This window comes from Sphaerisporangium sp. NPDC049002 (assembly GCF_040649355.1).
Classification (GTDB): Bacteria; Actinomycetota; Actinomycetes; order Streptosporangiales; family Streptosporangiaceae; genus Sphaerisporangium.
In genome coordinates this window covers 1-47,773 of sequence record NZ_JBEZFH010000029.1, presented here as the reverse complement: position 1 = coordinate 47,773, position 47,773 = coordinate 1, and the positions used below count along the sequence as shown (strand labels likewise).

General features: G+C 70.9%; 43 protein-coding genes, 1 tRNA gene and 1 pseudogene. 8 read left to right on the top strand and 37 right to left on the bottom strand.

Annotated features, from left to right (window positions below; genetic code table 11):
* The 12 genes and pseudogenes from AB0B89_RS09335 to AB0B89_RS09280 all read right to left on the bottom strand — a co-directional run.
* Window positions 1-844: pseudogene (locus AB0B89_RS09335) on the bottom strand (hypothetical protein); the annotation flags it as partial.
* Window positions 841-2,076, bottom strand: a complete 1,236-nt coding sequence (cobA, locus tag AB0B89_RS09330) for a uroporphyrinogen-III C-methyltransferase (RefSeq protein WP_358550334.1) — start codon at window positions 2,074-2,076, stop codon at window positions 841-843. The pseudogene AB0B89_RS09335 and the gene cobA, both read right to left, overlap by 4 nt.
* 55 nt (window positions 2,077-2,131) lie before the next feature.
* The gene (gene speB, locus AB0B89_RS09325) at window positions 2,132-3,172 is read right to left on the bottom strand and encodes an agmatinase (protein WP_358550331.1); all 1,041 of its coding nucleotides are present in this window, start codon (window positions 3,170-3,172) and stop codon (window positions 2,132-2,134) included.
* A 126-nt stretch (window positions 3,173-3,298) separates the two neighbouring features.
* Window positions 3,299-4,555, bottom strand: a complete 1,257-nt coding sequence (locus tag AB0B89_RS09320; RefSeq protein WP_358550340.1) for a nicotinate-nucleotide--dimethylbenzimidazole phosphoribosyltransferase — start codon at window positions 4,553-4,555, stop codon at window positions 3,299-3,301.
* A gap of 9 nt (window positions 4,556-4,564) precedes the next feature.
* On the bottom strand, window positions 4,565-5,755 hold the full coding sequence (locus tag AB0B89_RS09315) for a sirohydrochlorin chelatase (protein WP_358550329.1): 1,191 nt from the start codon (window positions 5,753-5,755) through the stop codon (window positions 4,565-4,567).
* Window positions 5,756-5,928: 173 nt separating this feature from the next.
* Window positions 5,929-7,017 (bottom strand): GNAT family N-acetyltransferase, encoded by a 1,089-nt coding sequence (locus tag AB0B89_RS09310; RefSeq protein ID WP_358550327.1) that lies wholly within the window; start codon window positions 7,015-7,017, stop codon window positions 5,929-5,931.
* 194 nt (window positions 7,018-7,211) lie between these two features.
* Window positions 7,212-8,384: an ABC transporter permease gene (locus AB0B89_RS09305; protein ID WP_358550325.1), complete on the bottom strand. Its 1,173-nt coding sequence runs from the start codon at window positions 8,382-8,384 to the stop codon at window positions 7,212-7,214.
* Window positions 8,381-9,304, bottom strand: coding sequence for an ATP-binding cassette domain-containing protein (locus tag AB0B89_RS09300; RefSeq protein WP_358550323.1), 924 nt, complete (start codon window positions 9,302-9,304; stop codon window positions 8,381-8,383). The genes AB0B89_RS09305 and AB0B89_RS09300 overlap by 4 nt, the downstream gene beginning before the upstream one ends.
* Window positions 9,297-9,470, bottom strand: a complete 174-nt coding sequence (locus tag AB0B89_RS09295; RefSeq protein ID WP_358550338.1) for a transcriptional regulator — start codon at window positions 9,468-9,470, stop codon at window positions 9,297-9,299. The genes AB0B89_RS09300 and AB0B89_RS09295 overlap by 8 nt, the downstream gene beginning before the upstream one ends.
* Window positions 9,471-9,485: 15 nt before the next feature.
* On the bottom strand, window positions 9,486-10,151 hold the full coding sequence (locus AB0B89_RS09290) for a lactate utilization protein C (RefSeq protein WP_358550321.1): 666 nt from the start codon (window positions 10,149-10,151) through the stop codon (window positions 9,486-9,488).
* Complete coding sequence (locus AB0B89_RS09285; RefSeq protein WP_358550319.1) at window positions 10,148-11,563, bottom strand: lactate utilization protein B; 1,416 nt, start codon at window positions 11,561-11,563, stop codon at window positions 10,148-10,150. The genes AB0B89_RS09290 and AB0B89_RS09285 overlap by 4 nt, the downstream gene beginning before the upstream one ends.
* A gap of 19 nt (window positions 11,564-11,582) precedes the next feature.
* Entirely contained in the window at window positions 11,583-12,359 is a 777-nt protein-coding gene (locus AB0B89_RS09280; RefSeq protein WP_358550317.1) for a (Fe-S)-binding protein, read from the bottom strand.
* Between the two features lie 88 nt (window positions 12,360-12,447).
* Here AB0B89_RS09280 and AB0B89_RS09275 point away from each other — a divergent pair, with 88 nt between their 5' ends.
* The 4 genes from AB0B89_RS09275 to AB0B89_RS09260 all read left to right on the top strand — a co-directional run bounded on the left by AB0B89_RS09275 (window position 12,448) and on the right by AB0B89_RS09260 (window position 15,235).
* Window positions 12,448-13,212 carry an FCD domain-containing protein gene (locus tag AB0B89_RS09275; protein WP_358550315.1) on the top strand — a complete coding sequence of 255 codons (765 nt, stop codon included), beginning with the start codon at window positions 12,448-12,450 and terminating at the stop codon, window positions 13,210-13,212.
* Window positions 13,213-13,283: 71 nt separating this feature from the next.
* On the top strand, window positions 13,284-14,303 hold the full coding sequence (locus tag AB0B89_RS09270; protein ID WP_358550313.1) for an LLM class F420-dependent oxidoreductase: 1,020 nt from the start codon (window positions 13,284-13,286) through the stop codon (window positions 14,301-14,303).
* Between the two features lie 181 nt (window positions 14,304-14,484).
* Complete coding sequence (locus tag AB0B89_RS09265; RefSeq protein WP_358550312.1) at window positions 14,485-14,721, top strand: hypothetical protein; 237 nt, start codon at window positions 14,485-14,487, stop codon at window positions 14,719-14,721.
* Between the two features lie 109 nt (window positions 14,722-14,830).
* Window positions 14,831-15,235, top strand: a complete 405-nt coding sequence (locus AB0B89_RS09260; protein ID WP_358550311.1) for a YchJ family metal-binding protein — start codon at window positions 14,831-14,833, stop codon at window positions 15,233-15,235.
* A 41-nt stretch (window positions 15,236-15,276) separates the two neighbouring features.
* On the opposite strand, the gene AB0B89_RS09255 is transcribed toward AB0B89_RS09260, so the two are convergent.
* The 6 genes from AB0B89_RS09255 to AB0B89_RS09230 form a co-directional block, all read right to left on the bottom strand.
* Entirely contained in the window at window positions 15,277-16,266 is a 990-nt protein-coding gene (locus tag AB0B89_RS09255) for an ABC transporter substrate-binding protein (RefSeq protein WP_358550310.1), read from the bottom strand.
* Window positions 16,267-16,492: 226 nt separating this feature from the next.
* Entirely contained in the window at window positions 16,493-17,881 is a 1,389-nt protein-coding gene (locus AB0B89_RS09250; protein ID WP_358550309.1) for an ATP-binding cassette domain-containing protein, read from the bottom strand.
* A complete protein-coding gene (locus AB0B89_RS09245; protein WP_358550308.1) occupies window positions 17,878-19,026 on the bottom strand; it encodes a branched-chain amino acid ABC transporter permease in 1,149 nt (382 codons plus the stop codon). The genes AB0B89_RS09250 and AB0B89_RS09245 overlap by 4 nt, the downstream gene beginning before the upstream one ends.
* Window positions 19,023-19,991, bottom strand: coding sequence for a branched-chain amino acid ABC transporter permease (locus tag AB0B89_RS09240; RefSeq protein ID WP_358550306.1), 969 nt, complete (start codon window positions 19,989-19,991; stop codon window positions 19,023-19,025). The genes AB0B89_RS09245 and AB0B89_RS09240 overlap by 4 nt, the downstream gene beginning before the upstream one ends.
* 107 nt (window positions 19,992-20,098) lie before the next feature.
* The gene (locus tag AB0B89_RS09235; RefSeq protein ID WP_358550304.1) at window positions 20,099-21,289 is read right to left on the bottom strand and encodes a branched-chain amino acid ABC transporter substrate-binding protein; all 1,191 of its coding nucleotides are present in this window, start codon (window positions 21,287-21,289) and stop codon (window positions 20,099-20,101) included.
* 297 nt (window positions 21,290-21,586) lie between these two features.
* The gene (locus tag AB0B89_RS09230; RefSeq protein ID WP_358550302.1) at window positions 21,587-22,177 is read right to left on the bottom strand and encodes a response regulator; all 591 of its coding nucleotides are present in this window, start codon (window positions 22,175-22,177) and stop codon (window positions 21,587-21,589) included.
* Window positions 22,178-22,227: 50 nt separating this feature from the next.
* Between AB0B89_RS09230 and AB0B89_RS09225 the strand changes: the two genes are divergently transcribed.
* Together AB0B89_RS09225 and AB0B89_RS09220 are read left to right on the top strand one after the other, a co-directional pair.
* Window positions 22,228-22,300: transfer RNA gene (locus tag AB0B89_RS09225), tRNA-Leu, on the top strand.
* A 98-nt stretch (window positions 22,301-22,398) separates the two neighbouring features.
* Complete coding sequence (locus tag AB0B89_RS09220; RefSeq protein WP_358550300.1) at window positions 22,399-22,530, top strand: hypothetical protein; 132 nt, start codon at window positions 22,399-22,401, stop codon at window positions 22,528-22,530.
* 1,527 nt (window positions 22,531-24,057) lie between these two features.
* Here the strand turns inward: AB0B89_RS09220 and pyk are convergent.
* The 19 genes from pyk to AB0B89_RS09125 form a co-directional block, all read right to left on the bottom strand.
* The gene (gene pyk, locus AB0B89_RS09215; protein ID WP_358550298.1) at window positions 24,058-25,485 is read right to left on the bottom strand and encodes a pyruvate kinase; all 1,428 of its coding nucleotides are present in this window, start codon (window positions 25,483-25,485) and stop codon (window positions 24,058-24,060) included.
* 371 nt (window positions 25,486-25,856) lie between these two features.
* Complete coding sequence (locus tag AB0B89_RS09210) at window positions 25,857-27,578, bottom strand: S8 family serine peptidase (RefSeq protein ID WP_358550296.1); 1,722 nt, start codon at window positions 27,576-27,578, stop codon at window positions 25,857-25,859.
* Between the two features lie 239 nt (window positions 27,579-27,817).
* Window positions 27,818-29,302, bottom strand: coding sequence for a glutamate synthase subunit beta (locus AB0B89_RS09205; RefSeq protein WP_358550294.1), 1,485 nt, complete (start codon window positions 29,300-29,302; stop codon window positions 27,818-27,820).
* Between the two features lie 13 nt (window positions 29,303-29,315).
* Window positions 29,316-33,830 (bottom strand): glutamate synthase large subunit, encoded by a 4,515-nt coding sequence (gltB, locus tag AB0B89_RS09200; RefSeq protein WP_358550292.1) that lies wholly within the window; start codon window positions 33,828-33,830, stop codon window positions 29,316-29,318.
* 287 nt (window positions 33,831-34,117) lie between these two features.
* Window positions 34,118-34,768: a hypothetical protein gene (locus AB0B89_RS09195; RefSeq protein WP_358550290.1), complete on the bottom strand. Its 651-nt coding sequence runs from the start codon at window positions 34,766-34,768 to the stop codon at window positions 34,118-34,120.
* An 11-nt stretch (window positions 34,769-34,779) separates the two neighbouring features.
* Window positions 34,780-35,589: a hypothetical protein gene (locus AB0B89_RS09190; RefSeq protein ID WP_358550288.1), complete on the bottom strand. Its 810-nt coding sequence runs from the start codon at window positions 35,587-35,589 to the stop codon at window positions 34,780-34,782.
* A complete protein-coding gene (locus AB0B89_RS09185; protein ID WP_358550286.1) occupies window positions 35,586-35,840 on the bottom strand; it encodes a hypothetical protein in 255 nt (84 codons plus the stop codon). The genes AB0B89_RS09190 and AB0B89_RS09185 overlap by 4 nt, the downstream gene beginning before the upstream one ends.
* Window positions 35,837-36,979, bottom strand: coding sequence for a prolipoprotein diacylglyceryl transferase (gene lgt, locus AB0B89_RS09180; protein ID WP_358550284.1), 1,143 nt, complete (start codon window positions 36,977-36,979; stop codon window positions 35,837-35,839). Before lgt ends, AB0B89_RS09185 begins: the two co-directional genes overlap by 4 nt.
* 26 nt (window positions 36,980-37,005) lie before the next feature.
* Window positions 37,006-37,758: a thioredoxin domain-containing protein gene (locus tag AB0B89_RS09175; RefSeq protein WP_358550282.1), complete on the bottom strand. Its 753-nt coding sequence runs from the start codon at window positions 37,756-37,758 to the stop codon at window positions 37,006-37,008.
* Window positions 37,758-38,336, bottom strand: a complete 579-nt coding sequence (locus tag AB0B89_RS09170) for a MauE/DoxX family redox-associated membrane protein (RefSeq protein WP_358550280.1) — start codon at window positions 38,334-38,336, stop codon at window positions 37,758-37,760. Before AB0B89_RS09170 ends, AB0B89_RS09175 begins: the two co-directional genes overlap by 1 nt.
* A 346-nt stretch (window positions 38,337-38,682) precedes the next feature.
* Window positions 38,683-39,477, bottom strand: coding sequence for a tryptophan synthase subunit alpha (gene trpA, locus AB0B89_RS09165; protein ID WP_358550277.1), 795 nt, complete (start codon window positions 39,475-39,477; stop codon window positions 38,683-38,685).
* A gap of 31 nt (window positions 39,478-39,508) precedes the next feature.
* Window positions 39,509-40,708: a tryptophan synthase subunit beta gene (gene trpB, locus AB0B89_RS09160; protein WP_358550336.1), complete on the bottom strand. Its 1,200-nt coding sequence runs from the start codon at window positions 40,706-40,708 to the stop codon at window positions 39,509-39,511.
* Window positions 40,709-40,746: 38 nt separating this feature from the next.
* The gene (gene trpC, locus AB0B89_RS09155; protein ID WP_358550275.1) at window positions 40,747-41,571 is read right to left on the bottom strand and encodes an indole-3-glycerol phosphate synthase TrpC; all 825 of its coding nucleotides are present in this window, start codon (window positions 41,569-41,571) and stop codon (window positions 40,747-40,749) included.
* A gap of 190 nt (window positions 41,572-41,761) precedes the next feature.
* Entirely contained in the window at window positions 41,762-42,199 is a 438-nt protein-coding gene (locus AB0B89_RS09150) for a DUF2752 domain-containing protein (RefSeq protein WP_358550273.1), read from the bottom strand.
* Window positions 42,199-42,618, bottom strand: a complete 420-nt coding sequence (locus tag AB0B89_RS09145; RefSeq protein ID WP_358550271.1) for a CD225/dispanin family protein — start codon at window positions 42,616-42,618, stop codon at window positions 42,199-42,201. Before AB0B89_RS09145 ends, AB0B89_RS09150 begins: the two co-directional genes overlap by 1 nt.
* A 125-nt stretch (window positions 42,619-42,743) precedes the next feature.
* The gene (locus AB0B89_RS09140; RefSeq protein WP_358550269.1) at window positions 42,744-43,448 is read right to left on the bottom strand and encodes a TIGR02234 family membrane protein; all 705 of its coding nucleotides are present in this window, start codon (window positions 43,446-43,448) and stop codon (window positions 42,744-42,746) included.
* 55 nt (window positions 43,449-43,503) lie between these two features.
* Window positions 43,504-43,848 (bottom strand): phosphoribosyl-AMP cyclohydrolase, encoded by a 345-nt coding sequence (hisI, locus tag AB0B89_RS09135; protein WP_358550267.1) that lies wholly within the window; start codon window positions 43,846-43,848, stop codon window positions 43,504-43,506.
* Window positions 43,838-44,563 (bottom strand): cache domain-containing protein, encoded by a 726-nt coding sequence (locus tag AB0B89_RS09130; protein WP_358550265.1) that lies wholly within the window; start codon window positions 44,561-44,563, stop codon window positions 43,838-43,840. Before AB0B89_RS09130 ends, hisI begins: the two co-directional genes overlap by 11 nt.
* Before the next feature lie 7 nt (window positions 44,564-44,570).
* Window positions 44,571-45,293 (bottom strand): FCD domain-containing protein, encoded by a 723-nt coding sequence (locus tag AB0B89_RS09125; protein WP_358550263.1) that lies wholly within the window; start codon window positions 45,291-45,293, stop codon window positions 44,571-44,573.
* An 87-nt stretch (window positions 45,294-45,380) separates the two neighbouring features.
* On the opposite strand from AB0B89_RS09125, the gene AB0B89_RS09120 reads away from it, so the two are divergent.
* The gene (locus AB0B89_RS09120; protein ID WP_358550261.1) at window positions 45,381-46,418 is read left to right on the top strand and encodes an ABC transporter ATP-binding protein; all 1,038 of its coding nucleotides are present in this window, start codon (window positions 45,381-45,383) and stop codon (window positions 46,416-46,418) included.
* Window positions 46,419-46,476: 58 nt separating this feature from the next.
* A complete protein-coding gene (locus tag AB0B89_RS09115) occupies window positions 46,477-47,691 on the top strand; it encodes an ABC transporter substrate-binding protein (protein WP_358550259.1) in 1,215 nt (404 codons plus the stop codon).
* Window positions 47,692-47,773 lie beyond the last annotated feature (82 nt).

The window sequence follows — 47,773 nt, the reverse complement described above, 5'->3', positions numbered from 1 at the left end:
CGGCGCCGGCGGAGACGTCCCCCGGCGCGGGTGGGACGTCCTCCGGCGCGGGTGGGACGTCCTCCGGCGCGGGTGGGATGTCCTGCTGTACGGCCCAGATGTCGGACTTCGCGGCGGAAGCATCTTCCGTCTTGCGTGAGATGTCCTCACTGTCGGAGAAGTCCTTCTGCGCGGGTAAGAGGTCAAGCGGGTCGGCGGAAACGGTCCCCGGAGTGGAGGAAAGGTCCCGCGCCTCGGCGGTGACGGCCTCCGGCACCGCCTTCACCGGGGCGAAAGCGTCGAACGCGGGCCAACCGGGGGCGGCCTCACCCGTGCCGCCGTCCCCGGTCGTCACCTGAGCGGCCTGTGCCTTGACCGGGGCGAACACATCGAACGCGGCCGGACCGGGCCCGGCGTCGTTCACAAGCCCGCCACCCGATCGCTCGTCATCGAGTCGCGCGTCGCCGGACCGCGCGTCGCGCTCGTCGGACGAACGAGCGCCGACATGCCCTTCAATGATCGCGCCGTCGCCAGCCGTCGCGGCGTTGTCCTCGGTCGCGGCCCCGTCACCGGTCGCGGCGTTGTCCTCGTTTGTGCCCTGGTCATCCTTAACAGCGTCGGTTGTGCCCCGGTCACCCGTAACCGCGTCGTCGGTGGAGGCGGGCTTGTGGCCGGAGGCGGCCGGGGCGCGCTTCGCGGGGATTCCGGCGTGACGGGGGTCGTCGTCGCCGGCACTGATCGCCTGGAACGTTATCGTCTGCTCCTCCGGGGTCTCGGGGACGCTGTCCCTCCCCTCGATCACCGCGTCACCTGACTGCTCGGTGTGCTCATCGGCGCACTCCGTCTTCTTCGCAGTCGATTTCACGGAACCCGCTCCGCTCGAACCATCTCGATCTCCTGGCCGACCCTGACGACGTCACCGACGACCACGATCGCCGGCGGCCGCGTCCCAGCGGCGATCACGCGCTCCGCCACCGTGGAGAGGCTGGCATACAGAGCTCGCTGGGTCGGAAGAGTACCGTCCTGTACCACCATCACGGGGGTTTCCGGCGAACGTCCGTCTCGCATGAGTGTGTCAGCGATCATGGCTATTCGTTCAACAGCCATCAGAAGTACCAGGGTTCCCGGTGATCTCGCCAGTCCCGCCCAGTCAACAGTTGATTTCGGATCGTCCGGCGCCACGTGAACGGAGATGACGTGGAACTCCTGGCTGACTCCCCGGTGGGTCACCGGCACCCCGGCCGCGGCGGGCACGGCCACCGCGCTCGTGACCCCGGGCACGACCACGACGGGGATGCCGGCGCGAGCGCACGCGAGCGCCTCTTCGCCGCCCCTGCCGAAGACGAAGGGGTCGCCCCCCTTCAGCCGCACGACGAACCTGCCCTGCCGCGCGTGCTCGATCAGCAGCTCGTTGATCTTCTCCTGGGCGAGGTAGCGGCCGTATGGGATCTTGGCGGCGTCGATCAGCTCGACGTCGGGCGCGAGCTCGTCCAGCAGCGCCCGGGGCGCGAGGCGGTCGGCCACGACCACGTCGGCCTGGGCCAGCAGCTGCCGCCCTCGTACGGTGATCAGGCCGGGGTCGCCGGGGCCGCCGCCGACCAGCGCGACGCCGACCGGCTTGGAGCGGTTGCGGCGGGCGTCGACCGTGCCGTCGCGCAGGGCGCTCACTACGGCGTCGCGGATGCCGGCCGCGCGGCGCGGGTCGCCTCCGGCGGTCACGGCCACGCTGATCTCGTCGACCCGTCCGCTGGCGGGCGTCCAGGCGGCGGAGGCGTCGCGGTCGTCGGCGCGTACGCACCAGATGCGCTTGGCCTCGGCCTCGGCGGCGATGGCCGCGTTGACGGACCGGCTGTCGGTGCACGCCTGGACCAGCCATGAGCCGTCGCAGTCACCGACCTGGTAGCGCCGGCGCTCCCACGTGATCAGGCCGTCGGCGATGAGGTCGTCGAGGGCCGGGGTCACGCTCGGGGACACGAGGGTGACCGACGCACCCGCGTCGAGCAGGGTTGGCACCCTGCGCTGGGCCACGCGCCCGCCGCCGACGACGAGCACGCGCCTGCCGTTGAGCCGAAGTCCGAGCAGGTAGGGGGACGACATGGGACGGTGTTCCCTTTCCCGGGAAGAGGCAAAACCCGTTGTCCGTGAAGTAAACCTACAGGCCCTCCGCCGTGGGAGGCGCAGCCAGCCTTCCTTCCAGAAGGGGCTTGCGCGGATCCCACGGCTCGCCCCCCGCCTCCACCTCGCGCTTGCGCGCGATCGCCGACAGGGCCTCAAGGATCACACGGTTCCCGAGGTAGGCGGTGATCTCCGCATGGTCGTACGGCGGGGCGACCTCGACCACTTCCAGACCGACCACCGGCAGCTCGTAACAGATGCGCCGTACCGAGTCGAGAAGCTGCCGCGCGGACAGGCCGCCGGGCTCTGGGGTGCCCGTGCCCGGGGCGTGAGCGGGGTCGCACACGTCGATGTCGACGGAGAGGTACACGCCGTCGCACTCGTCGGTGGCGATGGCGAATGCCTCGGTCAGGCATTCGGTGAGGCCGCGCTCGACGATCTCGGTCATCTCGTACGAGCGCATCTCCTGCTGGGCCATCCAGCCGAGGGTCTTCGGACCCGGCCAGTAGCCACGCAGGCCGATCTGCAGGAACCTGTCCCCGCGGATCGCCTCGGACTCGATGAGCCGCCGCATCGGCTGGCCGTGCCCGTACAGGTGGCCGAACTCGATGTCGCCGGTGTCCGCGTGGGCGTCGAAGTGGATCATCGACACCCGTCCGAACCCGTGGTGACGGGCCACGCCGCGGGCGTCGGGCAGCGCGACGGTGTGGTCGCCCCCGAGGACGAGCGGGATCGCCCCGGAAGCGGAGATCGTGTAGACGGCCTCCTCGATGTTCCTGATCGAGCCTTCGATGTCGCCGGAGTAGCACTCGACGTCACCGGCGTCCAGGACCTTGAGATCCCGCAGGGCGTCCACGCGCAGGGCCATGCTCGGCCGGGAACCGTCGTGGGGCAGGTAGCAGGCCTGCCGCAGGGCCATCGGGCCGAACCGCGCGCCCGGCCTGTTGCTGGTGCCCCCGTCGAAGGGGGCTCCGACGATCACGACGTCCGCTCCCGCGAAGCTGGCCGGATCGCCCAGGTCGCAGCGCTCCACACCGAGGAAGGTGATGTCGGGACCGAACATGGGGCCGTAGCGCATCAGGATCCAATCATGCTCCGTAGCGGAATGTCACCATTTAACCCCATTTCATGAATGATGCACCGCACAAGTGATCGTCGACCCACATGCCCCGGAGAGACGCCCGGCACCCGGTTTCGGGAGGTGCTAGATGGCGTCGAGGGTGGTCTGGGCGTCCTTGTCGGTTACCCCTGCGGAGTCGAAGGTCGCCACGTCGTGCATGACACGTACGGCCGCGCTCACCAGCGGGTACGCGAGCAGGGCCCCCGTACCCTCGCCGAGCCGGAGCTCCAGGTCGACCAGGGGGCGGAGGCCGAGGTGGTCGAGGGCGATGGCGTGCCCTGGCTCGGCCGAGCGGTGCCCCGCCACGCAGTAGTCGACGGCGTCGGGTGCCAGCGCGGCGGCGACCAGCGCCGCCGACCCGGCGATGACCCCGTCGAGGATGACCGGCACGCCTGCCGCGGCGGCGCCGAGGACGAACCCGGCGATCGCGGCGTGCTCCAGCCCGCCCACCGCCGCCAGCCTGCGCAGCGCCTCGTCCACGGAACCGGACGGAGTGCCCCGCCCCCCGGAATCCACGACACCGGACGGAGCGTCCCGCTCGCCGGAAACCACGACACCGGACGGCGAACCCTGCCCAGCGGAGTCCACGGCCCCCGGCGGCGAGCCGAGCTCGGCGGGCGGGACGCCCTTGGCCGGCCGGGTCGGCGGGGTGGTGGGGATACCGTTGATCTCCAGGCCGCGGCGGACGATCTCGATCTTGCGGCTGAGGGTGGCGGCGTCGGCGCCGGTGCCCCTGCCGGTGGTCCCGGCCGCGTCGGCGCCCGTGAAGGCGCAGATGAGAGCGGCCGACGCGGTGGTGTTCGCGATGCCCATGTCACCGGTGATCAGGCAGGCCGCGCCGGCGCCGGTCAGGTCGCGGGCCACGGACACGCCCACCTCGATGGCCGCCACGGCCTGGTCGATGGTCATGGCCGGGCCGCGTGACAGGTCGGCCGTGCCGTACGCGACCTTGCGGGAGAGCAACCCGGGCGCCTCGGGAAGGTCGGAGGCGACGCCGACGTCGACCACGGTCACCGACGTGCCGACCTGCGCGGCGAAGGCGTTGGCCACGGCGCCGCCCGCGAGGAAGTTCGTCACCATCTGGGTGGTGACCTCCTGCGGCCAGGGGCTGACCCCCTGGGCGTGCACGCCGTGGTCGGCGGCGAAGATGGCCAGGGCGGCGGGCGTGGGAAGCGGCGGCGGGCAGGCGCCCGCGACGCCGGCGAGGCGGACCGCGACCTCCTCCAGCACGCCGAGCGCGCCACGCGGCTTGGTCAGGCGGTCCTGGTGTGCCCGCGCGTCGGCCATGGCCTGACGGCCGGCCGGCCGGATCGCCGCTAGGGTCTGCCGGAGGATCTCCATGCTCATCGGTCAGACCAGCCCGTCGACCATCGCGGCCTCGTCGAGGGGGAGCATTCGCACGGCGGGCCGGCCCACGCGGACGACATCCTGACCGCCTTCCTGCGGGGACCCGACGCGGACACCCTGAGCGCCCTCGCGGACGTCCTGCCCGCCCTCGTCAAGGGACCCGACGCGGACGTCCTGCCCGCTCCCGTCCAGGGACCCGATACCGTCCAGAGACAACTGCTCGCCCACCCTTTCGAGAAGTTCGTCCCCAGCCTGGCCGGAAACCAGTGGTTCCGCAATGCCCAGAACGCGCTCCTCGGCGTCCTCCAGCGGCCACAGGTCGGCGGCGCCGAGGATCTCGTCCTCGGAGTCCGCCACGTCGGGGCCGGGCCGGCGCAGGGAGGCGTCGGTCGCCTCCAGCACCTCTTCGTACCGCTCGATGATCAGGTCGGCGAGCCCCTCGCAGTCGCCGATCACCTCCGCGCAGCGCACGTCGAGGTCGATGTGCCCGGCGGCGTAGGCGAGGGCCTCGGCCCAGATGCGTTCGAGCACGCCCCCGGCGAACAGCAGGTAAGGGAGTACGACGACCCGCTTGGCGCCGAGGCGGCGGCAGCGCTCGATGCCCTGGGCGACGCTCGGCGGGGCGTCGGCGACGTAGGCGGTCTCGACGGTCAGCAGCTCGGGGGCATGCGTCTCCCAGAACAGCCGCGAGACCCGGTGCACCTCGGCGTTCGCCCCGGTGTCGGATGACCCGTGGCCGACCAGCACGACGGCGGTCTCGGCGGGCGTCACCGGCTCCCACGGCGCCTCGCCGTGCTCTTCGGTCATGGAGACCGACGCGAGGCGGGGCATCTCGGCGAGCGCGTCGGCGAGTCGCTCGGCCATCAGCGCGAGCACCTGGGGCGAGGCGCCGAGAGCCCGGCCCCGGTCGCAGGTGAGGATGGGATGGGCCACGCGCGCCCTCGCGATGGCGGCGGGGACGTCCTCGCTGTCGCCGAGCGTGAGGGGAATGGCCACCAGGCGATGGTGACCCCGGGCGACCAGGGAGGCGACGGAGTCGCTCAGTGACGGGCGTCCCTTGGCGACGAACCCACCTGACACATCCGCCACTAACTGGTCGAGTCGGCACCGCAGCCGGTGGACGAAACGGCCGAACTCTGCTGCACCGGTGTCATCGTGGGCGCCGTGCCCTATGAGAAGGAGCGGCGGCTTCATGTGGATCTCCGATACTTTGACCTGCGGATATGTTGGTCGGGCCGAGAGGATATCCGAATCTGTCAATCCATGGACATCGCTTTGCGGAGCATTTGGTCAAGACAAGACCGACCGTTCATCGTGATCTGGGTCGGCGGGCCGCCATGCGAGGGGGTGTGGCCTCCGGCCTTACCTCAGACCGTCTCGCCCTTGAGCAAACTGAACAGCACGGCGTCGGAGATCCCCCCGGACACGGGCAGTGCCCGCCGGAGCACTCCCTCCTCGACGAACCCGGCCTTGCGCGCGACGGCCTGGCTCGCGACGTTGCCGACGGCGGCGAGCAGGGTGACGCGGTGGAAGCCCCGCATCATGAGGAACGTGGTCACCGCACGCGTCGCCTCGGAGGCGAAGCCCTGGCGCCGTGCCCACGGCGAGATCCAGTAGCCGACCTCGACGTCCCCGCGCTCCCAGTCGGCCCGCTGCACGCCCGCCGACCCTGCGAGGCGACCTCCCGCCTTGGGCTCGATGGCGAACTGAAGGCCGTTCACGGAGTCGCTGTGAGCGAACCTGGTGCACCAGTCGTACGAGCGCTGGAGGTCGTACCCCTCGGCCCAGGGCATCCAGCGGTGGATCTCGGGGTCGCCGTCGACGGCGTCGAAGACGTCCCTGGCGTCGGTGCCGGTGAAGGGGCGCAGGATGAGGCGTTCGCTCTCAAGGCGGACGCCGGTGCCGAAGCCGCGGCCGTTCATGGTGGGCGGCCCCATGATGATGTCGCGGGAGAGCAGGCCGAAGACGACCAGGTCGTGCGGCCCGTCGTCCTCGAAGCCCGCGCCGCGCAGCACGCCTTCGCGGGTGAAGCCCGCTTTCTCGGCGACCCGGAGGGAGGCGGTGTTGTCGAGGTTGGCACGCAGCTCGACCCGTCGCAGGCCGCCCTTGGTGAGCATCCACTCGGTCAGCCCGCTCACGGCTTCTGGGGCGTAGCCCCGGCCCCGGTGCGCGGGGTGGACGCCGTACCCGATCTCGGCGGTGGCGGCGCCCCAGACGGTCTTGAACAGGCTGACGGCCCCGACGATCGCCCCCTCTGCGACCATCGCCAGGTGGATGCCCTGCCCGGATCGCCACAGCTCATGGACCCCGTACGACAGCCACTGGGCCACGCCGGAGACGTGGCCCGGCACGCCGGGCGGGAGGAACCGCGCCCCGGACTCGATGATCGCGCGGACCCGGTCGGCGTCGCGTGGGCCGAAGGGCCGTATGACCAGCCGCCTCGTCGTGATCGTCAAGTGCTGATCGAAACCCGTCAATTCCATCTCCCCTGTACGGACATATCAGCTCACCGCACATTGGGGGTTGCCCGCAACTTGAATAGCCCTTGGTGGAAGGACAAGCTCGGCCGACCCCCAAGGACCCGATTTTCTCACGTCACGGCCGCCCCGGGAGACGACTCACCGCCCAGCCGACCCTCCTCCCACGAGGGCTACGAGGCGGACCTCAGCGCCTCCCGCCACCGAACCCGCGCGCCCGTACGCAGCACCGCGCGCTGGTAGATCAGGCCGCCCGCGTACAGCGTGGCCGCCGCCGCGAGAACCATCAGGCCCATCGCCAGGCCCGTCTCCCAGAGCGGCACGTCGACGACGGCCGACCTCACCGGCATGACCATGGAGGAGAACGGCGGGACGATCGACAGCACGTGCGTCAGCGTCCCGTCCGGGGACCGGGCCCCGATGAAGCCGATCAGGTAGCTCGCCATCAACAGCATCGTGGCGGGCGTGAGGACCCCGCTGAGCTCCTCCTGCCGGGACACCAGCGAGGCGATCGCCGCGAACATCGCCGCGTAGAAGGCGTAGCCGAGCAGGAACCACACGATCGTGCTCGCCACCACGCCGTACGTGCCGTCGGGCAGGTCGGGCACCGCCCCGCTGATCTGGGCCGCCGCGAGGCCGACCACGGCGATCACCACGATCTGCGAGAGCCCGAGCACGCCGAGGCCGATGACCTTGCCGGCCAGGAGCTGCCAAGGCCGTACGGAGGTCAGGAGGATCTCCACGATCCTGCTGCCCTTCTCCTCCACCACGCCCATCGCCACCCAGGTGCAGATCTGGATCAGCAGCATGAACAGGATGACGACGATGACCATCGCGATCACGAGCCGGACCGTCGCGTCCTCGCCGCTGCCGTTGAGGGTCACCTCCTTCATCGGCCGCACCTGCTGCGCCTGCCCGACCTTGGCGGGGTCGAGTCCGGCGGCGGTGAGGTTCTCCTCGGTGGCCACCATGCGGTGGGCGGTGTCGAGGATCACCGAGAGGTCCTGGCCGACCACGGTCTTGGAGATCACCGTCTCGTTGCCCACGACCGCGGCCTCGACGTCGCCGGCCGCCACGGCCGCGCGCGCCGCCGTCTCGTCGGCGTAGCGGGTGACCTTGACGGTGAGGTCGCCCCCCGGCGGGGCCTGCGCGGTGAGCGCGGCCTGGAGCCGGTCGGCCTGCGTGCCCACCAGGCCCACGGTGTGGTCGGACCCCCCTCCGAGCAGCCTTGGAAGGGCGGCCAGCACGGCCACCAGCACCGCCGTGACCAGCAGGCCGTAGCGGTATCCCTTGGTGCGGCCCCGCACGCCGATCTCGCGGCGGGCGACCAGAGCTACGGCGTTCACGCGACCACCTCACGGAAGATCTCGGCGAGCGAGGGCTCCAGCCATCCGAAGTGCTGCACCCGGCCGGCGCTCGTGGCGACGCGCAGAGCCTCCTGGTCGTCGGCCGGCGTCAGGATCACCTCGTCGTAGCGCTCGGTCGCCCCCGACTGGGCGGGATCCCCGTGGGGCGGCCGGACGATCTTGGTGATGATCTCTCCGGGCAGCCGGTCGGCCCATCCGGACTCGGCGCCGGTCACGACGATGCGCAGGCGTTTGCGCGACTCCCGTGCGCGCAACTCCGCCACGGTGCCTCCGGCGACCATGCGGCCGCCCTTGATGATGCCGACCGAGTCGCACAACCGCTCGACCAGGTCGAGCTGGTGGCTGGAGAACACGACCGGGACCCCAGCGGCCGTACGCTCGGCCAGCACCCCGGCGAGGGCGTCGACCGCGATCGGGTCGAGACCGGAGAACGGCTCGTCGAGGACCAGCACCTCGGGCTCGTGGATGAGCGCCACGGCGAGCTGCACGCGCTGCTGGTTGCCCAGCGACAGGCTGTCGACGTCGTCGCCGCGCCGCTCGGTGAGCCCGAGCCGCTCGATCAGGGCGTCCGACGACCGCTTGGAGGCCCCCGCGTCCATGCCGCCGAGCCTGCCGAAGTACTCGATCTGCTCGGCGACGCGCATCTTGGCGTACAGCCCGCGCTCTTCGGGCATGTAGCCGAACCTGCGGCGGGTCTCGAAGCCGGCCCGCCTGCCCTTCCACCGGACCTCGCCGCCGTCGGCGCCGAGCACGCCCATGACGATGCGCATCGTCGTGGTCTTGCCTGCGCCGTTCGCGCCGACGAAGCCGAACATCTCGCCGGGGCCCACCGTGAGGCTCACGCCGTCGAGGGCGACCGTGTCGCCGTACCGTTTCTTGAGCCCGTCCACTTCAAGCATGGGGGGATCCCTTCATTGTCTTTTCGAGTACGGAGACGTACTCCTTGAAAGCCTCGCGGCCCTCGGGGGTGAGTGAGAACCAGGTGCCGGGTTTCTTGCTGACGAAGGCCTTCCGCACCTTGACGTAACCGGCCTCTTCGAGGGTAGGCATGTGCTTGGACGGCAGGGAGTCCTGGCGTGCCTACGGGAGGTGCGGGAGGTCCTCCGTGATGATCACTTCGAGCGTGCGGGGGCCGTGTACGCCCTCGACGCGGTTCAGCTCGATGTCACTGGTCGCCGAGGGGCCGCTGATCCAGGTCAGGGGCCGTACCGGGTCGAGACGGGCGACCGCCTCCGGCACGCCTGACACGACCTGGCCGGCCCTCACCACGCACAGGTGGTAGTCCGGCACGAGGGTGAGCGCCCTGCGTCCCTGGCCGGGGCCGGCGTCGAGCACGATCGTCCCGGTCTCGGCGACGCCCGCCGCGCAGCCGGTGATCACGCCGTTCGCCGCTTCGAGATCGGCGGCGCTCAGCGGTGGATCGTCCCGGAGCCGCTGAAGGCCGGGCGCGGCGGCCAGCCAGCCGTCCGGCAGTCCGTCCGGGACGACCACCCGCCGCGCGCCCCGGCTCGACAGCGCCAGGGCGAGGGTGGCGGCGACCTCGCTCTCGGGCACGACATGGACGATCGCCCGGTAATCGCGGACCCGCTCGGCGAACAGCTCGACGATCGGCTCCCGGGACCCGGACTCGTGGCCCGCCGCCCGGTACCGGCGGGGAACCTCGACCTCGGGGGCGCCCGCTACGGCCGCGCGGATCCGGGAGAGGATCAGGTCACGGGCGCCCTGTGTTCCAGGCGGACGGCTCATCGGTGGCCTCCCTCGGTGCGGTCCCACCAGTCACGGAACGACTCCGCGGGCACCGCCGGGACGTCCCTGGTGTCCGTCCACGCCGCACCGGGACCCGGCAGGCGCCTCTTCGGCACGAGCTTTCTGAACCGGCTCGCCAGGCGCTGGGCGCGCTCCAGCCGTACCGGCGAGTCGAGCACCCACCCCGCGGCCTTCAGCCCGAACCGCTCGGCCGGGCCGTGCGGCGCCTTGGCGCGCAGGTGGACCAGCACCTCGGGGATGTCGATCGCGACGGGGCACACGTCGTAGCACGCGCCGCACAGGCTGGAGGCGTACGGCAGCGAGGCGTCGAGCTCGGAGGCCATCCCGCGAAGCTGCGGGGTCAGGATGGCCCCGATCGGCCCGGGATAGACCGAGCCGTACGCGTGGCCCCCGGCGCGCTCGTACACGGGGCAGACGTTGAGGCAGGCGGAGCAGCGGATGCAGCGCAGCGCCTGGCGCCCGATCTCGTCGGCCAGCACCTTGGTGCGGCCGTTGTCGAGGAGCACGAGGTGGAACTCCTGGCCCTCGGTGGCGCCCGTCCACATGGAGGTGTACGGGTTCATCCGCTCGCCGGTGGAGCTCCTCGGCAGCAGTTGCAGGAACACCTCAAGGTCGCGCCAGGTGGGCAGGACCTTCTCGATGCCGACCACGCTGATCAGCGTCTCGGGAAGGGTCAGGCACATGCGGCCGTTGCCCTCGGACTCAAGGACCACCAGGGTGCCGGTCTCCGCGACCACGAAGTTGGCCCCGGAGACGCCGACCTTGGTGGAGAGGAACCGCTCGCGCAGGTGCAGGCGCGCGGCCTCGGCGAGCGCCCTCGGGTCGTCGCTCAAGCTCTCGGGGGCGGGACGGCCCCACTCGGCCATGTGCTCGCGGAAGATCTCGCGGATCTCCGAGCGGTTGCGGTGGATCGCCGGGACCAGGATGTGGGACGGCCAGTCGTCGCCGAGCTGCACGATCAGCTCGGCGAGGTCGGTCTCGTAGGCGGTGATCCCGGCTGTCGCCAGCGCCTCGTTGAGGCCGATCTCCTGGGTGGCCATCGACTTGACCTTGACCACCTCGGTCTGGCCCGTGGCCCTGACCAGTCCGGTCACGATCGCGTTGGCCTCGGCGGCGTCCGACGCCCAGTGGACGTGGCCGCCCGCCGCGGTGACCGTCTCCTCCACCTGGAGCAGGTAGTGGTCGAGGTTGCGCAGCGCCTCGTCCTTGATCGCCCTGCCCGCCGCGCGCAGCTCCCCCCAGTCGGGCAGCTCCCCGACCACTGACGCCCGTTTGGCGCGGATCGTGTGCGTCGCCTTGCGGAGGTTGAACCTGAGCTGGGAGTCCTGGAGGGCCTCCTCTGCGTTCTCCGGGAAGGAGGGCATGCCGAGGAAGGTGCCGGGGCCGGTCATCGTCCTTCTCCTTCGCGGGTCACTGCTCCGCCTCCGTGGTGGCGAGGATCTCGGCCAGGTGCATGACCCTCACGCCGGTGCGGAGACGGCTGAGCGTGCCGCCGATGTGCATCAGGCAGGAGTTGTCGGCGGCGCAGAGCACTTCGGCGCCAGTAGAGGTGATATTTCTGACTTTGTCAGCACACATGGCCGCCGAGACCGCCGCGTTCTTCACCGCGAAGGTGCCACCGAAGCCGCAGCACTCCTCCGCGCCGGGAAGGGGCGCGAGCTCCAGGCCTCGTACGCTCTGGAGCAGCCGGGTGGGCCGGTCGCCCACGCGCAGCCCGCGGAGCGAGTGACACGTTGGGTGATATGTCACCCGGTGTGGGAAATATGCGCCTACGTCGGTGACGCCGAGCACGTCCACGAGGAACTCCGACAGGTCGTACACGTTCGGGGTCACCTCGGCCACGGCCTCGGCGAACGGGGAGTGCCCGCCGTGGGCGCTCGCGAAGGCGCCCGCCCGCGTCGCCCCCATGCCCGCCGCCAGCTTCGGATACTGCTCGCGCACCATCGCGGCGCACGAGCCGGACGGGGCCACCACGGCGTCGTAACCGCGGAAGACCTCCAGGAAGTGCCGCGCCAGCCGCACCCCCTCGTCGCGGTATCCGGTGTTGACGTGCATCTGACCGCAACAGGTCTGGGCCGTGGGGAACTCCACCTCGCAGCCGAGGCGGCGCAGCAGCGTCACGACCGCCTTCCCCGTGCCCGGGAAGAGCGTGTCGTTGACACACGTGACGAACAGGGCGACCCGCATCGGACCCCTTCCTCGGGTGCATCGAGTCACTCCGGCCGGTGAAAGCCGAGTATGGTCAGACCATACTCCAGGGCCGAAGGAGGGTCACGTGGCGGGCAGGGCGCGGCGGACGCGCGCGTTTGAGGAGGTGCTCCTCCAGGTCGAGCGGCGGATCGCCGACGACGGGCTCAGGGTGGGAGACCGTCTCCCCGGCGAGCGGCAGCTCGCCGAGCAGCTCCAGGTGAGCCGGGCCTCGGTGCGGGAGGCGCTTCGCGTGCTCGAAACGCTGGGCGTGGTGTCGTCGCAGGCCGGGCGGGGTCCCGACGCGGGTGCGATCCTCACCTCCCGCCCCGACAGCGCGCTCACCGACCTGCTGCGCCTCAGCCTCGGCCTGTCAAGCCTGTCGCTGCGCGAGGTCATCGACACCCGCCTGATGATCGAACGCTGGTCCGCCGAGCACGCCGCACGCGGCGCGACCACACAGGCCCGGATTGACGCGATGGCGGCGGCTCGACCCGGCGCGACCACGGAGCTTCGACCTGACGCGGTGGCGGAGGCTCGACCCGGCGCGATGGCGGAGGCCATACGGGCCATGGAGGCGGCGGCGACCGCCGAGGAGTTCGTGGAACACGACATCGCCTTCCACGTGGCCATCGCCGAGGCCTCCGGCAACCGGCTCGTGGCGGCCGTGATGCGCGCCCTGCGCGACGCGATGCGCCGGTACGCCATCGAGGCCGTCGAGCGCCTCGGCGACACCGGCGTGCTGCGGGAGGACCACCGCCGGATCCACGACGCGATCACCTCGGGCGACGCGGCGGCCGCGATCGACGCCGTGACGGCGCACCTCGCCCACGCCTACCCCGAGCTCTTCTGACCCTCGACCAGCCCAGCTAGAACGTGTTCTAATTGCGGGGCGTCGTGCCGTACTCCCGCGGAGGTCTGGACATGAGCGGTGACCTGAAGCTCGGACTGAACGTCGGCTACTGGCAGCGGAACGCCGACGACGCCACCGAGGTGGTCCAGACGGCCGAGCGGCTCGGCTACGACTCGGTGTGGACGGCCGAGGCGTACGGGTCGGACGCCTTCACCCCTCTGGCGTGGTACGGCGCCAGGACCAGCAGGATCAAGCTGGGCACCAGCGTCGCGCAGATCTCGGCGCGCGCGCCCGTCACCACCGCGATGACCGCGATGACGCTCGACCACCTCACCGGCGGCCGGCTGCTGCTCGGCATCGGCGCGTCCGGGCCCCAGGTCGTGGAGGGCTGGTACGGCCGGCCGTTCCCCCGGCCGCTCGCCCGCACCCGCGAGTACGTCGACATCATGCGCAAGGTGTGGCGCAGGGAAGAACCGGTTACCAGCGACGGCCCGCACTACCCACTCCCGTACCCCGGCGGGGCCGAGCTCGGCAAGCCGCTCAAGCTGATCACCCATCCCCTGCGGCCGGAGATCCCGATCTATCTCGGCGCGGAGGGACCGAAGAACGTGGCGCTGGCCGCCGAGATCACCGACGGCTGGCTGCCGCTGTTCGTCTTCCCCGAGAAGATCGAGAGCATGTACGGCGGCGCGCTGGCGGGCGCGAGGCCCGGCTTCGACATCGCGGCGATGGTCCTGGTGACGATCACCGATGACGTCCAGGCCGCACTGAACGGCGTGAAGATGATGCTCACGCTGTACATCGGCGGCATGGGCGCCAAGAGCCGTAACTTCCACGCCGACATCGTCGGCCGCATGGGCTTCGCGGACGCGGCCCACAAGATCCAGGAGCTGTACCTCGCGGGCCGCAGGGACGAGGCCTTCGAGGCGATCCCGGACGAACTGGCGGACGGCATCTCCCTGGTGGGCCCGATCGGGCGGATCCGCGAGCGGCTCGAACTGTGGCGCGCCAGCCCGGTGACCAGCCTCCTCGTCATGGGCCCCCGCGACGAACCCAGCCTCCGCGCGATCCGCGACCTCGTCCTCGGCTGACCACCCCCGGCGTGCTGAACGTTTCAGACCCGTGGCCCCCTTCCGCGGGACCGCCCCAGGTCAGTGCCCTCGGGCACGGGGGGCGGCGGGCGTGGTCTGTCTCCTGGCGGGGCGGCGATGCGACGCTTCCTGGTGCTGCCCGGTCCGTAGCGGTTCCGGATGTCATCCCGCAGGAGGATTCATGCACAAGGTACGAACCCTGCTCCTCACGGTCGCCCTGGCCGGTGGCCTGGCGATTTCCCTGGGGGCCGCGCCGGCGCAGGCCGCCACCCTCCGGAACGTCTACTACGAAGCGTCCGACTGTTACCGATACGGCACCTACGGCGTCCAGAACGGTCTGTGGACCTCGTACACGTGCACCTACGTCAGCAACGGGTCCAGCACGTGGCCGTACGGCTTCTGGTTCCTCTACGCGTGACCTCTCCTCCCGCTGCCCGGCCGGAAGCTCCTTCGGGCGACCAGGGAACACCTCCTGGCCGGGCATCAGCACGACGGTCCGGGCCTGGGCCGGCGGCACAATGGTAGGCATGCCCCATCGCGAACCCGCCACCTGCCCCTGCGGCCTTCCCTCCTCTTACCAGGACTGCTGCGGCCGATTCCATCGTGGCGAGGCCACCGCGTCCACGGCGGAACAGCTCATGCGTTCCCGGTTCAGCGCGTTCGGCGTCGGGGACAAGGCGTACCTGCTGCGCACGTGGCATCCGTCCGACCGGCCGACCCGCGTCGGCTTCGAGAAGGGCCTGCGCTGGGTTCGCCTGGAGATCCTGGACTCCACCGGGGGCAGCCCCTTCCACACCGAAGGGACGGTCCGCTTCCGCGCCCACTACGTCGACCGCGGACGCCCGGGCCACATGGAGGAGAACAGCCACTTCACCCGACTCGACGGCCACTGGGTCTACACGGGTGCCACGGAGCCGCCGCGCTCGACGTGAGCGTTCGCCGGGCGTGGACGAGGCGCTTCGGGCGGGGGCCGTCAGACCGCTGCCCTGAGGTGTGGCCTGGCGGCCCCGAGCCTGTGGGGCTCGGGCCTGGTGGGTTCCTTCTTGCGCGGCTCGGGCGTCGTCAGGGCGGTGGAGACCACGGACTCCAGGTCGGGGGCGGCCGCGGCGGAGATGTCGATCGGGCGGCGGAGGAAGCCGGCCGCGTACAGGATGCCGGCGGCCTCCTGTTGCTCGGCGAGGAACTCCGCGCCCGCGGGCTCCAGCCGCCAGGGCAGGCGGGCGAGGGCGATCTCCCAGGCATCGACTGAGCCGCCGACCGCCTCCACCATGAGGTGGGCCGCCTCCCTCGGATTGGCCCTCGCCCAGTCGTCGGCCTGCTGGAGCGCCCTGACCAGGGCAGCGACCGCGTCCGGGCGGGTCTCGGCGAAGTCGCGCCGAGTGAAGAACACCGACCGGTTCGAGATCACCCCCGCCGTGCCCGCGAGGGTCACGGTCTTCCCGGATGCCTCCGCCTTCACCAGGTCGGCCCCCTGGGCGACCCATGCGGCGATCTCACCCGCGCGCAGCCACCGTACGGCCTCACGCCCGACCGCGCGGGGTTCGATGTCCTGGTACGAAAGGCCGGCCTCGGCGAGCAGCTTGGCCAGGAAGTGGGTCTGCCAGGAACCGACGCCGAAGGCGACGGGCCTGCCGGCGAGATCGGCGACCGACCGGATGGGAGCCGCACGAGGCGGCGCGCCTTCCGGGCCGGGCGCGGCGACCAGGAGCGCTCCGTGGCCGGGGCGGGGGGCGGAGGCGGCCGCGTAGACGACGGGGAGCCCGGCGGCCTGGGCGGCGAGGGGCGGGGTCGATCCGGTGCCGCCGAAGTCGATCGCGCCCTCGGCCAGCAGCTCGCCGGTCCGCGTGCCGTCCGCGTAGAAGTACAGCTCCAGGGGCTCTTCGAAGGTGTCGAGGACATGATCGAGGCGCGAGAGGAAGAACAGGGACGGATTGCCGTTGTGCACGCCTATTCGAATGGTCACAGGTGAACCCCCAAGTCTCGTATCAGGATGGACACCGGGAGGGAGGGCTGCCAACCCCTTAACGCCCTCCCTCTCCGGTGCCTCCGGATACGGCGGCCATCCTGTTGAGCGCGCCCCGCTCTTCGCCGTATCCCGCTCGTGATCCCCGGAAGGTTCCCGCGGCCTGTTCCCGGTACGTCCGCCGGTACGTCCGCACGGTGAGTTCCCGGTACGTCCGCCGACGCGTTCATGCGGTCTGTTCCTGGTAGGTCCGCCGGCGGGCGTGGGCGCTCGCGAGCGGGGTGTGGTCGGCCCAGGAGCCCACGTCCACGGCGGACTCAAGGAAGCCGTGCGTCCACAGGAAACGCTCCTGCTCGGCGAGCAGGCCGAGCCGCTCGGCGGACAGGTCGATCGTGAGGTCGGGCAGGTCGATCGTCAGGTCGGTCAAGCGGTGGGCGCCCGGCGGCCGGGCGGCGTCCCCGGACAGGGTCAGGGCCTGGTCGGGATAGGCGCTCGCCCACTCGGCGGCGTCCAGCAGGACCCGCAGGAACCGCGCGACGACGTCCGGACGTACATCCAGCAGCAACTGGTCGACGGTGATCGGCCTGACCGTGCCGTCGTTGATCCTCACCCGCTGGTCCGGATGGCCGTCGAGGTCGATCGCGACGTGCAGGCCGTACCGCGCGGCGGCCTCCACGGCCGTGGCGCCCTTGACGTACACGGCGTCGATGTCGCCCCTGGCGAGCGCTTCGAGCTCCGGCTCCCACTGCCGGGAGCCGGCCCCGGGAAGCCCGGCAGGGGTGGATGCCCGCCGCGGGCCGCCGAGCACGGCGGGGACGGAGGTCCGCCAGCCGGGGACGGGTGTGACCGGGACGTCGACCAGGTGGACGTCGTTGAGGGTGAGCCCGCCCGCCCAGAGGGCCCCCTGGAACCCCCGCAGGGCCGTCGCGCGGCGGACGTCGACCGGAACGCCCTTGCTCAGAGGCAGGCCGAGCCGTCGTCCCCGCAGGTCCTCCGGGTCCTGGATGGTCACGTACGGCCGCGTGATGACGGCCTGGCGTTCTTCGACCCAGGTCAGGCTGCCCGCCGCCGGCTCGTCCAGCAGGAGGAGCTTGGGCTTGGTCGCGAGCGCACGCGCGATCTCCAGCCGCCGCTGGTCGCCGTAGGGGAGGTTCTTGGCCGTCTCCTCGGCGCGGTGGCCGATGCCCACGAACTCAAGGAGCTCACGGGCCAGCGCCTTGCCGTCACGCTCCTCGTGGCGGTGCCACGGCAGGCCGAGCGCCGCGCTGAACATGCCCGCGCGGTGGTGGGCGTCGGCCCCCACCATGACGTTCTCCAGCGCCGACATGTTGTGGAACAGGCGGATGTTCTGGAACGTGCGGGCGACGCCCCGCTTGGTGACCTTGAACCGCTTCATGCCGTCGATGCGGTCGCCGTCGAACACCACCTGGCCCGACGTCGGGCGGTAGACGCCGGTGACGACGTTGAACACCGTCGTCTTGCCCGCGCCGTTCGGCCCGATGAGGGCGAAGATCTCGCCCTCGTTGATCGTCAGCTCGACCTCGCGCAGGGCGACGACGCCGCCGAACTGCATCTTGACCTTCTGCAGCTGCAGAAGCGGACGCGGATCGCTCATTTGGATGCTCCCTCGGCTGCGGGCTGGGACTCCGGACCCGGAACCTCGGCGCCCATGCTGCCCATGCCGCCTGTGCCCTCCGCCAGCTCCGCTTTTCGGCGGCGCGACGGCAGCAGGCCCTCGGGCCGGAAGATCATCAGGGCGACCAGCGCGGCGCCGAACACCATCGTGCGGTACTCCGACAGGCCGCGGAACCTCTCGGGCAGCCAGGCGACGAGGAACGCGCCCAGGATGACGCCCGGGATGTTGCCTGAACCGCCGAGCACGACCGCCGCGAGGATGGTGGCCGACAGCATGAACAGGAAGTCGTTGGGGTTGATCGAGATCGTCTTGCCGGCCCAGACGACTCCCATGGCCCCGCCGATCGAGGCGCCGATCGCGAAGGCCAGGAGCTTGAACTTGAAGGTCGGCACGCCCATGACCTCGGCGGCGTCCTCGTCCTCGCGGATGGCCGCCCACGCGCGGCCGACGCGGCTCTTCTCCCACCGCTTCACGAAGATGATGATCGCGGTGGCCACCACGACCAGCAGGTAGTAGTACGGTCTCGGATCGAGCACGCCGTAGTGGAAGATCTGCACCCCGAAGAGCTCGACGCCGTCGAAGCTCGGCGGGTGCGGGATGCCCGCGATGCCGCGGGGTCCGCCGATGGCGTCGGTGTTCTCGGCCGTCTGGCGGACGATCTCTCCGAAGCCGAGCGTGACGATCGCGAGGTAGTCACCGCGAAGGCGCAGCGTCGGCCCGCCGAGGACCACTCCCGACAGCGCCGACAGCAGGACGCCGACGACCAGGATCTCCCAGAAGTTCAGGCCGAGCTTGGTGCCGAGCAGCGCCATCGAGTAGCCGCCGATGGCGAAGAAGGCGACGTACCCGAGGTCGAGCAGACCGGCCTGGCCGACGACCACGTTGAGGCCGATCGCGAGGACCACGTACGTCCCGATGGGGAAGAACAGGACGCTGGCCCAGTCGCTGTAGGGCGACATGAAGTGGCCGAAGGACTCCGAGGGCAGCAGCAGCGCGATCACGAACAACGCGACGTAGACGATCCAGCGCTGCCAGACGGGGGCGCCCGCCCACCGGTCGCGGATGCCGTCGAGGAAGGCCGAGAAGGCGTTCCTGCGCTTGGTGGTCGTGGAGTTCGTGCTCATGCGCGTGCCTGCTGGAGTGATTCACCGAGGATGCCGGTGGGCCGGAACATCAGGACCAGGACGAGAACCGTGAACGCGATGACATCCTTCCATCCCGAGCCGAAGACGGCGGCACCGTAGTTCTCGATCAGACCGAGGAACAGGCCGCCGACCAGCGCTCCACGTAGGTTGCCGATGCCCCCGAGCACCGCGGCCGTGAAGGCCTTGATGCCGAGTAGGAAGCCGATGGAGAACTTCGTGACCTCGAACTGGAGCACGAACAGCGCGCCCGCGATGCCCGCCATGAGGCCACCGATGAGGAACGTCATCCGCACGATCTTGTCGATGTCCACGCCCATGAGGACCGCGGTCTCCGGGTCCTGCGAGGTCGCACGGATGCCTCGGCCGATCTTGGTGCGGTTCACCAGCAGGTCAAGCAGGACCATCATGCCGATGGCCGCCACGAAGATCAGGACCTGGTCGACGCGGACCTGCGCGCCGCCGACCGTGAAGAGCGTGTCCTTCTGCATGATGCGGGCCACACCCATCTGGTTGCGGCCCTGTTGCGGACGGTTGAAGACGTGAGGGATGATCACCAGGGCGAAAAGCTCCTGGAGGAAGAGCGACGCGCCGATGGCCGAGATGAGCGCGGCCAGGCGGGAGGCGCCGCGCTTGCGCAGCGGGCGGTAGGCGATACGTTCGAGCAGCATGGCCGAGCCCGCGGAGGCGAAGCCTCCGGCGAGCACCATCAGGAGCAGGCCGCCGACGAGGGCCAGCCCGGTCAGCGGCTGGGTGATGCCGAGGGTCATCACCACGAACGCCGACGCCATGGTGCCGATCATGAAGACTTCGGAGTGCGCGAAGTTGATGAGGCGCAACACGCCGTAGACCATCGTGTAGCCGAGGGCGACGAGGCCGTAGATCGCGCCCAGGATGAGGCCGTCGATCGTGTACGGCCAGAAAGATCCGATGAGGTTATCGAACACTGGATGGATTCGCTTTCAGGGAAGCCTGCAGGCGACAACGGGCAGACAACGGGCAGGGGCGGGACGCCGTGGCGTTCCCGCCCCCTCACTACTGTGACTACCGTCCGTCAGCCGAGCTTGGCCGTCGTCGTGTCGCCGAGCAGGCCGATCTGGCCATCCTTGACCTCGTACATGTAGATCGACTTCGCGGCGGGCTCACCGGTCGGGTCGAAACTGATGTGCTTGGTGATGCCGTCGAAGTCCGACTTGCCGACCGCCTCGTTGATCGCCTCGGCCGTCGTCGCACCGGTCGCGAGGGCCTTGGTGAAGGTGGTCATGGCGTCGTAGCCCTCGGTGGCGTAGATCAGCGGGTCGGCGCCGAACTTCGCCTTGTAGTCCGTGGCGAACTTCTTGACCTTCTCGTCGGTCTCGGCGGCGGTCGGGATGCGGCAGGGGCAGCCGATGAGCGCGCCCTCGGCCTGCGGAGCGCCGGCGCTCTCGATGATGCCCTTGTCCAGGGAGCCGTCGGCGGAGAAGAACTTGGCCGTGACGCCCTTGTCCCTGAGCTGCTTGAGCAGCTTGCCCGCGGCGGCGTAGTAACCGCCGAAGAACAGCGCGTCCGGCTTGGCCGAAGCGACCTTGTTCACCGTCGAGGAGTAGTCGGCGGCGTTCGGGTCGAGTGCGTCGTCGGTGACCGTGGCGCCCTTGGTCTTGAGCTGGCCCCGGACCGCGTCGCCAAGGCCCTTGCCGTACTCGGACTTGTCGTCGACGACGAAGACGTTCTTGGCCGCCGCGGCGCCCACGATGAAGTCGGCGATGGCCGGGCCCTGGACACCGTCGTTCGGGACGACGCGGTGCCAGTACTTCCAGCCGTTCTCGGCCAGGGCGACGGCGGTGGCCGAGGCGGAGATGCTGGGGATCTTCGCCTCTTCGAGCAGCGGGCCGACCTGCTTGGACTCGCCGGAGAAGGCGGGGCCGACCATGGCGACGACCTTGTCCGTCTTGATCGCCTGCTGCGCGAGGCTGACGGCCGTGGTCGGGTCCGCCTTGCTGTCGTACTTGACCATCTCAAGCTTGACCTTGGGATTGGTGGCGTTGTACTCGTCGACGGCAAGCTGGGCGCCGTTGCTCGGCGGGATGACGATGCCGGAGTTCTCACCCGACAGGTCACCCATGAAGCCGATCTTCAGCGTGGTCGGCGCGGCGTCGCCGCCGCCCTCCGACGACGACCCTGAGTCACTGCCACAAGCAGCGAGACCAACGGTAAGTGCCACACCGACGGCGAGCACGCCCCCGAGGCGAGCAATCTTGGGCCGCAAGGTTGCCTTCCTTTCACCTGATCCCGTGTCGGGATCGGGTCCACAGAACCTCCCTGGCGATCTGGCCAGGGTTCGTTGACGGCATTACACCCAGCTCAAGTCACAGGTCGGTACAGACTCAGAACACGTTACCGCTTCGTTATCACACCGGTCCTCTTCGGCGATCGGCCGGAAAAGTAAAGGTCACATCGACGGCGGAGCGTTTCGCGAGTCAACTCACGTGACCCCGGAGCCGACTCCATGGAGTAACATCCCGGCTCTGACGGAGAAGCGCGGCGGAGTCCCGGCAATCTCTTGTCATGACTCCTCGGGGCTCTGCGCCTCCTGCACGACGGCCTGGGCGACCTGGCGCATGCTCATGCGGCGGTCCATCGACGCCTTCTGGATCCAGCGGAACGCCTGGGGCTCGGTCCACCCGTGCTCGGCCATCAGCAGGCCCTTGGCCCGCTCGACGAGCTTGCGGGTCTCAAGGCGCTCGCCGAGGCTGGTGACCTCGCGCTCCAGGGCGGCGATCTCCTCGTGGCGGCTCACGGCCATCTCGATCGCCGGCACCAGGTCGGACTTGGTGAACGGCTTGACCAGGTAGGCCATGGCCCCCGCGTCCCTCGCCCGCTCCACGAGGTCGCGCTGGGAGAACGCGGTCAGGATCAGGCACGGCGCCACCCGCTCGGACACGATGCGCTCGGCGGCCGAGATGCCGTCGAGGATCGGCATCTTGACGTCGAGGATCACCAGATCGGGCCGCTGCTCCAAGGCGAGCTTGATCGCCGTCTCGCCGTCCCCGGCCTCGCCGACGACGGCGTAGCCCTCCTCTTCGAGCATCTCCTTAAGGTCGAGACGGATCAGTGCCTCGTCTTCCGCGATCACCACTCGCCGCTGCGTACTCACGACCAAGAGAGTACCGATGTCCGCTAGATTAGGGGCACGAGCACCTCGGCGCCCCGATAGACCAACGGCAGAGTCGATGGCCTCAAAATCCATACAGTGTGGGTTCGAATCCCACTCGGGGCACTGTTCCGGCGAAACCGCGTGGCTGAGGCCGCGCGGTTTTCGCGTCTGTGGCCTCCCGCAGGGCGGGCAGCCACAGGAACCACACGCGGCCGTCACCGGTGACCAGGCGCCGCGCGGCCCATCCCGCGACCCGCGGCTCGGGCACGTGGGTGAGGTACGCGGCCATCCGCCCGTCCGGCCAGGTCAGCGGCGTCCTGCGGAAGGCGCGCAGGGCGCATCCCGCCTCGTAGGCGATGGGCAGGGTGCTCCCCGGGCCGCCGACGACGCACGGGCCGCTCAGCCCCGCCTGCCTCAGCGCGTCGGCGACGGCCCGCTCCGCCGCCCTGTAGGCGTGCGAGCGCTCCACGCGCCGTCCGAGGACCACCTGCTGGGTGAGGAGCTGACCCGCCACCGCGACCAGGACGAGCACGGCGGGCACGCGCCCGCGGCGGGCGGCCCGCACCAGGAGCAGGGCCACCGGCAGGGCCAGCACCGCGTAGGCGGGCAACAGGAAGCGCGGCGCGCCGTACCCCACCAGGAACAGGTACTGCGCCGCCAGCCCGGCCCCGGCCGCGCAGGCCAGGCCGTACGGCCGCGCCACGCCGAGCCGGCGCGCCACCAGCAGGCCTCCCGCGACGGCGAAGGGCAGCGCGAGCCACCAGAGCGCCAGGTAGGGGTACCTCACCGGGATCGTGCACGGGCGGCACAGCAGCGGCCCGTTGAGCGCGGCGAACTCGTGGACGAAACCCCAGGTGGGCCTCAGTCGTCCCTGGATCCTGCTCGCCTCCTCGATTCGGTGCGCCAGCCCCCCGTACCGGATGAAGGCCTCGGCGACCCACGGCGCGAGCCCCAGCCCGAGTCCCCCGGCCAGGGCGAGGAGAACGGGTCCGCGCCGCCATTCCCGCACGGCGAGCCACGCGAGGGCCAGCGGGAGCGCGAGCCACACGGCGTCGCCGGGTCGCAGCGCCGCGACGGCGGCCAGGCTCAGCGCGAGCCCGGCCGACGGGTCGCGGGCCCACCGCCGGAGCCGGGCGGGGTCCCGCACGTGGTCCCCGGCGGCGTCCGGCACCGAGCTCCGGGCGTGGTCCCCCACGTTCCGGGGGGCCGGGACGCGGGCGGCGAGCAGGAAGAAGGCGACCGCCGCCACCGAGGCGTAGGCGACGTACAGGTTCGGCATGACGGCGCCGCCGTAGTACTGCGCGACCCACAGCCCGCCGAGCAGCAGCGCCGCCAGGGCCACCGTGGCCGAGCGGCCACGATGGGCGAGCACGCGCAGCCACGGCAGATACGCCACGAACAGTCCGCCGCAGGACAGCAGCGTCATCCAGACCCGTACGACCTGCGGCGAGTCCGACACGTACGCCGCGGGAGCGGCCAGCCACGTGATCCCCCGGGCGCGGGGGGCGGTGAAGAGGGCGTCCGGCAGGCGTGGGCTCACCTGGCTGAGATAGACCAGCTCGTCCCACCCCCAGCGCAGGGTGGGACCGACGAAGACGAGCTGCGCCAGCCCGTACAGCACGGCCACGAGCGCCAGCGGGAACGCGGGGTGGGTGACCCAGGGCGGAAGCGGGCGCGTCCTCGGGCCGCCGGCCACGGGCCGGCCGGTCGCATTCTCACGTTTCCCGGCCACCGTCATGGGGCCGATCAAACCCGGTGGCACTACCGGCGAACCGCCTCACATGCGGCTCTTGGTGATCTCCCGCCCGGACCTGTACCGAACGCGTGGGCGGCCGGCGCCGGAGAACCCGGCGGCGGCCGTCAGGGACGCGGAGGGAGGGTCAGCCGCCGGAGACCAGCGAGCCGATGGTGTGGACGCGCAGGGCGTTGGTGGAGCCGTGGTTGCCGGGAGGCGAGCCGGCCACGATGACGACCTTGTCGCCCTTCTCGTAGTGGCCGCCCGACAGCAGGGCGGACTCCACCTGGCGCACCATGTCGTCGGTGTGGTGAACGAACGGCACCTCGAAGGTCTCCACGCCCCAGGTGAGGGCCAGCTGGCCGCGCACCTCGGGGGCGGAGGTGAAGGCCAGCAGCGGGATCGGCGAGCGGTAACGGGCGAGCCGGCGGGCGGTCTCCCCCGACATCGTGAAGGCGCACAGGGCCTTGGCGCCGACGATCGCCCCGACCTCGGCCGCCGCACGCGCGATCGCGCCACCGGTGGTCTCGGGGAGCCGGTCGAAGGTGTGCGTCGACTGGAGCGCCTCCTCCTCGGCGGCGGAGGCGATGCGGGCCATGGTCGCGACCGACTCGATGGGGTAGCTGCCGACCGAGGTCTCGCCGGAGAGCATGACGGCGTCGGCGCCGTCCATCACGGCGTAGGCGACGTCGGAGACCTCGGCGCGGGTGGGCCGCTGGGCGCTCATCATCGAGTCGAGCATCTGGGTGGCCACGATGACCGGGTGGGCCTTCTCCCTGGCGAGGGCGATCGCGCGCCGCTGCACGATCGGCACCTGCTCCAGCGGGAGCTCCACGCCGAGGTCGCCTCGGGCGACCATGATGCCGTCGAAGGCGTCGACGATGGCTTCGAGGTGCTCCACGGCCTGCGGCTTCTCGATCTTGGCGAGGAGCGGGAGGTGGACGCCCTCCTCGTCCATGATGGCGCGGACGGTGAGGGCGTCGTCGGGGCTGCGCACGAAGGACAGGGCGATCATGTCGAAGCCCGTGCGGAGGGCCCAGCGCAGGTCCTCCTCGTCCTTCTCGGTGAGGGCGGGGGCCGAGACGGCGACGCCCGGCAGGTTGAGACCCTTGTTGTCGGAGATCATGCCGCCGACGACCACCTTGGTGACGACGCGGGGACCGTCGACCGCCGTGGCCTCCAGCACCAGGCGGCCGTCGTCGACGAGGATCGTGTCACCGGGGCGCACGTCGCCGGGCAGGCCCTCGTAGGTCGTGGAGACCAGGTCGCGGTCGCCGGGTACGTCCTCGGTGGTGATCGTGAAGACGTCGCCGAAGCCGAGGCGCACGGGCCCCTCGGCGAAACGGCCCACTCGGATCTTGGGTCCCTGCAGGTCGGCGAGGACGCCGACCGCCATGCCCAGCTCGGCCGCGGCCTCCCTCACCCGGCTGTGGATCTCCTTGTGGAGCTCGTGGCTCCCGTGGCTGAGGTTGAACCGCGCCACGTTCATACCGGCGGCGATCAGCTCACGCAGCCGCTCCGGAGAGGAGGTGGCGGGCCCCAGTGTGCAGACAATCTTCGCTCGACGACTCACAAGTCCTACCCTAATTGGTACAGACCACTTGATGATGACGAAGTTCACAGCGCCTGGAGAAATCCAGGTGACGTGAACCTGCCATCGGGCGACCCCGGGCACGTCGCCGCAGGTAGAACGATGCCTGAGACGCGAGCCACGACGAATGCGACCGGGCGCTCCAGGTCCGTATTCGTATGCGTGTGGCCTCCAGGATAGTTGTCGCCGGCCGGCCGGGCGGCCGCGTCGCCGAACCGGCCCTTGCCGTTAACCACGCGTTCGTCAAGGCGCGTTCGCCTGGCCGGCCGTGGGAGCGGAGAACGAGGCGTGAAAAAGAGTGAGCCCCCGAAGCCGGCATGACCTCGGGGGCTGGGAGCGGCGGCGGGCCGGGGTCAGCCCTTGGTGGTGGCGGCGCGGTAGGCGTCGACGAGGCCGTGGCCGTAGAAGCCGTTCTTCGACTTCGAACCGGAGCAGACGTGCGTCTCCTCGCTGACGGAGTAGGTGGTCGAGCCGGACGAGGGGCACTCGGTCGGGGTGGCCGTCGCGTACAGCAGCTCCTCGACCCGCGCGGGGCTGAGGGTGAGGCCGCCCTTGCCCGGCTTGCCGAAGCGGCTGATCAGGATGGCGGCGACGCCCGCGGCGTGCGGCGAGGCCATCGAGGTGCCAGAAAGGTACTGGTAGTACGCGCACTTGCCGCTATGGCATTCGCGGATCACCGAGGAGCTGGTGGGCTTGCCCGAGCCGTCGATCAGCTTCTGCTTGCGCAGCGCGCCGGTCGGAGCGGCGGCGAGGATCTCCCTGGCCGTCCCCTTCAGGGAGGTGCCGGCGTCCGCCGGGTCGCCGCCGGGGGCCGACAGGTCGGTCTCGATGCCGTAGTCGGAGTACCAGGCCTTCTTCTTGCTGGGCCCGACGGCGGAGACCGAGATGACGCCGCGCGACTCGGCGGGCACGTTCAGGCAGGAGTTGTCGATCGTCCGCTCACGCTCGGTGCCGGCCGGGTAGCCGGGGCTGCTCTTGTCGATCGTGGGGGCGCCGAGGTCGGTCGACTCGTTGCCGAGCGCGCTGATGAGCGTGACGCCGTGCTTGCGGGCGTAGTCGAGCGCACGCTGGACGCCGGTGATGATGCCCTGCTGCTGCAACTGCTCGGCGCGGGAGTCGGCCGGGTTGTGTGCGCAGTTGAAGGTCCACGGGTCGACGTAGAAGCTCATGTTGACCACGTCGATGCCCACGTCGCCCGCGTAGGTGAGGGCGTCGAGCACCGGCTTGAGGAAGAAGAAGCCCGAGTCGGCCCCGGCGCGGATGTTGACCAGCGACACGTCGGGCGCGACGCCCGCGACCCCGATGCCGTTGAGCGGCGAGCCGATCGTGCTGGCGACGTGCGTGCCGTGGCCGTCGTCGTCCACGTCGACCGGGTCCTTGCAGCCCTTGTACTCGCAGGGCCCGTCGAGCGTCTTGCCCCTTGCGTCCTTGGGGCGGTCGACCACGAAGTTGCGGCTGAGCGCACGGTTGAAGTTGGGGGCGATGTCGGGGTGCTTGCCGTCGACCCCGGTGTCGATGATGCCGACCAGCACCTTCTTGCTGCCGCGCTCTTTGGCGTACGAGCCGGTGGGCGTGGCGCCGATCATCTTCATGTCCCACTGGCGGCCGGACAGCGGATCGCCGTGCGGCGAGGCCGTGCCTGACGAGGCCCCCGCCGCCGACGCGCCGGATGTCCCCGATGTCCCGGCGGCGGGCGCGAGCGCCTGCGCGGACGAGGTCCAGGTGGCGGGCATGGAGGACTCCGCCACCGACATCGGGGCGGTGGGCACCGAGGCCCGGTCTCCGGAGCTAAGGGCGGTGGCCGCGCCGATCCTGCGGTTGCCGGTCACCCCGACCACGGACGTGCTGGCGCCGAGCCGCTCGGCGAAGCCCTTGGCGGGGCCCTGCGCGATGACGTACCCGAGCTTGGCGTCGACCGCCTCGACCGTGCCGCCGCCGGCCCTGATCGCGCCGAGCGCGCCGGCCTGCCTGCCCTGGGCGTAGAAGACGAGGTACTGGCCCGCCTCGGACGACGCGGGCGCGGCGACCGCGCCGGCACCCGTCACAAGAGAGCCCGCCGCCAGCGTTCCCGCCACCGCGACCGAAACGACAGCGCCTGTCAGGCGTCTGTACCCCCGCACCATTGACCCTCTCCTCATGCCTCTCACCGACGAGGCAGCATCTTTCAGGGGATCGAGGACCAAAGCAAGTTGTCGATGAAATCCCCGGCAATCGATCCGTAATATCCCTATATAGCGGAAAATGATGCCATAAATGGCCGAACCGCTATAAAAGAGACGGCGCCCCGAGGCGCGGGACGCCGTCCTGTGTCGCGTCAGACCAGCGGGCGCGCCGTCGGCGGGATCGCCACGGGCAGGGCCGTCTGGCCGGTCAGGAAGCGGTCGGCGGCCGCGGCGGCCGAGCGGCCCTCCGCGATCGCCCATACGATGAGCGACTGGCCGCGGCCCATGTCACCGGCCACGAACACCCCCTCCACACCCGACATATACGACTTGTCCCTCGCCACGTTGCCCCGGGCGTCGAAGAACGCGCCAGGGTCGTCGGCGAGAGCCGCGAGGTCGGTGAGCAGCGCGCCCTTCTCCGGGCCGAGGAAGCCCATCGCCAGCGTGACGAGCTGGGCCGGGATCTCCCGCTCGGTGCCGGGGATGGGCCGGAAGCCCGCCGCCGGCCCCTCCACGTCGACCAGGCGCAGAGCCTTCACCCGTCCCTGCTCGTCCGCGACGAACTCGGTCGTGGAGGCGGCGTAAACCCGGGCGCCGCCCCCGTCCTCCAGCTCCTCGTGGGCGCTCTCCATCTTGAACAGCATCGGGTACGTCGGCCACGGCTGGGAGTCCGGCCGCAGGCCCGGAGGCTTCGGCATGATCTCCAGCTGGGTGACCGACAGCGCGCCCTGGCGTACGGCCGTGCCGATGCAGTCGGCGCCGGTGTCACCGCCGCCGATCACCACGACGTGCTTGCCCTCGGCCGAGACCGGGGAGGCGGCGAGGTCGCCCTCCTGCACCTTGTTGGAGAGCGGGAGGTACTCCATGGCCTGGTAGATGCCCTTGTGCTCGCGGCCCGCCACAGGCAGGTCGCGCCACGCGGTGGCGCCTCCGGAGAGCACGATCGCGTCGAACTCCTCGCGGAGCCGCTCGACCGTGACGTCCACGCCGACGTTGACGCCGGTGCGGAACTCGGTGCCCTCCGCGCGCATCTGCGCGAGGCGCCGGTCGACGTGCCGCTTCTCCATCTTGAACTCGGGGATGCCGTACCGGAGCAGGCCGCCGACGCGGTCGGCCCGCTCGAACACCACCACGTCGTGCCCGGCGCGGGTGAGCTGCTGCGCGGCGGCGAGGCCCGCGGGGCCCGACCCGACGACGGCGACCCTCTTGCCCGTCCTGGTGGCCGGCGGCTGGGGGGTCACCCAGCCCTCGGCGAAGGCGCGGTCGATGATCTCCACCTCGACCCGCTTGATCGCCACGGGGTCGGCGTTGATGCCGAGCACGCACGCCGCCTCGCACGGAGCCGGGCACAGGCGGCCGGTGAACTCCGGGAAGTTGTTCGTCGCGTGCAGCCGCTCGGTCGCCTCGCGCCAGTCGTCCCGGTACACCAGGTCGTTCCACTCGGGGATGAGGTTCCCGAGCGGGCAGCCGTTGTGGCAGAACGGGATGCCGCAGTCCATGCAGCGCGCGGCCTGGTTGGTGAGCGCGGGCTTCGGGAAGTCCTCGTAGACTTCCCGCCAGTCGCGGATGCGGACGTCGACCGGGCGGCGCGCCGGCAGCTCACGGGCGTGTGTGAGGAAACCCTTGGGGTCGGCCATCGGTGAACCTCCCTTATCCGTGTACGGCGGCCATGACCGCCTCGTCGATGTCCCTGCCTTCGGCCCGCGCGGCCTCCGCCGCCTTGAGCACCCGCTTGTAGTCGATCGGCATGACCTTGCCGAAGCGGGTGAGCGTGCCGTCCCAGTCGTCCAGCAGCGTCTTGGCGACCGTGGAGCCGGTCTCGGCGAGATGGCGCTCGACGATGTCCCTGAGGAACTCCGAGTCCACCTCGGACAACTCCTCGACCTCGACCATCTCGCGGTTGACCCGTGCGGGGTTCAGGTCGAGCACGTAGGCGATGCCGCCCGACATGCCCGCCGCGAAGTTGCGTCCCGTCGGGCCGAGCACGACCGCCCTGCCGCCCGTCATGTACTCGCAGCCGTGGTCGCCCACGCCCTCGACGACGGCGGTGGCGCCGGAGTTGCGGACGCAGAACCGCTCGCCCACGACTCCCCGGATGAAAACCTCGCCGGAGGTCGCGCCGTACAGGCCGACGTTGCCGGCGATCACCTGGGTCTCCGCGCTGAACGGCGCGTCGGGGTGCGGCCGTACCGTGACCCGGCCTCCCGACAGCCCCTTGGCGAGGTAGTCGTTGGCGTCGCCGGTGAGCCGCAGGGTGACGCCGTTCGGCACGAACGCGCCGAAGGAGTTGCCCGCGGAGCCGGTGAAGCTCACGTCGATCGTGTTGTCCGGCAGGCCCTCACCGCCGTACCGCTTGGTCACCTGGTTGCCGAGCATGGTGCCGACCGTGCGGTTGACGTTGCGGATGGGCAGCTCAAGCGTCACCCGGTCGCCGTACTTCAGCGCGCCCTCGGCGAGCTGGATGAGGGTGTTGTCCAGTGCCCTGTCGAGGCCGTGGTCCTGGGCGACCGTGCGGTGCAGCGGCGTGCCCTCGGGCAGCGAGGGCACGTGCAGGATCGGGGACAGGTCGAGACCCGCCGCCTTCCAGTGGTCCTCGGCGGCCGTGGTGTCCAGGAACTCGGCGTGGCCGACGGCCTCCTCGATCGACCGGAACCCGAGCGCCGCGAGGTACTCGCGGACCTCCTCGGCGACGAACTCGAAGAAGTTGACCACGAACTCCGGCTTGCCGTTGAACCGCTTGCGGAGCTCGGGGTTCTGCGTCGCGACGCCGACGGGACAGGTGTCGAGGTGGCAGACGCGCATCATCACGCAGCCCGAGACCACCAGCGGCGCGGTCGCGAAGCCGAACTCCTCTGCGCCCAGCAGCGCCGCCACCACCACGTCGCGGCCGGTCTTGAGCTGGCCGTCCGCCTGCACGACGATGCGGTCGCGCAGCCCGTTGAGCAGGAGCGTCTGCTGGGTCTCGGCCAGACCGAGCTCCCACGGGGTGCCGGCGTGCTTGATCGAGGTCAGCGGCGAGGCCCCGGTGCCGCCGTCGTGGCCCGAGATGAGCACCACGTCGGCGTGCGCCTTGCTGACCCCGGCGGCCACGGTCCCGACGCCGACCTCCGCGACGAGCTTCACGTGGACGCGCGCCTCGGGGTTGGAGTTCTTCAGGTCGTGGATCAGCTGGGCCAGGTCCTCGATCGAGTAGATGTCGTGGTGCGGCGGCGGCGAGATGAGGCCGACGCCGGGAGTGGAGTGCCGGGTCTTGGCGATCCACGGGTACACCTTGTGGCCGGGCAGCTGGCCGCCCTCGCCGGGCTTGGCGCCCTGGGCCATCTTGATCTGCAGGTCGGCGGCGTTGACCAGGTACTCACTGGTCACGCCGAACCGGCCGGAGGCCACCTGCTTGATCGCGGAGCGGCGCACCGGGTCGTGCAGGCGCTCGGGGTCCTCGCCGCCCTCGCCGGTGTTGGACTTGGCGCCCAGCCGGTTCATGGCGATCGCGATGGTCTCGTGCGCCTCCTGCGAGATGGACCCGTAGGACATCGCTCCGGTGGAGAAGCGCTTCACGATGCTCTCGACCGGCTCGACCTCCTCGATCGGGACCGGCGGGCACACTCCGTCGCGCAGCCTGAACAGGCCGCGCAGCGTCATCAGCTTCTCCGCCTGCGAGTCGACCAGGCCGGTGTACTCCTTGAAGATCTCGTACCGGCGCGTGCGGGTGGCGTGCTGGAGCTTGAAGACCGTCTCGGGGTTGAACAGGTGCGGCTCGCCCTCGCGGCGCCACTGGTACTCGCCGCCGACCTCCAGCCTGCGGTGGGCGTTCTCGGCGCGCGGGTAGGCCCGCAGGTGCCGGAGCCCGGCCTCCTTGGCCAGCACGTCGAAGCCGACGCCGCCCAGCCGGGAGGTGGTGCCCGCGAAGCAGGCGTCGATGACGTCCTGGCCGAGGCCGAGCGCCTCGAAGATCTGCGCGCCGGTGTACGAGGCCACCGTGGACACGCCCATCTTGGACATGATCTTCAGGACGCCCTTGCCGTACGCCTTGATCAGGTTGCGTACGGCGGCACGCGGGTCGAGGGAAAGCGTCCCGGTCGCGATCAGGTCCTCGATGGTCTCGATCGCGAGGTAGGGGTTCACGGCGGAGGCGCCGTACCCGATCAGCAGCGCCATGTGGTGGCACTCGCGGGCCTCGCCGGTCTCGACCACGAGGCCGACGCGCGTGCGCGACCTCTCGTGGATCAGGTGGTGGTGCACCGCGCCGGTCAGCATCAGCGACGGGATCGGGGCCAGACGGCTGTCAGAGCCCCGGTCGGAGAGCACGATGATGCGGGCGCCGCCCGCGATCGCCCGCGACACCTCCCCGCAGATCTCCTCCAGGCGGTGCAGCAGGCCCTCGCCGCCGCCCGCGACCTCGAACAGGCCGGAGACGACGTGCGGCTGGAAGCCGGGCAGCGCGCCCTCGTCGTTGATGTGGATCATCTTGGCGAGCTCGTCGTTGTCGATCACCGGGTACGGCAGGACGAGCCTGCGGCAGGACGCCGGGTCCGGCGCGAGCAGGTTGCCTTCTGGGCCGATGGTCGTCTGCAGCGAGGTGACCAGCTCTTCGCGGATCGCGTCCAGCGGCGGGTTGGTGACCTGGGCGAACAGCTGGCTGAAGTAGTCGAACAGCAGCCGGGGCTTCTCGCTCAGCACGGCGACGGGCGAGTCGGTGCCCATAGAGCCGATCGGCTCGGCGCCCGCCCTGGCCATCGGGGCCAGGATGACGCGCAGCTCCTCCTCGGTGTAGCCGAAGGTCTGCTGGCGCTTCACCAGGGCCTCGCGGGTGACGATCGGGCGCTGCCGCTCGGGCAGCTCCTCGAAGCGCACGAGCCCGGCGTGCAGCCACTCCCCGTACGGGTGCGCGGCGGCCAGCTCGGCCTTGACCTCGTCGTCCTCGATGATCTTGCCGCGCTCGGTGTCGACGAGGAACATCTTGCCGGGCTGCAGGCGGCCCTTGCGGATGACCTTGGACGGCTCGATGTCCAGCACGCCGGCCTCGGACGCCAGGACGACCAGGCCGTCCTCGGTCACCCAGAAGCGGCCCGGGCGCAGGCCGTTGCGGTCGAGGACCGCGCCCACGAGCGTGCCGTCGCTGAAGGTGATCGACGCGGGCCCGTCCCAGGCCTCCATCGAGGTGGAGTGGTACTCGTAGAAGGCCCGCCGGGCGGGATCCATCTCGGTGTGGTTCTCCCACGCCTCGGGGATCATCATGAGCACGGCGTGCGGCAGGCTGCGGCCACCGAGGTGGAGGAGCTCCAGGCACTCGTCGAAGGACGCCGTGTCCGAGCCGTCCGGGTCGCAGATCGGGAACAGCCTCGCGAGGTCGCCGGGGATCAGGTCGGTCGCCAGCATCGCCTCGCGGGCCCGCATCCAGTTGCGGTTACCCTTGACGGTGTTGATCTCGCCGTTGTGGGCGACGTACCGGTACGGGTGCGCCAGCGGCCACGACGGGAAGGTGTTGGTGGAGAAGCGCGAGTGCACCAGCGCGATCGCGCTCGCGAACCTCTCGTCGGACAGGTCGGCGAAGAACGGCTCCAGCTGCGGGGTCGTCAGCATGCCCTTGTAGACGATCGTCCGCGAGGACAGCGACGGGAAGTAGACGTCCACCTCGTGCTCGGCCCGCTTGCGCAGGCAGAACGCCAGGCGGTCGAGCTCCAGCCCGGTCTCGCCGTTCGGCGAGGAGACGAAGAGCTGCACGAAGGCCGGCATCACGGCGCGGGCGCTCGGCCCGGCGTGGGCGGTGTCGATGGGCACCTGGCGCCAGCCGAGGACGGTCAGGCCCTCCTCGGCGGCGATCTCCTCGATCATGCCGACGCCGATCTGGCGGGCCTGCTCGTCGAGAGGGAGGAACGCGATTCCCGCGGCGTAGGAGCCGGCCGGGGGAAGCGGGAAGTCCACGGACTCGCGGAGGAACGTGTCGGGGATCTGCGTCAGGATGCCGGCGCCATCGCCGGTGTCCGGTTCGCTACCCTTGGCCCCTCGGTGATCCAGATTGCACAACGCCGTCAGGGCCTTCGCGACGATGTCATGGCTGCGGCGTCCGGCGACATCCGCCACCATCGCGACACCGCACGCATCGTGTTCCTGCGAGGGGTGATACAGGCCCTGGGGCTCGGGGGAACCGAGGTGGGCAGCAGGCATTGAATCCCTCCCGTCGTCTTCGTCTGCTTCGTCTTGATTGGCGAGTGCAGGCAAGAGGGACGACGTTGGCCCTGCTGCTGTTAGGTGTGTAGAGACTACCTCACCCTGTCGGAATGGTGCCCGCCAGGTTGGTATCGCGAACATTCACCATCTGTGAGAAAACACTTCCGTGCCCGCTGTCGTACGTCCCAGGCCGCAGTGACTCCAACGTCACATGGAAAGGTGTTATTCCAGGTCAGGAACACCGGAGGTGCCCAGAAAGGGGTCAGGATCCGGTCAAGGATCGGTCAGTCGCCGGCGTCCAGGACGCGCCGCTGGACGAACCCGCCGAGGGTCTCCAGGGCGAGCTGGGGGTAGGTGAGATCGGCCCGGCCCTCGTCGCCGACGGGGCCGACCCAGTTCACGACGACGAAATGGCCGAGCGCCCGTACCTCCGCCCGGCTGTGGCCGGCGTCGAACGACTGCGGCTGGCCGGGCGCGAGCCGCAGGAACCCGTCGCCGTCCTTGGGATCGAGCGCCGCCACGAGCCTGTCGGCCGAGGCGCCGTCGGCCAGGTCGAAGACGGCGTACTGGCCCGAGACCCCGCCGTCCGCGCTGGCGAAGCTCGCGCGCAGGACCTGGGCGCACCCGGTGAGAGCGGCGGCCGGGCCGCTCCCCCACACCACCCCGGCGCAGTCGGAGGAGACCGTGACCTGCCGGCGCTCCATGGTCACGCCCGACGAGGTGAGCCCGGCGGCCTGCCCGAACACCTCCTGCTCGCTCGGCGTGCGGGGATCGCGCGCCCGGGTGGCGATGGGGGCGTACAGGGCTGACGTGCGCTCGCCGCGGAACCGCGCGGGGATCGGGCCCGTCTCGGGGCTCGTGACGACGAAAAGGACCGCCCCGGCCACGGCGAGCACGCCGACGGCGGCCACGGCGATCAAGGTGCGGCTGGGCATGGCCATTGAGCCTACTTCGCGGGGGGTGCCGAGGGCCCGGTGACGGCGACGACGCGTCGGTAGATCGCCTTCTCGGCGCCCCTGACGCCCAGGATCAGCGACACGAAGTCCTCCTTGGGCGCCGGCTCCCGGCCGTCCGCCCGGCCGACCCACACGAACCCGGCGTAGTGCCCCATCGCGTGACCGCTGGCCTCGGTGTAGCCGTCGGGCACGAACGAGGCCGCCCTGGACTCCAGCGGGCGGACCCACCCGCCTCCCCGGTAAAGAGTGGACATCTCCCGCACGAAACCGTCGGCGGCCGTGGAGCTCGCCATGTTGAACAGGGTGTACTGGGCGACGTAGCGGCGGTCCGCGCTGAGGTAGAGCCCCCGGACCGCCTGGGTGCAGCCGGTGCCGGCGAGCTTGGCGAGCACTCCCCCGCCCCAGGTGACGGGCGCGCAGGCGCCGTCGAGGCGGCGGCCGACCAGCTTGAGGGTCAGCTTGCCGCTCGTCAGCGTCTTGACGCCGAAGACCTCCTCGGCCCGCAGCGGAGCCCCGTCGGCCCTGCGGTCGGCGATCGGGCTGAACAGCTTGGGCGACACCCAGGCCTGGTACTCGTCGGGGTGGGGAAGGCCGATCGTGTCCGCCTCCGTGCTCTGGTCGGGGGGCGGCTGCGAGACGCCGAGGGTGCTGACGATGGCGGTGAGACCGAAGCCGCCCACGAGCACGACCAGAACCGTGCCCACGGCGAACAGGATCCGCTGATGCTTCTCGCTCAGACCCCGCTCGGACAGGGCCTCGACCTCGAAGGAGGACCGGCGTCTCTTGCTGCGCGCGCTCACAGGCCGCCGGCGCCAAGGAGCGTGCCGAGAGCGGACGTCAGGGCGCCCGCGCCCATGGTGAGGAACAGAGACGACGAGAGGGCGACGACCCTGGTGCCCGCGCCGCCTCCCGCGTCACGGGCGATGAGGGCGAAGTTCGGCACCAGACCGTCCATGGCACCGGACACGGCCGGACGGAGCCATCCGCCGGTCACGTCTCGGTGCTTGTGGTGGATCTCGGCGTGCCCCCCCGAGGAGCCGCCCTGGATCATCGTGAATTCGCCTCCGAGTCCGGCACGGCAGGCGCGGGGGCCTCGTGCGACTTCTCGCCCCCGGCCTTACGACCGGCGTCGCCCGCAGGCGGGGTCTCCGCGCTCTTGTCAGCGACCGTGACCGGGGCCTCGGGCTCGCGCGTGGCCGGGGCCTGGGCCTCGGCGGCGTCGGCCTGGCTCGCCGGATGGGCCGGATCGGCGGACGAGCCGGCCTCGGCCGTCAGTGCGACGGTGGTCTCCGGGGACGACGCCCCGGCGAGCTCGTGCTCGTCGGCCTGGTCGGCGGGATGCGCGGGATCGAAGCCGTCGCCGGAGGCGGACCCCGGCACCACGACCTCCTCTGTGGTCTTGTTCCTGGTGACCCAGAAGTAGACCAGCGCGCCGATGAAGATGACCACGGCGGTCCACTGGTTCAGCCGCAGGCCGAGGATGTGGTGCGCGGGATCGACCCGCATGCCCTCGATCCAGAAGCGGCCCAGGGTGTAACCCGCGACGTAGAGCGCGAACAGCCTGGCGTGGCGCAGCCCGTACCGCTTGCCGGCCCAGATGAGCACGCCGGCGACGGCCAGATCCCACAGGAACTCGTAGAGGAACGCGGGATGGTAGGTCGTCACGCCGGGGATCGTGCCGGGACGGCCCGGATCGATCTCCACGGCCCACGGCAGCGTGGTGGGGCCGCCGAACAGCTCCTGGTTGAAGTAGTTGCCCCAGCGCCCGATGGCCTGCGCCACCGCGATGCCGGGCGCCACCGTGTCGGCCACCGCCGACAGCGAGATGCCGCGCCTGCGGCAGGCGATCCACACCCCGACGCCACCGAGCGCGACCGCGCCCCAGATGCCGAGGCCGCCGTGCCAGATGTAGAGCGCGTCGATCGGCCGGTTGGGGGCGTCGGCCCCGAAATACAGCTGCCAGTCGGTGACGACGTGGTAGAGCCGCCCGCCGACCAGGCCGAAGGGTACGGCCCAGACGGCCAGGTCGGTGATCGTGCCGGGCTCGCCGCCACGGGCGCGCCATCGGCGCTCGCCCATCCAGACGGCGACGATGACGCCGAGCACGATGCAGAAAGCGTAGGCCCGCAGAGGGATCGGTCCGAGGTACCAGACCCCTTCTGACGGGCTGGGAAAGGAGGCCAGGGGCATGTCAGGTGACGTTACCGTTTCCGGGCCTACTTCGCGGCATCAAGGATGGCCTTGCGGAGCGACGACGGGCTGAAGGAGATGCTGTTGTCGACCTCCTTGCCGTTGAGCCGCAGCGTGGGCGTGCCCTTGGCGAAGGCGCCGGTTTCCCCGAGCTTCTTGTTGTAGTCGGCCTGGGCCGCGGCCTCCTTCTGGCTCCTCACGCAGGACTCGAAGTTCGGGTCGGTGACCCCGGACTCCTTGCCCCACTTGACCAGGTCGTCGATCGCGAAGCCGGGCTTGGTCTCGGGGGGCTGCTCCTTGAACAGCCTGTCGTGGAAGGCCATCCACTGCTTGCCGTCGGGCACGCACCGGGCGGCCGAGGACGCGCGGACGGTGTTCCCGTGCGTGGGCTCGTTGGTGAAGATGTTCACCGCGTGGTAGACGACCTTCACCTGGCCCGCCGCCGCCATGTTCTTCACGGTCGCGGAGCTCGACTGCTCGAAGGCCTGGCAGGCGGGACACTGGAAGTCCTCGTAGATGTCGAGCACGGGCTTGTCGACGCCCGGCTTCGCCATGACCCTGGAGCCGTCGGACTGCAGGGTGATCGGCGCGAGCTGCCCGCTGAGCGTCTCGGACTTGCCCGACTGGACATACCACCAGGCACCGCCGATGACGGCGATCGCCACGATCACCACGGTCACCACGGTGGCGAGGCGCCTGCGCTGCTGCTGCTTGCGCTCCTGCTCGCGCTGCGACTTGATGCGCTCGCGCGCGGAGAGATCCCGCGCGGCCTTTCCCATCAGAGACTCTCCTTCATGCGGGGCTCGTCGCCCTCGATATCGTCGACGTCGGCGTGCGGCTCGCTCGCGGGGGCCAGCCCCAGCGCGGAGTCGAGCGAGAGGCGGCCGGGCGCGAATCGGACGATCCAGGCTCCCAGCAGGAACAACCCGCCGTCCCGGAGGATCTCCCACAGGTAGCCCGGGCTCTTCCCCTCCGCCAGCTTGCCGCCGCCGCCGAAGCATCCGCAATCGATGCGCAGGCCACGCGCCCACGCCGAAGCGATGCCGACCACGAAGACCAGCATGAGCAGCGCGGAGACGACACCCGCCGCACGCGTGAGCAGCCCGACAACAAGCAACACCCCAACGACGATCTCAACGATCGGCAGGCCGTAGCCCACCGCGGTGGCGACCGGCACCGGCAGTAGCTCGTAGGCCTTCACGGCCTGGACGGAGAGAGCGGGGGTGCCGATCTTCAGCCACCCGGCCGCGATCAGCACGCCCGCGACCACCAGCCGGGCGACGGTCGTCACCCAGGGTACCGCCGGGCGCACGTAAAGCGACCCCATTGGCGCGGGCTCCTTGGAAGTCACCAGCATTCTCGTCTCCTTGTCCAGGAACAGGCCGGTCCGCGAAACGAACCACGCGTGGACTCGTCTGGCACCGGGACGTCGAGCGTCCAGCCCGATACAGGCGTTCGGCCGAAGGGTACCGGTTGACTAGCCCATCATGACCGCGATAAGCGCCTGGTAAACGGCCCTGACTTCAGGATTCGCGGGGCCGGGACGTGGGGAGGAAGAGGCGGCCGGAGACTCGGGCACGTACCCCGGCCGCCGCCCGCGGGCGGCGGCCGGAGGAGCCTCAGGTACGTACTCCGGCCGGCGCCACGGCCCGCCGGAGCCTCAGACCGCCTACGCGGACCGGCACAGCGGGCCGCCGGAGACTTCAGGCGCGTACGCCGGCCGCCATCTCGGCGGTGAGCTCGCGGACCGCCGCGAGGCCGGAGGCCTCGTCGGGGGCGTCGAGCAGGCGGCGGATGAACGCCGACCCCACGATGACGCCGTCGGCGTAGCCCGCGACCTCCGCGGCCTGGGCGCCGGTGCCGACGCCGAGCCCCACGCAGACCGGCAGGTCGGTGTGGGCGCGGCTGCGCTTCACCAGGCCCTCGGCCGCCGCGCTGACGCTCGCGCGCGCGCCGGTGACCCCCATGAGGGAGGCGGCGTAGACGAAACCGGTGCAGCAGTCGGCCACGGCCTGGATGCGCTCGTCAGGGGAGCTGGGAGCGACCAGGAACACCGTGTCGATGCCCGCCGCGGCGCTGAAGGAGCACCAGGGCCCGGCCTCCTCGGGCGTGAGGTCGGGGGTGATGGTGCCCGTGCCCCCGGCGTTGGCGAGGTCGCGGGCGAAGCGCTCGGCGCCGTAGCGGTCGATCGGGTTCCAGTAGGTCATGACCAGCACGGCGGCGCCGGCCTTGGCCACCGCCTCGACGGTGTGCATGACGTCGGCGATGCGGGTGCCGTTGGTCAGCGCCCGGTGCACGGCATCCTGGATGGTGGGACCGTCCATCAGCGGATCGGAGTACGGCAGGCCGATCTCGATGACGTCACAGCCCGCCTCCACCATGGCCGTCGCGGCGGCGATGGCGCCGTCCTTGGTGGGGAAGCCGGCCGGAAGGTATCCGACCAGGGCGGCCCGCTTGTCGGCCCGTGCCTTCTCGAACACCGTCTGAAGAGTCGTCATGTCAGGGAGTCCCGCTTACAGTTTCTGGGGCCTACAGGTTGAAGTACTTCATGGCGGTGCCCATGTCCTTGTCGCCCCGGCCCGAGAGGTTGACCAGGATGGTCGCCTCGGGGCCGAGCTCCCGGCCGAGCTTGATCGTGCCGGCGAGCGCGTGCGAGGACTCGATGGCCGGGATGATGCCCTCGGTGCGGGCGAGCAGGGAGAACGCCTCCATCGCCTCGTCGTCGGTGACGCCGTGGTAGCTCGCGCGGCCGGAGTCCTTCAGCCAGGCGTGCTCGGGGCCGACCCCGGGGTAGTCGAGGCCCGCGGAGATCGAGTGGGACTCGATGGTCTGGCCCTCGTCGTCTTGCAGGACGTAGGTGCGGGAGCCGTGCAGGACGCCGATCGAGCCCTCGGTGAGGGTGAGGGCGTGCTCGCCGCTCTCGACGCCGTGCCCGGCGGCCTCGTAGCCGTGGAGCGCGACGCCCTCGTCGCCGATGAAGGCGTGGAAGACGCCGATGGCGTTGGAGCCGCCGCCGACGGCCGCCGCTACGGCGTCGGGCAGCCGGCCGGTGAGCTCCAGGACCTGGCGCCGGGCCTCGACGCCGATGACGCGCGCGAAGTCACGGACGATCTCGGGGAACGGGGCCGGCCCCGCCACCGTGCCGAACAGGTAGTGCGTGGTGTCGACGTTGGTCACCCAGTCGCGGAACGCCTCGTTGATGGCGTCCTTGAGGGTGCGGCTGCCGTTGCCGACCGGGACGACGGTCGCGCCGAGGAGCTTCATGCGGGCGACGTTGAGCGCCTGGCGCTCGCAGTCGACCTCGCCCATGTAGATGACGCATTCGAGGCCCATGAGCGCGCAGGCGGTCGCGGTCGCGACGCCGTGCTGGCCCGCGCCGGTCTCGGCGATGACGCGCGTCTTGCCGAGGCGCTTGGTGAGCAGGGCCTGGCCCAGCACATTGTTGATCTTGTGGGCGCCGGTGTGCGTCAGGTCCTCGCGCTTGAGCAGCACGCGGGCCCCGCCCGCCACCTCGCTGAACCGCCGCACCTCGGTGATGATGGTCGGCCGGCCGGCGTACGTGCGCAGCAGGTGGTCGAACTCGCGCAGGAACTCGGGGTCGTTCTTCGCGTCCTGGTAGACCCGGGCGACCTCGTCGAGGGCCGGGATCAGCGCCTCGGGCACGAAACGTCCGCCGAACACACCGAAACGGCCGTGGACGTCGGGGTCGTCGCCCGCCGCGTTGCCCACGAGGTCGGCCGTGGTGATCAGAGGGCCTTCTGCGATCGTCACTGCTGCCTCTCGGGTCCGTTGTCGAGTCGCGAAGCGGGGTGAGCCCCCGCGGTGACCAGGTCCACCACGGCGGCCCTGGGGTCCTTGCCGGTGACCAGGCTCTCGCCGACCAGCACGGCGTCGGCGCCCGCCCGGGCGTAGGCCAGCAGGTCGTGCGGGCCGCGCACACCGGACTCGGCGATCTTCAGCACGCCGTCAGGAATCTTGGGCGCGATGCGGGCGAAGACGTCGCGGTCGACCTCAAGGGTCTTGAGGTTCCGCGCGTTGATACCGATGATCTTCGCACCCGCCTCCAGCGCCCGGTCGAGCTCCTCCTCAGTATGCACCTCCACCAGCGGCGCCAGGCCGATCGACTCGGCCCGTTCGATCAGGGACACCAAGGCGTTCTGATCGAGGGCCGCGACGATGAGCAGCGCCAGGTCGGCGCCATGGGCCCGCGCCTCCCACAGCTGGTAGGAGGTGACGACGAAGTCCTTGCGCAGGATGGGGATGTCGACGGCCGCGCGCACCGCCGCCAGGTCTTCGAGACTGCCGCCGAACCTGCGCCGCTCGGTCAGCACGCTGATGACGTGGGCGCCGCCCGCCTCGTAGTCGCCCGCGAGGGCGGCGGGGTCGGCGATCGCCGCCAGCGCGCCCTTGGACGGGCTGGATCGCTTCACCTCGGCGATGACGGAGACCTTGTCGCCGCCCAGAGCGGCGTACGCGTCCCTGGCGGCCGGTGCCCGCCGGGAGCGGTCCTTGAGCTCCGCCAGCGACACGGTCTGCTGCCGATCGGCGAGGTCGGCGCGCACGCCGTCCAGGATCTCGTCGAGCACGCTCACTTGATCTCCTCGCTTGGCTCGCTCACCCGATCAGGGTCCCTCCGGTCGACTGTTGCTTGCGGGTCAGAGGACGCCCTGCCACCCGATCAACTGATCGGGCTGGGGGCCGGCATCCTCTCCCGACCTTGCCCTGCCGATGGTATCGGGCTTACCGCCACCGCCTCGCCACAGGGTCCCTGATCTCGGGGCGTCATGGCGCCAGGAAGCTGCCGAAAGGCAGATTTCTCACGATCCAGTAGACGATGACGAGCGCGAGGAACGCCCAGATGTAGGCCGGATGGGCCAGGGTCGTGCGGGCGGGCCTGCCCTGCCAGGTGCGCAGGGTCCACCGGCCCCACCAGAACAGCAGGAACGGGATGGTGGCCACGGCGAGGGGATTGAGCCCGAGGGCCGCCACCACGTCGCCGTGGGCCAGGGCATGGATGGTGCGCAGCGTGCCGCAGCCGGGGCAGTAGAGCCCCGTGACGAACAGGAACGGGCAGGTCGGGTAGTGACCCGGCGCGTTCGGGTCGACCGCGCCGACGTAGGTGAAGACCGCCCCCGTGAGCGCCGCGGCACCGAGAGGCGCGAGCAGGGACCGTATCCGGTCCGCACCGCGCCTCCCAGCGTGCTCCGCGTGCGAGGTCATCAGTAGTTGTAGCTGACGTTTCCAGCGCTGAAGATCACGGCGAAGAGGACGACGTAGACCACCACCACGACCACGTCGACCACGATGCCCCAGATCAGCGCCCTCTTCCACCAGGTCTTCGCCTCCTGCGACGCGGCGATGGCACCCTGGTAGTCCCCGACCGCCCACTTCGAGTTGACCTGCGACGACTTCACGATCGACACGATGCCGAAAGGAAGACAGCAGAACAGCGTGGTGAGGATCGCGGCGACCAGGTGGTTGTCCGGCGGGGTCGGCGCGCCTCCGGGGGGCTGCTGGCCGTAGCCACCCCCCGGAGGCGGGTAACCGCCCTGTCCGTATCCCCCGCCCTGCTGGCCGTACCCCCCACCGGGCTGAGGGTTGTGATCCTCAGGATTGCCCGGCTGATTCCCGTAACTCATTGAATGGCTCCCGTGACGTCAATGTGCGTGTTGCGCTGCGGAAGCATAGCGATGTCCGGAGACACGAAGGGCCGAAGTCGCACTTTGTGGGCAACTTGTCATGGAGATCGACACGTTCGCGTTACTCATCCGGTTGCTCCGTCTCGCCCTCCGGCACCACGCCCGGTGCGGTCGTCCGCCGGAACGTCGGTAGGGTCGACGCCACGGTCGAGCGCGTCCCACAGTGCTCTCTCGGCGCGTCCGGACCGCTCGGGGGCCGGCGCGGAGCCGGTGCGGCTCGCGCCTCCAAGGGAGGGCGCGGAGCGATCGTAGCGGTCGGACATGCCGGGCCACATGGCGCCGCGCAGCACGGCGAGCACCCCCGCGGCCAGCAGGACGAGACCGCCCGCCGTGGCGACGCCCGGCCAGGCCCAGGCGGCCGACACGACCACCTGGTCCGCGCCGGAGAGTCCGGAGAGCGTCGTGCGCTCCCACGCGATGGAGACGAGGTGCGAGGACCGGACACCCTGCCACGAGGCCACGACGATCGAGGCGCCGAACAGGGCGATCAGCGCGCCGATCAGCCTGCGCCACGGCCCCCGGGCCGCGAGCACGGCGACCACCGCGGCCAGCGAGGCCAGGGCCAGCGGGCTCAGCACGGGCGCCACGTCGCCTCCGGCCAGCGCCACGGGCTCCGCGTGGACGCCGCCCGGATCGCCGGAGAAGGTCACGCTCGCCCAGGTGCGCCCGGCGGCGACCAGGGCCGACACCGCTCCGGCCGCGCCGGCGGCCACCCACGCCATCAGGGCGCGCCGCGCGGGGCTCGTACGGACCGGAGCGGTGACCGTCATCGCGCCGCCTCCGGCGCTGCGAGGGCCGCCGGGACGCCCGCACGCGCGGCCGGGGTCATGCGGACACCTCCAGCACGCCGGCGTCGAAGCAGGTGCGGTCGCCGGTGTGGCAGGCCGCCCCGACCTGGTCGACCTTGAGCAGGATCGTGTCGCCGTCGCAGTCGAGGGCGACGTGCCTGACCCACTGGACGTGACCGGAGGTCTCGCCCTTCACCCAGTAGGAGCCCCGGCTGCGCGACCAGTAGGTGGCACGGCCGGTGGTCAGCGTGCGGTGCAGCGCCTCGTCGTCCATCCAGGCCAGCATCAGCACCTCGCCGGTGTCGTGCTGCTGGACGACCGCGGGCACCAGCCCGTCCGGGGTGCGCTTCAGGCGGTCCGCGATCTTCTGGTCAAGAGGCATAGGGCAATTCTGCCGCAACCAGGCGCAGGGGCAGGTCACCGCAGGGGTATGCCGTGAAACCCGTCGCTCCCCTGTAGACCGAACCCGCCAGCCACTTGGCCGTCGTGGAGGCGACGACGCGTCCCGAGGCGTTCACCAGCAGGGCCGGCGCCGGGATCCGTCTCAGCGCGGGGGTCACGGCCCCCTCGAAGGCCCGCACGAACACGTCCGCCGCCGCCACGCCGACGAAGGCGCCCTCGACCAGCACGGGGACCGACAGCGTGAGGCTGTACTCGTCGGTGCACAGGTAGTCGACGTAGGGGCCGCAGACGGTGCGCTCGGCCCCCGCGTGCGGACCGGCGAACCAGTCCCAGTGGGTGTAGTCGTAGAAGGCGCTGCTCGCGGGGTCCAGGTCGCGTAGGAGCTGCATGGGGGCGCCGCCGGGGTTGTCCTGCCACCATTCGAGGTACCACGGCGCGTCGGCGAGCAGGCCGGGGGCGGCGATGAAGCCGATGCCGGCGATCAGCGCGCCGAGGTGCCCGAACAGCAGCGGGCGCAGCGCCGCGAGGTCGGCGGTCACCGGCGCGCGCCCGCCGCGCCGTACAACCAGAATCCGCTCGGCGGCGGCGGCGCGGACCTCGCGCAGGGAGTGGAACACCCGCTCGGCGGTGTCGCTGACGGTCAGGCACGCCCGGGCGACGGCCGCGCCGGCCTCGTCCTCAACCGTCGTCGCCATGATCCCGTCACGTTTCGAGGAGCCGGAGCTCGATGAGGTGCTCGACGGCGTCGAGCACGTGCCGCTCGGCCAGGTCGCGGGCCTCGCCCGCGTCGCCCCGCTGGACGGCCGCGGCGATGGCGCGGTGCTCTGCCATCACCTCATCGTGCCTGGTCGCGCCCGCCCGGGGAAGCCAGAGCAAGGGTCCGATGTCAGCCTGTAACCGGATCTCCTCCTGGGTGAGCCGCGCCGACTGCGATGCCGCCGCCACCTCGATGTGGAAGCGCCCCTCGACCCGTCTGAGCCGGGCGTCGGACGCGGTGGCCATCTCCTCGACGGACCGCCACAGGGGCGCGAGGTCCTCCGGCAGCGACCGCTGCGCCGCGAGCCGTGCCGCGGCGCCCGCGATGGCGGCGTAGTGGTCGCCGAGGTCGCGCAGCTCCCCCACGGAGTACGCGCGCAGCCGTACCTCGAACTCGGCGCCGGACGGGTCGGGCGGGACGCGGACGAAGCTGCCGCCGCCGCGGCCCCGGCGGGTCTCGACCAGATCGCGCTGCCGCAGGGCCATGAGCGCCTCGCGCAGGGTCACGGTGGACACCCCGAGCCGTCCGGCGAGCTCGGCCTCGCTCGGGAGTTGCTCGCCGTCGGCCAGCAGCCCGAGGGCGATCGCGTCGGCGAGGCGGCGCACGACGGCGTCCACCCGGGCGGTGCTGTCGAGCGGGGAGAAGACGGCCACGTGAGCGGTGTTCATGCCCGTGTCCGCCCCTCTGCCGCCTTAACCACAGTGATACCGGATCGTGCATCACCGCGAAACATTTAACCCCATAGGTTTTCCTTCATGCCAGATCACAACGTGGCGGTACGGTTGCGCGGCCTGAGCAAGAGCTTCGGGCCGGTGGAGGCCGTCGCCGGGGTCGACCTTGAGGTCGCCGACGGCGAGTTCTTCGCGATGCTGGGCCCGTCCGGGTCCGGCAAGACCACCGTGCTCCGCATGATCGCGGGCTTCGAGACCCCCACCGCCGGCGCGGTCGAGCTCGGCGGCCACGACGTCACCCGCCTCGCCCCCTTCGAGCGGGACGTCAACACGGTGTTCCAGGACTACGCGCTCTTCCCGCACATGAGCGTGCTGGACAACGTGGAGTACGGCCTGCGGGTCAAGAAGGTCGGCAGGGCCGAGCGGCGCGAGCGGGCGGTGGCGGCCCTGCGCTCCGTCCGGCTGGAGGGGTTCGACAGGCGGCGGCCGGCCCAGCTGTCCGGTGGGCAGCGCCAGCGCGTCGCCCTCGCGAGGGCCCTGGTCAACCGGCCCCGTGTCCTGTTGCTCGACGAGCCGCTCGGGGCCCTCGACCTCAAGCTCCGCGAACAGATGCAGGTCGAGCTGAAGGAGATCCAGCGCGAGGTCGGCATCACGTTCCTGTTCGTCACCCACGACCAGGAGGAGGCCCTGACCATGAGCGACCGGATCGCGGTGTTCGACCGGGGACGCATCGAGCAGGTCGGCACCCCCGCCGAGGTCTACGAGCGGCCCTCGACGCCGTTCGTGGCCGGGTTCGTCGGCACCTCCAACCTGATCTCGGGCGAGGCGGCCAAGGCCGTGCTCGGCAGGGACGGCACGTTCAGCGTGCGGCCGGAGAAGCTCCGCCTCGTGCTCGACGTGGACGCCCCCGTCGGCGCGGACGACCACAGCGCGACCGGCACCATTGCCGAGGTGGTGTACGCCGGGGCGGCGACCCGGTTCGTCGTCGACCTTGACGCGGGCGGGCGGCTGATCGTCCTGCAGCAGAACCTGGAGGTCTCGTCCATGGAGGTGACGGGCCTGCGCGGCAGCCGTGCCCGGCTCGTCTGGAACCGCCGCCACGAGTTCGCCATCGCCTCCTGACGGCGGGCCACCCCTCATCCCGTACAGCACCGCGCTCCATCTCTCAAGGAGAACCATCATGCGGCCCACTCGACTCGTGATCGCCACCGCCGCGCTCGCGCTGGCCGCCGCCGCCTGCGGTGGCGGCTCGACCGGCACTTCCGCCGGCGGCGGCTCGGCCGCCCCCGGCCAGAGCGGGTTCACCCCTCCCAAGCTGGAGGCGCCGAAGAGCCTCGGCGCCGGCGAGGGCCAGGTCAACCTGGTCGCCTGGGCCGGCTACGCCGAGGACGGCTCCAACGACCCGAAGGTCGACTGGGTCCATCCCTTCGAGCAGGCCAGCGGGTGCAAGGTCAACACCAAGACCGCGGGCACCTCCGACGAGATGGTGAACCTGATGAAGACCGGCGAGTACGACGCCGTGTCCGCCTCGGGCGACGCGTCGCTGCGCCTGATCGCCTCCGGCACCGTCGCCCCGGTCAACACCGACCTGGTCCCCAACTACAAGAACGTGTTCGAGGGGCTGAAGCTCAAGCCCTGGAACTCGGTCAACGGGGTGGCCTACGGTGTGCCGCACGGCCGGGGCGCCAACCTGCTCATGTGGCGCACCGACAAGGTCACCCCGGCTCCGGACTCCTGGGGCGTGGTCTTCGACCCGGCCTCGCCGTACAAGGGCAAGCTGACGGCCTACGACTCCCCCATCTACATCGCCGACGCCGCGCTGTACCTGATGGCCACCAAGCCCGATCTCGGCATCAAGGACCCCTACGCCCTGGACGACAAGCAGTTCCAGGCGGCGGTCGACCTGCTGAAGCAGCAGAAGCAGAACATCGGCGAATACTGGTCGGACTACACCAAGGCGGTGCAGTCGTTCAAGAGCGGCGACACCGTGGCGGGCACGACATGGCAGGTCATCGCCAACCTGGTCGAAGCCGACAAGGCGCCCGTCAAGGCGACGCTGCCCAAGGAGGGCTCCACCGGCTGGTCGGACACCTGGATGGTCGCCGCCGAGGCCAAGCACCCCAACTGCGCCTACAAGTGGCTCGACTGGATCATCTCGCCCACGGCCAACGCCCAGGTGGCCGAGTGGTTCGGTGAGGCGCCCTCGAACTCCGAGGCGTGCGCGCGGACAGCCGACAAGGGCTTCTGCGACACCTACCACGCCACCGACGAGTCCTACTTCTCCAAGGTGCACTTCTGGACCACCCCGATCGCCCAGTGCCTGGACGGCCGCACGGACGTGACGTGCAAGGACTACTCGGAGTGGACCCGGGCGTGGACGGAGATCAAGGGGTGATCGGTTCCGCATCGGGGAGGCCGGAGGCCCCGGCGTCCCCGTCCGGCGGGGCGGCGCCCGCGCGTCCGCCCCCGTCGGTAAG

Excerpts from the sequence above, each read along its gene's own strand:
- hisI (WP_358550267.1), bottom strand. The coding sequence starts at position 43,848 with ATGCCTCTTGACCAGAAGATCGCGGACCGCCTGAAGCGCACCCCGGAC.
- AB0B89_RS09250 (WP_358550309.1), bottom strand. The coding sequence starts at position 17,881 with ATGAGCGATCCGCGTCCGCTTCTGCAGCTGCAGAAGGTCAAGATGCAG.
- AB0B89_RS09130 (WP_358550265.1), bottom strand. The coding sequence starts at position 44,563 with ATGGCGACGACGGTTGAGGACGAGGCCGGCGCGGCCGTCGCCCGGGCG.
- AB0B89_RS09115 (WP_358550259.1), top strand. The coding sequence starts at position 46,477 with ATGCGGCCCACTCGACTCGTGATCGCCACCGCCGCGCTCGCGCTGGCC.
- AB0B89_RS09260 (WP_358550311.1), top strand. The coding sequence starts at position 14,831 with ATGCCCCATCGCGAACCCGCCACCTGCCCCTGCGGCCTTCCCTCCTCT.
- gltB (WP_358550292.1), bottom strand. The coding sequence starts at position 33,830 with ATGCCTGCTGCCCACCTCGGTTCCCCCGAGCCCCAGGGCCTGTATCAC.
- AB0B89_RS09185 (WP_358550286.1), bottom strand. The coding sequence starts at position 35,840 with ATGATCCAGGGCGGCTCCTCGGGGGGGCACGCCGAGATCCACCACAAG.
- AB0B89_RS09290 (WP_358550321.1), bottom strand. The coding sequence starts at position 10,151 with ATGAGCCGTCCGCCTGGAACACAGGGCGCCCGTGACCTGATCCTCTCC.
- AB0B89_RS09300 (WP_358550323.1), bottom strand. The coding sequence starts at position 9,304 with ATGCTTGAAGTGGACGGGCTCAAGAAACGGTACGGCGACACGGTCGCC.
- AB0B89_RS09175 (WP_358550282.1), bottom strand. The coding sequence starts at position 37,758 with ATGGGAAAGGCCGCGCGGGATCTCTCCGCGCGCGAGCGCATCAAGTCG.
- AB0B89_RS09315 (WP_358550329.1), bottom strand. The coding sequence starts at position 5,755 with ATGAAGCCGCCGCTCCTTCTCATAGGGCACGGCGCCCACGATGACACC.
- AB0B89_RS09280 (WP_358550317.1), bottom strand. The coding sequence starts at position 12,359 with ATGCGGGTCGCCCTGTTCGTCACGTGTGTCAACGACACGCTCTTCCCG.
- AB0B89_RS09265 (WP_358550312.1), top strand. The coding sequence starts at position 14,485 with ATGCACAAGGTACGAACCCTGCTCCTCACGGTCGCCCTGGCCGGTGGC.
- AB0B89_RS09195 (WP_358550290.1), bottom strand. The coding sequence starts at position 34,768 with ATGCCCAGCCGCACCTTGATCGCCGTGGCCGCCGTCGGCGTGCTCGCC.
- AB0B89_RS09140 (WP_358550269.1), bottom strand. The coding sequence starts at position 43,448 with ATGACGGTCACCGCTCCGGTCCGTACGAGCCCCGCGCGGCGCGCCCTG.
- AB0B89_RS09145 (WP_358550271.1), bottom strand. The coding sequence starts at position 42,618 with ATGAGTTACGGGAATCAGCCGGGCAATCCTGAGGATCACAACCCTCAG.
- cobA (WP_358550334.1), bottom strand. The coding sequence starts at position 2,076 with ATGTCGTCCCCCTACCTGCTCGGACTTCGGCTCAACGGCAGGCGCGTG.
- lgt (WP_358550284.1), bottom strand. The coding sequence starts at position 36,979 with ATGCCCCTGGCCTCCTTTCCCAGCCCGTCAGAAGGGGTCTGGTACCTC.
- AB0B89_RS09245 (WP_358550308.1), bottom strand. The coding sequence starts at position 19,026 with ATGAGCACGAACTCCACGACCACCAAGCGCAGGAACGCCTTCTCGGCC.
- trpA (WP_358550277.1), bottom strand. The coding sequence starts at position 39,477 with ATGACGACTCTTCAGACGGTGTTCGAGAAGGCACGGGCCGACAAGCGG.
- AB0B89_RS09205 (WP_358550294.1), bottom strand. The coding sequence starts at position 29,302 with ATGGCCGACCCCAAGGGTTTCCTCACACACGCCCGTGAGCTGCCGGCG.
- AB0B89_RS09270 (WP_358550313.1), top strand. The coding sequence starts at position 13,284 with ATGAGCGGTGACCTGAAGCTCGGACTGAACGTCGGCTACTGGCAGCGG.
- AB0B89_RS09285 (WP_358550319.1), bottom strand. The coding sequence starts at position 11,563 with ATGACCGGCCCCGGCACCTTCCTCGGCATGCCCTCCTTCCCGGAGAAC.
- AB0B89_RS09125 (WP_358550263.1), bottom strand. The coding sequence starts at position 45,293 with ATGAACACCGCTCACGTGGCCGTCTTCTCCCCGCTCGACAGCACCGCC.
- AB0B89_RS09120 (WP_358550261.1), top strand. The coding sequence starts at position 45,381 with ATGCCAGATCACAACGTGGCGGTACGGTTGCGCGGCCTGAGCAAGAGC.
- AB0B89_RS09170 (WP_358550280.1), bottom strand. The coding sequence starts at position 38,336 with ATGCTGGTGACTTCCAAGGAGCCCGCGCCAATGGGGTCGCTTTACGTG.
- AB0B89_RS09150 (WP_358550273.1), bottom strand. The coding sequence starts at position 42,199 with ATGACCTCGCACGCGGAGCACGCTGGGAGGCGCGGTGCGGACCGGATA.
- speB (WP_358550331.1), bottom strand. The coding sequence starts at position 3,172 with ATGCGCTACGGCCCCATGTTCGGTCCCGACATCACCTTCCTCGGTGTG.
- AB0B89_RS09320 (WP_358550340.1), bottom strand. The coding sequence starts at position 4,555 with ATGGAGATCCTCCGGCAGACCCTAGCGGCGATCCGGCCGGCCGGCCGT.